Consider the following 57,671-nt stretch of genomic DNA (forward strand, 5'->3'; position numbering starts at 1 on the left):
AATCACATGTTTTTTATCTTGGAAGAACTATATCGCTGTCACACATAGCTGGAGGCAATACTATTGCAAAACCCGCAAAACACGAGTTATACTAGCCATCATAAGGACGTGAAGAACACGCCGCTTCTATGCAAAGTGCCCCAATGAAGGATTGGGGTTCCATTGTATGGAGCGGCTTTTTTATTTTCTAGCGCAATCGCATTCCATCTAATACTAAGGAGGAAAAATGAACATGTCACGGTTTGATCAACAATATGAGCTCTGGATACACACGAATATTTTGAATGAAAAGAATCCCCGCAGGCTCGAAATCCTTCAGAAAGGGTTAGGCCACGGTACCGTCGAGTTTCTGCGCTCAGTGTGGTTTCCCGCAATCGGTAATTTCAATGACTTGCATCCGGAATGGGAAGTACGCGATTTCAGCAATGGTTATCGTTATTTAGACCTTGCCTACATGCCCGGTGGTGCGAGAGGAGGCATCGAAATCCAAGGATACGGCCCGCATGCCCGCGATTTGGACGTAAGAAGGTTTAAGGATTTATGCCGCCGTCACTGCTTACTGGCACTGGATGGTTGGACATTCCTTCCCATTGCTTACCCCTCCATCGTCGAAGAGCCAAAACAATGCCAGCAGCTCATTTTATCCTTCGTCGGCAGATTTGTGGCGTCAGATGTACCTGCGTCCTTAAGTTGGCTGGAGGCAGAAGCTGTCCGATTTGCGCGGCGATTGCTGCGCCCGATAACCCCATTAGAACTCGCGAATCATCTTAGGGTGAGTGACCGGCATACCCGACGCTTATTGCATAAACTGGTCAAGCTTCAGATACTGGACATAGCAAGCGGTGAACAACGAGCCCGTACCTATAAACTCCGCTTGTAACACAGTACCGACGGGAGCATGCATCAGTTCCTGCCGATACCCAAGTGACGAATAAACAAACTAGTGGACACCAGATCCGTTATTCCGAAAAAAACAGCCACTTTTCCCGTACTTCCGGACTCAGAATCCGCTATTTACTTTAAATACCACGAATTATCACCATTCTTTATGTAATAGCGGATCTGGTGTCCTCATATTGCCCAAAACCCACCCGTCGAGACGTAATAGCGGAACCTCTGTCCTCATATTACCCAACCCCACACGTCAGGACGTATAGCGGAACCTCTGTCCTCATAACGTCGCAGTAGCCCACCGCGAAACCACGCCTCATAAAAACATCTCTAAACTCCGCTCATCTCTAAAGTCAGCTTGTAACACAGTACCTGACGGGTGCACGTATCCGTTCTTGCAGTTACCCAAATGACGAATAAACAAACTAGTGGACACCAGATCCGTTATTCCGAAAAAAACAGCCACTTTTCCCGTTCTTCCGGACTCAGAATCCCCTATTTACGTATAAAACCACAAACTATCACCCTTCTCTATGTAATAGCGGAACTGGTGTCCTCATATTGCCCAAAACCCACCCATCCAGACGTAATAGCGGAACTTCTGTCCTCATATTACCCAAACCCACCCGTCAGGACGTACAGCGGAACCTCTGTCCTCATAACGTCGCAGTAGCCCACCGCGAAACCATGCCTCATAAAAACATCTCTAAACTCCGCTCATCTCTAAAGTCAGCTTGTAACACAGTACCTGACGGGTGCATGCATCAGTTCCTGCAGATACCCAAGTGACGAATAAACATACTAGTGGACACCAGATCCGTTATTCCGAAAAAAACAGCCACTTTTCCCGTACTTCCGGACTCAGAATCCGCTATTTACTTAAAAAACCACAAATTATCGCCCTTCTCTATGCAATAGCGGAACTGGTGTCCTCATATTGCCCTAAACCCACCCATCCAGACGTAATAGCGGAACCTCTGTCCTCATATTACCCTAAACCCACCCTACGAGACGTAATAGCGAACCTTAGTCCTCATAACGTTGGAGTAGTCAATTCAATCCAGCTGATAAACCCTGAGTCCCATATAACGGAATCTGTTCAGTTCGGCACCATCATCCGGTTTTGCAGCGTCGTCAGCATCTCATCCCAATAACGCCTCATGATCTCTCTCATATAAACATCATCCAGCATCTCCTGGTGAATCGCGATGGTTGTTTTTCCAGTCTTCGTGGACAACACATAGATTTGCAGCCGGGACGGGTTGTCCCACTCCTTGCGTTTCCAAGTCAAGCGCAGCTTATGGTAGGGTACGACCACCGTAATTTTGCCGGACACGCCTTCCTTCGATTCATACTCATGCCCGACCTGCAGCTCCAGAGAAGGAACATCCCCGATCCATAATGACAGCCCCTCGGAAGACATGAGGAAATCCCAAACCCTCTCTTTTGTCGCGGCTATCGTCTTTCTGACCCCGATCTGCACCCCGGCATCTTTGGATAAGCCGACGGGCACCCGCCCCATGACCTGCTCATACATGACGGCGATCCACTCGCCCCATTCCCCGGATACTTGATGCTGCTCAACGATATGGTTTCGGATCTGCTCATGTGACCAGAGCGGGCCCACTTCCTGCCCAAGGGCCACAATCCATTCCTCCCACGAACGTTCGGTTGCTTTCATCACTTCTTGTTTAAAAATCGTGCCTGCCATCGAGCTCTCTCCTCCCTGACGCTATCTGTTGGAGTTCATTATATAATACAAACACTGACAAAGAAGGTCAGTGTTTATCTTCAGGATTGATAATATTTCAAGAGGGACTCCGCAATGTCGATCATGCCTGATTTCAGTTCCTCGGGCCCGATGATTCGAATCTTCCCGCCAAATGACAATAGGTAGTAGGCAACTTGCGTGTATAACATATGCTCATCCAGCCTGAACACCGCATGCTCCGCCGTACGTTCGACGAGGGCTTGACTGAGCAGCCAATGCGCGCATAAATCGTCCAAAGCTTGAGGGAGGCCTTGGATATGTACGGAAACCAAATGAGGATTGGATTCGGAACCTTGCTCCGATAACAAGCTGTCCAATACGTATTCCCGCGGGGAAAACGACGCCGGACGGTCAAACGCGTTGTCGGTATGCCGGATATCGCGCATACGGTCGACGCGGAAGCAGCGAATTTCACCGCGCAGATGGCAATGGCCCACCGCGTACCATTTGCTTTTCCAATGGACGAGTCCGTAAGGATCCAGGATACGTGGTTGTGTTATAACGTCATAGCCTGTGGCGTAGTCGATCTCGAGGCTCGATTGCCGGTCGATCCCCGCCTCAATCTCATGCAGTATCCTGGTAAGCGAAGAAGCTGTAGGAGGATGGATGGCCTCAATACTGCTTTCGTGGCGCTCCAAACGCTCCAGCTGCTCGGAATTCGTATATCGTTTTATTTTGGAAACGGCTCGATTAAGCGGCTCTTCGGATGGATAACCCGCTTCCCGTGCGAATGCGGCGGCATGAAGAAGCGCCCTTTGCTCATCGGCCTCAAAAAACAGCGGCTCCAGCTTGATATGCTCCGGGATGGAGTAGCCTCCATCGCGCCCAATCTCGGATACGACAGGCACGCCGGACATGCAGAGCGCGTCAATGCATCGGTAAACCGTCCGGATATGTACACCCAGCTCCTCCGATAGTTGTTTAGCGGTCATTCTTCTTCGCGATTTCAGCAGCCATAGCATCGCCAGCATATTATCGGCTTTAGACATCGTTATGCAGCAGCCCTTCCCTTGGAATTCATATATGTGATCACATTATATATCACTTCCTAGTAGAAGGTTTAGAGATTTCTTCCTGCTTAATCCGGATGGTAATCACTGATTCCCCACGTTCTAATGAGAAAAGCCAACCCTCTGCAGGATCGGCTAGTCAATGAGTACATCGTGCGGCACTGCTACCTGTGTCCGCACGGTGAGTGGTCCGGGGCATGCTTGAATGTCTGTCTATACCTTGAATGTCTCTCTATATCCTTGGATGGCTGCTATATCCTTGAATGATGCCTAACTTCATCAGCTCTCATAATCATGCCCGCCGTGAATGATGCCTAACTTCATCAGCTGTCATAATCATGCCCGCCGTGAATGATGACTTTTCCTCAATGATCATGGTCCACCGTGATGACAACGCTGCCCCTCTTGCGTCCTTCATCCACATACCGGTGCGCCTCGGCCATTTGCTCCAATGCATACCTTCTGTCGATGACCGGCTTGATCTTTCCCGTTCCCAGCAGCTCCGCTAGCAATCTCAGATCCTCCATCAGCACCTTGGCCACCCCCTGCCCTTCAACGGTTACATAGCTCCCGCCCGGGGTGAGCAAATGCTTGCATTTGGATTTTGGCAGTTTACCGACTGCGTCCAGAATAATGTCGTATCGATCTCCGGTCGTCGTAATGTCCTCTTTGGTATAATCAAGGACCCGATCGGCTCCGAGCGACCTCACCAGCCCCATATTCACGGCACTGCAAACGCCGGTTACCTCTGCTCCATAATGTTGCTTAGCAAGCTGTACGGCTAACGTCCCAACCGCACCGGACGCTCCATAAATCAGAACCTTGTGCCCCTGCCGGATATTCCCTTTTCTAAGAAAATGCAGGGCCGTCGTTCCTCCGAAAGATACGGCGGCGGCATCGTCATAAGTCACATGATCGGGCTTTAACAGCAATAACGCATCTTCACGCATGCAGATATATTGGGCATACGTACCGAATCGCATTCCCCTGAATGCCAAGACCTGATCGCCTACCTTGAATTGCGTAACATCCCTGCCAATCGCTTCGACTTCCCCCGCCAGCTCTACCCCGAGTATCGGTTGTCTTGGCTTTCTCAAACCCAGCACCAGCCGCATGGGAATCCTGTACAAAAGAGGACTGCGAAATCCCCGCACGCGGCAATCCCCCGAATTGACGGTGGTTGCATAAATTTTGATTCGAATTTCGCGATCCTTTGGGATCGGCTTCTCTACCTCTTGCAGCTGTAAAACATCCGGTGCTCCATAAGCGGTGCATACCATTGCTTTCATGGGTTTCCTCCAAACTGGCATTTGCAATCAGTATATCTGCCGTCAGGTACCGGAACATAGATACTTAAGTATGGTTTTCTTATGGACAGCACAGTATGGTTCTCTCATGAATAGCGGTATAGGAAGGGAGATAGCCATGGATGAATATGTATACTACGATTGTCACCTTATAGTAAACCCAGCTCTCGCGCTCGCGCTACAGCTTCGGTACGGCGCGTGGCCTGGAGTTTATCGAAAATCATCCGGTTATGCCCTTTCACGGTGCTGAGCGTAACAAAAAGCCTCTCGCTAATCTGACGATTCGATAGCCCCTCGGCAATGAGACGCAGAACCTCCATCTCCCGCCGGCTTAACGGCTCAATCAGAGAATCCGCAGGCTGAACAAACCCAGGAACGAATACGGATGTGACTCCACGTTTCAGTCCCTCAGCCTCAAATGCATGCAGCAATCGCTCCAGATAGTCATGGATGGGCCATAACAGCTTCTGCTCCGGTTTGTCTACGGCTCCTCTTAAGGGCAGCTGTTTCGGTTTGTCTACAGCTTCACTTAACAGCTTCTGCTTCGATTTGTTTACAGCTTCGCTTAATGGCCAATGCTTCGGCTTATTTATCTTCTGCCTCATTTTGCTCAAAGCTGCTGCGTTGATCAATTCCCGCATCGGCTCCCCTTCATCGATAAACATCCGGATGAAGCCGCCCGGCTCGCCCATCTCCAGCACATCCACAATAACTTGTGCCGCTCTCCGTTTCTCCCCACAGGCGTGAAGGGCCAAAGCCTGCAGCACCATCACCTTAAGCTGTTCGTTCATCCATTCTTTAACTTCCATATCCGTCCGCAGTTGTTCGAGGATCACCAGCGCTGTCGCCGTATCCCCCTGTGCCAGCAGCACCCTGGCTAGGCTTAGCTTGAGCTCAAACCTCTGGGCAAGCTGCAACGCTGAACTGACATCCCCTTGCTGCAGCAGGGCAAGCACCTGTGCCTCGGCAATATGGGGCAGCTGATGCGTGAAATGATGCTGACGGGCGAAGTGATCCGCCTTGGCTAACATGGCAGCCGCTTCGCTCACCGCTCCCCGTGTAAGCTTCAGCCTTGCGAGAAACACCTCGCAGGCCACGCCCCTGTCGATATGCTCGAACTGCCCGGCCAAGCGGAGGGCCAGCTGTCCATGCTGTTCCGCGGCATCCAGATCATTCCACTCGCTGCATATTCGGGCTAGGCCCAGATGTGCTTCGCATGCTGCCGGCAGTGGAGGATCGCCCGCCAAATCCAGAACGCGCCGATACGTCTCGGCCGCAACATATAACTGATTCTCCGCTTCCTGAATCATTCCGAGTCCGAGCGTCGCCATCATGTTGATCGTGATGTGCCCAATCTTCTGACTGATGATCACGGCTTCCCGATACGCCTTGCCAGCAGCGGCCCGTTCCCCCTGCAGCTGGTAGGCATATCCCAGCGTCCATATCGTCGCTGTGCGCACGGGCAGATTATGCGGACTCAAAAATTCCAAGGCCCGGCGCGATTCCGCCATGATGGTTTCCGTCTGATGTTGACTGACAGCAAGCGTGGCACGTATGGAGGCGATATGCCCTATAAGATCCCGGGTATAATCGTCCTCCGCAGCTTGCAGATAGGTTTCGGCGGCTTGAAGTTTAGGTTCGATACCGGTCATTTGACCGACCATTAACATGGTGGAAGCATGCATGACATGTAGCGCGGGCCTTGCATCCATCTCCTCCTTAGGCAAGGAATCCAGCCAATGGAGCACAGGGCCTATTGCCCCACGGAAGATCAAAGGTATCCCCTTCCCTTCAATAAGGCGTGCGGCGCGATCCACATCCGAAGCGGCAATCGCATGCTGGAAAGCTTCCAGCAGAAGATCTTGACGTTCATGCCATTCGCTGGCACGACGATGCAATTCGGACACGTCCCTCTCTCCGCCAACCGCAGAAGCACCCGTTCGGGTCAGACGCTGCCGAAGCGCATCCGAGAACAAATGGTGATATCGGTACCAGCGCCTCTCCGTGTCCAGCGGAACGATGAACAGGTTGACGCGCTCCAGGTACTCCAGGGTTTCTTGCCCGGAGATGGCGCTCAGCCGAGAATCACGAGCTCCGCTCCGAAGAACGTAGTCACACAATGGACCACACAACCGCTCAAGAATGGAGGTGTTTAGCAAAAAATCCTGAATATCCTCGGGCTGCTGCTGCAGTGCTTCTTCAACCAGGTAGTCCAGTACGTCACGGTGCTTGCCGCCGAAGGATCGGATAAAGGTGGCAGCGTCGTGATGGCCCTGCAAAGACAGCGCCGCTAATTGCAGGCCGGCAATCCAGCCCTCCGTGCGCGATTCGAGGAGCGCTGCATCCTCCGCCGACAAATCCAGTCCCATGGAGCGGCGCAGAAATTCAGAGGCTTCATCGGATGTGAAGCGCAAGTCTGATGTCCGCACTTCCGTCAACTGGTCCCGGACACGCAGCCGGGCCAAGGGCAGAGCGAGATCCTGGCGGCTGGCGATAACCACATGCATCTGCGGCGGCATGTGCTCGATGAGAAAATCAAGAGCGCTGTCTATCGCTTTGGAATCCAACACGTGGTAATCGTCAAGAACCAGAATGAATCGATTCGGCAGGGCCGCTATGTGGTTAAGGATGGCCGTGACGATACCTTCGAGCGGCAGAGGAAGAGGGGATGGCGCTTGGAGTTTGCTCATGATGCCCTCTCCGATTTCAACCCCGACGGTTTGCAGGGCGGCCACAAGATAAGCCAGGAATCTTGCGGGTTCACGATCCCCCTCCTCCAAAGACAACCAGGCGACGGGCAGCGGGGAATCTTTAATCCATTGGCTGAGCAGCGTAGTTTTACCGCAGCCTGCAGAGGCAGAAATCATAGTGAGCTTGCGCTGCAGACGCAGTCCCTCGTTCAAACCCTCGATTAGGCGGGGGCGAAGAACAGCCCTCGATCGGGGAGATGGTATATACAATTTTGTAGACAAAATAGGCGTGGACATCATAACCCCCGTTATGCCGTCATTGCAGCATTTTTTAACATATATATTATGATAAAGTGTTCGACAGCCTCCCGGTTTTCCCTCTTGTGCGCGATATTCGCTTGCTGCAGTCAAACGCAGAAGCATGATTTACAGGGTTAGGCATACGATGTATCCGAAATGCTGGAAGCCCTGTAATTGAACCCATCATTCATGCAAAAGGAGGTTTTTCAGATGAAAATTCACCATTCGATTCCTTGGCGTGACAATCTGTATCTGTTCAACTATCGAAGCGTACATACCGAGCCAGTGGAATATTTTCATTATCATGAAGGGTTGGAGATTCTGTACATTCACGAAGGCGCCGGAAGATATTTCGTCGATAATCAAACGTACTCGCTCAAGCCTGGCACCTTGGTGTTGATTAAACCTTTTCAAATTCACCATATTGAAGTCAGCGTACCACCGAATTACATTCGCAGCCTGCTGAAAATCAAAGCCTCCGTCATCGAGCGTTTCCTCACCGCACTCCTACAGTTAACAACCGCGGTTTCACAATTGCTGGAGCATCCGTGGTCCAATCAGGTGTTTCATTTGTCGCTCAAGGATTCCATATATTTGGAAAATCAGTTTCTGCAATTGCATGAAATGCTGGCCACCGTTCCGCCCAAGGTTCAGAAGGAAGTTGTTGCCTTGTTTTTATTTCATTTCTTCACCTACTTCAGTAGCCATATTTACCCGGCGGATCGTAGCGGGGGCTTCAAGTATCCTGCTCCCGCTGCTTCGATCGAGCCTGTCGGCGCCATGGTAAGGTGGATCGGCAAGCACTATCATCTATCCTTCACGATTAACGAAATGGCTGCGGAGCTTCATTTCTCTCCCAGTTATTTGTCCAAGCTGTTCAAAGAACAGATGGGCATGACCATCATCGAATATACGAACAACAAGCGCTTGGAGGAAGCCAGAACGCTTCTTGGCTTGCCGTCTCTGACAATCGAAGACGTCAGTAAACAGGCCGGATTCAACTACCCCTCGTATTTTATCGCCATGTTCAAGAAAAAGTACGGTTTGACGCCTCTTCACTATCGAATGCAGACGGAATTATGATATTTTCAAGCAGCAATGTGGTATGGGGATTGGATTATAATTAGAGCGCTTAAACAATGATTCTGATCCCTGTTAAGTGAGGTGATGTGTTTCGCACAGAAAGAATTGTAGGCAATTCATGCGACAGTACGGTGAATCGTGTCCAAAATAGCGAGGAGGTTTCATGATGATCAAGCCATCCTTCAAGTTTGGCATCGTATCCTTATTTTGCTTCATGCTTGTATTTGCATTCTACCCTGGTCATATTGTAAAGGCGGCAACCAAAACGGTCCCGGCCGGTGACGTCGCGACGCTGCGGAGCTACCTAGCCAGCGCGAATCCCGGTGACATTATTGAAGTATCCGGGACCTACTCGGTGTCGGATGGAACCATTGCAACCTCCCGGAACGGATCGTCAGGCAATTACATTACGATTCGCGGCACGGGCAGCGGAGCCACTTTTCATTTCACCGCATCGGCAGGCAATGCGGCTTTCCATATCAAGAACAGCTATTATAAGCTGGAGAATGTGACGATCAACTCCAACTCCAAATCAAACAAAGGCCTGCTGATTGAGGCCTCTCACGGCTACGTTACCAACGTAACGGTCAAAAATACGACGGCAGAAGCGTTCAAGATTCGGAAAAACAGCCAGTACTGGCTTGTCTCGAACAGTACCGCCCATAGCGCGGGGCAAGGCGGGAAGTTCGGCGAGGGCTTCTATGTGGGGGATGCCGATCAGAACTGGACCACACTGCCCAATCCGGATCGAAGCGGATATATTACGTTCCTGAATTGCAGCGCCATACAGACCAAAAACGACGGCTTTGATTTTAAAGAGGGTACGCATCATATCAAAGTGATCGGCAGCACGGTTGACTTTCAGAATACAGTGCCGGAGTCGACCGTGGGCAACAACGGAATATTCATGCGGGCCAATGACGTACAGATCATCAACACCACCGTCAAAAACAATGCGGCCACGGGCCAGGCATTCAGAACAAGCAAAACCACGGCCTCGGACGGAGTGTCCTACGGAAGCAATCTGGAGCTTAAGAACGTAACCGCATCGAATATTTCGGGAGCGATGATTTACACGAACTATACGTCGAACAAATTGTATACCGACTATACCATGACCGGTGTTGCCGGAGGACTCTACGCTTCCGGCTCCAAAACAGCGACTTCTTCCAATCCGTCCTCCTTCGTGGAGATGACGTGGAGCGGCGAAGGCGGAGATACTTACGGCTTCTAGCCAAAAGATATGCAGGCCACCTTATGGGTTTTCTTCAGGTGGCCTGCTGCTTCATGTTTTCCTAAGCGAATGGCATAATCCGCTCTCATCTCCAATGATCGGATTTACGAAGAAAATGAGCAGATCAACAACGCTTCCCGGATCGTCTCGGCTACAATATCCGCTGCCGTTTGTCCTGCAGTCAGGCCTCTGGTGCCTTGCCCCGCCCACAATGACATATACTCCGGATTGTCTTGGCGATAAGCCGCGTTTCGGATGTCGCGGGTCACCGTATTCTGCGTAGGAAAAGGCAGCGGCTCTATGCCGCTCTGGTCCCATTGCCGGATGAATGCATTGCGGATGCCCCTTGCAGGCCGTCCCGAGAACGCTTTGGTGATCACCGTGCTCTCTTCCGTACTCTGAAGGAGCGCTTGCTTATAAACCTCATGCGCACCCGATTCGACTGCGGTCAGGAATCGCGTCCCCATCTGAACGCCTTGGGCTCCAAGAACAAGCGAAGCTGCGAGCCCGCGTCCATCCATCACGCCTCCGGCGGCAATAACGGGGATCTTGATGTGATCCACGATTTGCGGTACCAAGGCAAACGTTCCGATCTGGGCCCCCATCGGGTGCTCCGAAATATCAAACGTTCCACGGTGTCCCCCCGCTTCGCTGCCTTGGGCAACGACGGCATCACACCCAGCCTGCTCAGCCAGCATGGCTTCGCGGACTGTGGTAGCCATCGCAACAACCCGAAGCCTAGCCGCTTTTGCTTGCTGCATATGAGGCTCATCCAGAATCCCGAATGCCGTACTGATGACAGGCACCTTCTCTTCGATCAGAACCGCGAATTGCTGCTCGAACCAATCCGGGGTTGCTACGTGGTCCTTGCCCGCATGGAGAATGCCAAGATCATCCCGCATCCGGTTTAACTCCTGTTGAACCTCTCCGATTCGCTCATGGCGATCCCGGGCACCCGGCACAAAAAGGTTGACGGCAAAAGGCTGATCCGTCCGCTTGCGGATTTCCTGAATGCTGTCGCGAATGGCAGCCGGCTCCATGTAAGCCGCACCCAGCGTGCCGAGTCCGCCTGCGTTGGATACGGCGGCGACCAGTTCTACTGTTGTCGGTCCTCCGGCCATCCCTGCCTGCAAGAGCGGATAACGGATTTGGAACAGCTCGCACAGCTCGGTCTGCAGTTGAATGTTCATGATATCATCTACCTCCTTTAACACTACAAATATTATCCTATTAAATGAGAGAAACTTTCAAATAAAAGAAAAACGCCAATAGGCCAACCTAAAGATTCTGGATAACCTGGTAATATGAAAGCCGCTAAGCACATGAAACGTGTTTAGCGGCTTTTTATGGGTGTTTTCGTCCAGGGAGACCGTTCTCCCCGATGGTTACAACGTCTTCTAGGACATTTTCACCAAGCTGTAGTTTTTCTTGCCTTTGCGAATGATGATGAAGCGGCCGCCGATCGCTTGGTCGGCTGTCACCTCGTGACCGACGTCGCTGATACGCTCGCCGTTCATCGAGATGGCGCCTTTGGTAATATCCTCACGAGCTTGCCGCTTGGATGGCTCGATGCCCAGATCCACAAGCCAGTCCACGATATTCTTCGTTTCCGGCGTGGCTTCGAAAGTCGGCATCTCCTTAAATCCCTGCTCGATCTCATCGGCCGTAAGGGATTTAATATCGCCGCTGAACAAAGCCGCCGTAATGCGCTTAGCCTGCTCCAGCATCTCTTCGCCGTGCACGAATCTCGTCATTTCCTCAGCCAGCATTTTTTGCGCTTCGCGTTTATGCGGCTCGCTCTGCACCTTTTCGGCCAATTCGTCAATTTGCTCTTTGGTCAAGAAGGTGAAGTACTTCAGGTATTTCACAACGTCGCGGTCGTCGGTGTTCGCCCAGAACTGGTAGAACTCGAACGGCGTCGTTTTGTTCGGGTCGAGCCAGATCGCGCCGCCGGCCGTTTTGCCGAACTTCGTGCCGTCGGCCTTCAACATGAGCGGTATGGTCAGGCCGAATGCTTTTGCTTCGGGCCCTTCTTTCTTCCGGATCAGATCCAGGCCGCTTGTAATGTTGCCCCATTGGTCCGATCCGCCGATTTGCAGCTGCACGTCCTCATGCTGGTACAGATGCAGGTAGTCGACCGACTGCAGGATTTGGTATGAGAATTCCGTAAACGAAATCCCGCTGTCAAGCCGGCTCGCAACCACGTCCTTCGCCAGCATCGAGTTAATGCTGAAGTTCTTGCCGTAATCGCGCAGGAATTCGATGATGTTGATTTTATGCGTCCAGTCGTAGTTGTTAACCATGCGGATTTGATTGTCACCCTCGGTTACGAAGAGCTTTTTCATTTGCACGGTCAGCGCGTCAACGTTAGCCTGAACCTGCTCCAGCGTCTGCAGGGAGCGCTCAGTTTGACGTCCGCTTGGATCCCCGATGGTGCCTGTCGCTCCCCCGATCAGAATGACCGGACGATGGCCGGCAAGCTGGAAGCGTTTGAGCATGATAAAGGGAATCAGGTGACCGATATGCATGCTGTCGCCCGTTGGGTCCACGCCGCAGTACAGCGAGATGGATTTTTCATTCGTAAGCTCCCGGAGGCCTTCGGCATCCGTCTGTTGGTTGATCGCATCGCGCCATTCCAGTTCGTCGATAATATTCACAGTGTTAACACTCCTTTTAGTTCAGTAATTTCCTTATAACGAAACGTCCAACTCGTTGAAAAACAAAAAATCGCCCCTTGTCTGTATAGACATAGGGACGATTGTTAACCGTGTTACCACCCTGATTGCACGAATGATCTGCACGCTGCCGCGCGTCATTCATGCCGCTCATTAGACGAGATATCGTTCGTCGTTTCCGCTCGGCATTACCCGAGATACTCCAGAGTGTATTTCGCCGCCTTGGTGTGTACCGGGTTCCATCATCCCCCGGCTTTCTAGAACAGGGACCAAGCTGCTACTGGGCTCTTTCAACGTATGTCGCTTATAAGATTACAGACAGTATAGTGAATTAATAAATCGATGTCAACCTGCGTTTCGGACGGAAGTCCTGCTTTCTCCGACAGGATGGGTAAACGCCGTTAGGCGAGCCCCCTTGGTATCAAGTGCGGCGCATGTACGCACGAACCGTAATGGGAGCAAAGATCGCCACGATAACCGCGGCACCAACCAAGGATATCGTGAGATCCCAGCCCACAGTGCCAGCGTTGGTGAGATCCCGAACGGCTGTTACAAGATGCGAGATCGGATTCATATTGACGAACCACTGCAGCCAGCCCGGCATCGTATCCACCGGCACAAACGCGTTGGAGAGAAACGTGAGCGGAAACAGCACGATCATCGATATCCCCTGCACGCCGGAGGCAGATCTTGCAATCACGCCGCAGAAAGCAAAAATCCAGCTAATGGCCCATGAGCACAAAATGACGACCAACCCCGCAAGCGCAACATAACCCAAGCCGCCCTCAGGCCGGTACCCCATAATATATCCCATCGTAAAGGTAAGCACCGTCGCAATGGTATACCGAATCGTGTCTGCCAGCAGGGCGCCCGCCAGCGGTGCGATGCGTGCAATCGGCAGCGATTTGAATCGGTCGAATACGCCTTTATCCATATCCTCGCGCAGTTGAACGCCTGTGACGACGGAGGTCGTAATCACGGTCTGGACGAGGATGCCGGGAATGATGACGGGCAAATAACTCGCCACGTCACCGGAGATGGCGCCCCCAAAAATATAGGTGAACATCAGCGTAAAAATAATGGGCTGAAACGTGACGTCAAACAACTGCTCGGGCGTGCGCCGGAGCTTCAGCAGCCCGCGGTAAGCCATGGTCAACGAATTTCGGACCGTCTGACCCAAACTCGTGCGGTTCTTAAGCTGACGTTCCGTCCCAGGCTGAATCATGGAGCTGCTCATACCCGTGCCACCTCTCGATCATTGGATTCATAAGACCCTTGGGCAGCGTCTTCCTTCACGCCGTGGCCGGTGATCGTCAGGAACACCTCATCCAGGGTCGGCTTCTGCACGCTCATCTCGGACAAGCCGATTCCTGCCGTTCGCAGCTCGATCAACAGGTCTGTAACAAGACCCGCATTTGCCATCGGCGCCGTTATCTTTCCGGCTTCCGGCGATACATTGGCATGGACGCCTAACACTTGTTCCACGGTATGGCGGGCGCGATCCATGTCAACCGAATCCTCGACAGTCAAATGCAGCGAGGAAGTGCCTACCGACATCTTCAGTTCATCGGCCGTACCCTCGGCCACAACCCGGCCGTAATCGATAACGGCGATGCGGTCTGCCAGCTGGTCCGCCTCCTCGAGATACTGCGTGGTCAGCAATACCGTTGAACCGGTATTCACCAATCGGCGGATCGTATCCCACATCTGGGAACGCGTCCTTGGATCCAGCCCCGTCGTCGGCTCATCCAGGAAGATGAGCGGTGGCTGGGCAATCAGGCTTGCCGCCAGATCCAGTCTTCTCCGCATGCCGCCGGAGAAATTTTTTAGCGGCCGCTTCGCGGCTTCCGACAAACCGAATTCCTCAAGCAGCTCTTCCGCCTTGCGCCTTGCCTCCTTACGCCCCAAACCAAGCAAACGGGAGAATATAATCAGATTCTCCGTAGCGCTGAGCGATTCGTCCACCGACGCGTATTGGCCGGTTACCCCGATCAACTGACGGACAATCTGCGATTCCGCCTGCACGTCATGTCCGAAGATTCGGGCCGAACCCGCATCCGGTCTTAGCAAGGTCGCCAGCATTCGGATGGTGGTCGTCTTGCCTGCCCCATTCGGGCCAAGCACACCGTAGATCGTTCCGGTACGCACGTTCAGATCCACGCCATCCACGGCGCGGTTATCGCCGAATGTTTTGACCAGTCCGTAAGCCTCAACGGCCAAGTCGCCAGGTTTTGGTTCTATTTTCTTTTTGTATGCATGCTCCATTATGATTTCCTCCTCTTCGCTAATGGATGATGATTGAATCGTAGCACCCCTAGTTAAACGGAATGTAAACCGGGAAAAGAATGGGCTCTTTTCATGAAAATGATCCTCATTCGATAAGGATTCGCGTGTTACTCCGAATACTTCTAAGGGCAAACAAAAAAAAGCGACAGCACAGAAACACCTTCTGCACTGCCACTTTATCCTTTATCTAAACGGGAAACCTCTTCGCCAACAAGCTGCCGCTGGACTTGACTCTTCTTCGTCAACAGCTAAGCCTTCGGCCACTTATACAAGCGTGATTAAAGGTCTTCCCCATCCTGATCCATCGTATATTTCAACTGCATGATGATATTTTGTTCGTGATCTCCAAACTGGCGACCGAACAGATTCAGTCCTCCTTGATTGACGGCATCGGGCTTAATGCCGATACGCAGCCGCAATTTGGGACTCTCGGAAAGATTCAGCTCAGCCAATGTAACACCCGACACTTTCTCCATATCCAGCGTCGTCTTCTCATGATCGACCCGCCAAGTCTTGAGAAACCCGTACTGCGTTGCCCAATCATACCACCAATTCGGGTTCAGCTTGCCGCGCCGATCCCCGAAATCGCCGGGGCTTGTCCACATGCCGATTTCCACGCCATTGACCCACACGGAAATATTCGAAGGCCAGTTATGATCATAATTGGGCGCCTCGGAACACATCTCCATGGACAATTCAAGCGATTCGATGCGAGCTCCGGCCGGAATATCCATCGGCATCAAATATTCCAAATATCCCTTGCGCAGCCAGATGATCTGGGCATTAACATGCTTGGGATGGTAAAAGCTCGCCGGCTCGTCTTCCTTTATGATATACCCGTCGGCATTCGCCATTCCGCATGTCGGCGATACTTCGCAATCGCTGTAATGGCCAATCGGCATCTCTACTTCATAGACATGCGTTACTCCTTTGGGTACCGAGTTTCTCAAATTCAACGCAATATGAATATCATCATAATTCCGGCTGCAGACCTTCATGGCCCCACGTGACGCCGGAAGCAATTCTGTATTAATTAACTCAGCCGCTTCCAACACTTTGATATTGCTCGCTACCGTCGAAACGGGGAGTTTGAGCTTCTCGGCGATTTCAATGATATTCAAGTTCTTGGAATTCAAGAGCCTTAGAATATCAACCCGAGAACGTGTTGACAAGGCATGGGCTACCGTGACCAATCTTTCCGGGTCGTTAAAACCAAGTTCCAGCACAAATCTGCTCTCCTTTAAACATATTCATTACAATAATTTTACTTCTTAATGAAATGAAAAACAATCATACTGGAAAGGCTTACACCAGCCATTTTCCTGCCTCTTGACATAAGGATCATATAGCCGGACAAGCAAACCATGACTTTCATAGCCAGAAATGGCCTCCGGGAGAACCGGAAGCCATCCATGATCAAGCTAACAACTCTTTATTTATCGGCCCACTATGCCATCGGCTGTGTCCTAATTCGCAGGCTTGATGTCAAAAAAGTCGATTTCTCCGTATCCCTCGCCTTTTGAAAAACGTATCGTGTTCACGCCGGCCTTCAACTGAATCCGCGCCGTGGACAGTCCCCAGTTCTCCCATCCTTTATTCGTGATATGGAACTTGCTCGCCGTACCGGCATTTACGCTGAGCATGAGATGGGACCAATTCCCCCCGGCTGTCCCGTTCGCCGTGCGGGCGAGCAGAATGTATTCGCCTGCCGACGCGGCATGAACCGTGAATTCCACATAACTCTCCGGCGTATCGATATGCCCGGCCTTCATGCCTCCCGAGCCGTTAGGGCTCTGAGATGCATAGGCGATACCGCCGAATGTCCCTTCCTCGCCTTCGTAACGGATATGCGCTGCTTCGCCGGAAGGCAAGGTTATCGGAGCATTCGGATTCACCGGGACGCCGAGATTTGGCGTGTTGTCGGCATGCCACGTGAATTTCTGCATTCGAACCTCGCGGTTCCACCCGGCATTATTGTATTTGGCGACATGATAGAGTATCCAGTCCTCCGTACCGTCGGGCGACTTGGTGAACGAATGATGACCCGGTCCGTACAAACCGTTACCGGACTTGAATATAGGCTGGCTGCGTTTGCTCCATGATGCCGGATTCAGCAGATCGCTGGTTGCGCTGGCCGTGATGAGGCCCAGGCAATAGTCATTCGTCCAGCTTCCGCTTGCCGAGTATACCAGATTGATGAGACCGTTTCGCACAATCACCTGAGGCCCTTCGTTTACGTGCGGGGAATGATTCGTTTCCCAGCTGTGGGTAGGCCTTGCGATTTCAACGCGATTCGAATCGATCGTCCAGGGATTGCTCATGCGGGCGATATACAAATTCTGCCGGACGTTGGTGTCGCCTTCCCAGCCGGACCATATAAAATACAGCTGACCGCCTGTTTGCAGCACCGTGCCGTCAATCGCCCATTTGTTCGTCGGGTCCGTAATCTGGCCTTTGTACTGCCAGGTTCCCTGCGTCGGGTCCGCCGACGTGTTCTCCATGACATACATGCGGTGGTTGACGTTATCCCCGTCATCCTTGGCATAGTAGATATACCAGGCGCCATCGATGTAATGCAATTCCGGAGCCCAGATGTTGCAGCAGCCCGTTTCCACGACCCTCGTCGGAGCTGCATCAATCGTCGTAAGCTGTGCGGACTTCCATATGGTCACATTTCCGCCGGTCGTTTTTGTGAAGTAGTAAAAGCCGTCGGTGTGTTTATATACCCATGGATCCGCGCCCTCCTGCATGACCACGTTGTAGAAGTTATTTTGAAGTGTAGCCGCATGTGTCGCCTGACCCATAGGAAGAATAAGGAATGCGCATATCGTGAGCAATAATTTATTCCGGTAATTCACCTTCATCCTTCGTCACGTTCCTTTCGGATAATATGCAATCATACACCATGCAGAAATGTAAACACCGCCTACTTCGATAACGGTCATGATAACGGCTCAATCTTCAATCGCGGCCTTACGGGAATTGATGCGGCGAATCACGTCGGGATCGAATTTTGGACGTCTGTCATAGGTATACAATCCGTTCACTTCCTGCTCCACGTCGTACAGCTGGGTATAACAAAAACCGAACATCATCGGATGATCCAGCAGCACATTCGTTAAGCCCGCATAACGCGTTAGAAACGCTTCTTCGGATGTCGGTCTGTCGCCGTACCCCCAGGACTTCTCGTCTTTTTGGTCCGGATTCCACCATATGCCGCCATATTCGCTGATGAAATAAGGCTGGCCTTCATACTGCTGCCGATTCGGGAAGCTATTGTACACCTCTCCGCCGTTCTTCATCGGCTCATATCGCTGCTTGAACGTCTCCGGGTTCTGGTCGTAATCATGGATATCGAAAATATCCGTCACGACATGGAAGTTGCCGCTCGTATCAATCACGGGACGCGTCGGGTCCATTTTCTTCGTGACTTCGTATACAATGCGCAGTACGTCGTTATTTTGCTTGGCGCCGTCCCGGTCCCACGTCTCGTTGAAGGGACACCAGCCGATAAGGGCCGGATGATTGAAATCGCGCTCCATCCCTTCGAGCCATTCCGGCAGAAAATGGGACAATCCCTCCGCCGTGGTAATGTCGAGCCCCCAATTGGCATGCTCTCCCCATACCAGATACCCTAACCGGTCAGCCCAATACAGAAAGCGCGGTTCGAACATCTTCTCGTGAAGCCTTGCGCCGTTAAAGCCGAGTCCCATCGAAATTTCGATATCTTTGCGGAGATCCTCATCGCTTGGCGCAGTGTAGACCCCATCCGGATAGAAGCCTTGATCCAGCACAAGTCGTTGAAATACGGATTTGCCGTTGATGCGGAAGGCCATTCCGTCCAGCATGACGGTTCGGAGCCCGAAATAGGATTGGACGGTGTCGCACACCTGATCCTGTCCTTGCAGGGATAATTCCAGATCGTACAGCCTGGCCTGACCCACCTCCCACAAGTGAACCTCCGATAATGGAATGGTAAGTTTGACGTACGGCCCGGATACGACGGCACTCGCATTCCCTACCGCTTTCCCTTCATACAGGGCGGATGCGGTCAGTTTATGGCCTGCTGCGTTCCCGTTGATCTTAATCTCGAGGTGGGCACAGCCATTATCCGGGTCACCCACCAGCTTCATGTCGGACATATAGACCCGCGGCACTTGCTCCAGCCATACCGTCTGCCAAATCCCCGTCGTACGGGTATAATCGCAGCCATGCGAGTGGAAGCGTCCGCTTTGTTTCCCACGCGGCTGGCGTCCGGAACGGACGTCATCCTCCGCACAGACGGTAATCACGTTCTTGCCCGGTGTTACATGCGAGGTGATATCTAAGCTAAAGGGCGTATATCCCCCGCGATGCGATCCTACGGATACACCGTTTACCCATACTTCCGCCTCGTAATCCACAGCCCCGAAGTGAAGCAGGATGCTGCCTTCCCATGCTTCAGGCACGGTAAAATCCCGCTTATACCATACGGCTGCCATGAAATCCTTATATTCAACGCCGGACAGCTTGCTTTCGGGGCAGAAAGGAACGGTGATCGTTCCGGACAGATCATGTCCCGGCTCATGGAATCCGCGCTCCTTCCCGCTTTTCCCATGATCGATTTCGAATTGCCAAGAACCGTTCAGATTGATCCAGTCGGGTCTTACCCATTGCGGACGGGGGTACTCCGGACGCGGCAGTGTTAATTCAGTCATGTTTAACTCCTTCATTATGTTTAATTTGTCGGCTTGCCCGGCAATCGCCTGCGGCTTTTAGCCTCGACTTTCCTTCACATACAGCCTGCTGGTCTCTTCCCAGATTTCATTCGGTTCAAGGCTGAAACATCCGATCTCTTCAGCTTCCATGTCCATATTCGGTGCATTGACCAGATTGATCTGCGGCTCAGGGCAAAAGAAACCCTCGGTCGCTTCGTTGTTCCAGATCATCCATTGTTTGTAGGAGGTGCCTACGTCATAAACCAGCGTCAACTTTTTTGCTCCATCGGTAAGCTCCATCCGGTTACGTCCGTTTTGGGCCACAGCGGTATAATGATTGTCCATGCTTTCGAAGAAGGGATAAACGCCTGCCCCCTGCATGGCCTGCTCGTTCGCCGACAGCTCCTGGTGGGAGCCGGTGGGCAGCATTCGACCATCCAGCTCCCATCGCTTCCCGACGGTCAGCTTTAAGCGGTAATCCCGGGCGTCGCCTCCCTCGGTAAATGGCGCGTTAACGGACGTATGAAACGCCAGCAGACACGGCATGGCTTCTTGGCCTGTATTGGTGATCGTTACCCGCTGGGATAGCCCCTGCTCGCTTAATCCGTACCGAAGCTGAATATGGAACCGGAACGGGAAGCTCCGAAATACCGGATGCCGTTCATCCACGCGGACAGACACCGTCACATAAGCTTCCTGCCCGGAATGCCCGTATTCATCAACCTCCCATGGAATATTGTACAGAAATCCATGTAGATGATGACCGGTTGCCTCTTCATTAACCGGCAGCTGATGGATTTTGCCGTTCCACCTGAACCGGCCATCCTGATACCGGTTCGGGGGAAACAACACCGGAATGCCATGGATCATCGGCCTTGCTTTGAAGGCCGACATTTCGTTAAGCGTCGGTTCATGCAGAAACCGGCAGCCCGTATCGAGGTCCCGGAACGATATCAAATTCCCGCCGATATCCGGAAGCATGATAGCCTCATAACTCCCGGCTCTTAAATAAACTGCTTTCTCGTTATGGTATACCCCTTCATAAGCATTCGTCCCGTCCATTTCTCCGCCTCCTATTGTCCCGTCATGATGCTGCGTATGGTTTCAAGCGGCGCTTTGGGCTTGCGGTCATACGTCAGCAAGCCGTTGATCTCCTGCTCGACATCCGTCAGCTGCGTGTAGCAGTATCCCTGGATCACCGGGGAAGAGAACATGGGATCCACTACGGCCTTGAGCCGGATCAGGAAATCCTCCTCGTTCTCGGCTCCGGAATATCCCCAGCCTTCCCAATCGCTTTTCTTGAAGGCAATGCCGCCAAACTCCGACACCAGGATGGGTTGGCCTTCATAGGAAGCACCACCGACGAATATCCTCCGGTTGGCCGGCATGGCTTCCACCGCCGATGCTGCTGTCGCATACCGCTTCTCCAGCACGTCCTGGCGGCTCTCGTAGTCATGAATAGTGACCAGGTCCGTGGTCATATGCTCCCATCCATCGTTATAAACAACCGGCCTGCTATCGTCCAAAGACTTCGTTAAATGATACATCGCAAGCCCATGCTGCTGCTGACGCTTATCCAGCTGAACATTCGGAACTCCCCAGCTCTCATTGAGCGGAACCCAGGTTACGATGCAAGGATGGTTATAATCCCGCTCGATGATCTCCTGCCATTCCGCTGTGAAGCGGCGAACATACGACTCGGAATATTCATATGCGTTGGCCGCCTCGCTCCATAACAGCAAGCCGAGCTTGTCGCACCAGTACAGGAACCTGGGGTCCTCCGTCTTCTGGTGCTTTCTCACGCCGTTGAATCCCATTTCCTTCGCCAGCTCCACATCGCGCTTCAAAGCCTCGTCCGACGGCGCCGTTAGAATTCCCTCAGGGAAATACCCCTGGTCCAGCACCAGCCTTTGGAAATACGGACGGTTATTCAGGCATAGCTTGCCGTTCTCGATCGATACCTTCCGCATCCCGAAATAGCTGGATACTAGATCGACGACGTTCTCATCCTGAACAAGGCGGAATTCGATTGTATACAGGTTCGGATGCTCAGGGCTCCACAGGCGTCCCAGACCATGATCCGTAAAATCACTCAAACCGATGGACCGCAGCTGCTCCGTGTCCCGGATTGCATATTGATCTTCGGCAACTTGTTCACCCTTATACGATACGGTGATCTGCAGCTTGAGATTCTCCATCGACTTGTAACCCTCAAGGAAGGTCCGGATGCGTATTTCGTTCCGGTCAATGTCGGGTGTCATCCTTATTTTGCTCAGATGTACCGGGGATACCGGCTCCAGCCACACGCTCTGCCAGATGCCGGTCGTACGGGTATAGAAAATGCTTGCCGAATGCTCAAGCCAGTACTGTTTGCCTCGCGGCAGGGTGACGTCGCGGCTGAAATCCTCCGCCCGCAGCACGATCGTGTTGCTTCCTTCCGCGAGCGCGGCCGTAATGTCCGCCTGGAACGGCGTATGCCCGCCTTCATGCATCGCCACTAAATGCCCGTTTACCCACACTTTGGCGAAATAATCCACGGCGCCGAAATGAAGCATAATCCGCTTCCCGTTCCAGTCCTGCGGCACGTCGAACGTTCTGCGGTACCATACCACATCATGAAAGGAAGGGTCGCCGATGCCGCTCAGCTTGCTTTGGAACGTAAAGGGTACGTTGATTTTCCGCGTGAAGGAAGCCTTCGCTTCCACCCGATGCCACCCTGCATCCTCGCCGATGGCTTCATCATCAAAACTGAAATCCCATTCGCCATTGAGGGGTAACCACTCTTTGCGCTGAAACTGGGGTCTCGGATATTCATTGCGAATCGTTTGTGTCTTGCTAACTTCTGTCGTCAAGATGCAACTCACTCCTAATGATTCAGTCTCTCTATGTGCTCGTTTGAACGTCTAGCCTTTGATCGAACCCACATAAACGCCTTTCACGAAATACTTCTGCAGGAACGGATACACCATTAATATAGGCACCGTCGAAACCACGATCGCGCAATATTTAACCAGCTCCCGGAACGCGGTCGAGCTCTGGGCGCTGTTAATAACGACTCCGCCCGCGCTGCCGATCGTGGTGGCCGTCGAATCATTGGCAACCAGGATTTCCTTCATTAACAGCTGTAACGGGAACAATTCCCTGTCCTTCAGCAGGACCATCGCGTTAAACCAGGAGTTCCAATTCCCGACCAGATAATACAGGAAGATAACGGCCAGCGTGGCTTTCGACAGCGGCAGGATCACCGTCATCAGAATGTTGGCCTGGCTTGCGCCGTCAATCAATGCCGCTTCTTCCAGCTCTCTCGGAATCGATTGGAATCCGGTTCTTAAAATGATGATGTTCCAAGTGCTTAAAGCGGTCGGCAGAATCATCGCCCACAGATTGTTGTACAAGCCGATGTCCTTCATTAACAGGAACCAGGGTATCAGCCCTCCGCCAAAGAACATCGTGATCGTAATCAGAACCATGATAAAATTCTTGAAATACAAGTCCCGTCTGGAGAGCACGTATGCCCCCAATATCGTCATGACCATATTGACCAAGGTGCCCAGTCCAACATAAATGATCGTATTCATGTACCCCTTCAGCAGGCTGTTGTCTTTGAACACCAGCTTGTAACCGTCGAGCGTGAATCCCAGCGGCTTTAACAAAACCCCTTTATGTGCCATCAAGGCGCTGGGATCGCTGACGGAGGCAAACAAGATATGCAGTATGGGATAAAAACATACCAACGTTAAGGCGGTTAACAGCGTATAGTTCGTGAAGTCGAATACGCGGTCTCCTATGCTTTTATGCTTCCTTCTTCGTTTCACTTTGAGTTGCTTGATATCCTCCATAACCTTCCCTCTCTCTTACCATAAGCTGGATTCAGATCTGCGTTTCACGATGGTATTTGTCATCCATAACAGCCCGAAATTCACGATGGAGCTTATTAATCCGACGGCTGTGGAATAACTCAGGCTCGCTTCCCTCAAGCCCCTGCGGTAAACATAGGAAGCGATGACATCCGCCGTATCGTAGATTAAAGGATTATAGAGCAGAATAATTTTCTCGTAGCCGGAAGCCATCAATCCGCCGATTGCAAAGATAAACAGGATGATGATGACCGGACTGATCTGAGGCAGCGTAATGTACCACATTTTTTTCACCCTGCCGACCCCGTCGATATCGGCCGCTTCATATAATGAAGGATCGATGGAGCTCATCGCGGCCAAGTAAATGATGCTGTCCCAGCCGATGCTCTGCCAGATTCCGGAGAAGGTATAAATCGGGCGGAACAAATTGGAGTACCCGAGAAGGGATGAGTAGTCTTTTCCCGTTATGAACGAAAGCAGCTGCGTAACGACCCCTTCATTGGCCGTAAAGATGTGAATGATCCCGCACACAACCACCAGTGAAATAAAATGCGGCATATACGTAATGGTTTGAACGGTCCGCTTAAACTTGGAAGAACGAACTTCATTCAGCAGCAAGGCCAGGATGATCGGTGCCGTAAATCCAAACACGATGCCCCAAACATTCAGCAGGAGCGTATTCTTCACGACTCTCCAAAAATAGGGTCCGGAGAAAAAATCGATGAAATGCTTGAAGCCCACCCAATCGCTGTCCGCGAAGCCCAGTAAAGGCTTGAAATCCTTGAATGCGATCATGACGCCCCACATCGGTCCGTAGCAGAAGATCAAGAACCACGCCACGACGGGAAGGGCCATCAGATAGACAAACCAATTCTTTCTGAGATCTTTTTGAATCAACCGTTTGGTATTCTTGGGCTCCGAGGGCGTCCGAACATGGCCTAGTTCCTTGTTTTTCTGTAATATCTCCATGAATCAACCACCTGTTCTTATTATGAAAACTATCGTTGGTTATACCGATCCAAGGCTGCCTGATGGAGACTTAGGAATTCGTCCAGCCCCATGCTCTGCGCTTCCTTCAAAAATTTATCGTAAGCATCGACCGGCAATTCGCCCATAATGATCTTGGCAAAGTATTCTCCGCGCAGCGTGGACAATTGGTTTCCAAGCTCGGCTTCGCGTGAGGCTTCTTCTTTCGTGAACGTGATCGGCGGCATCGCCATGCTGGTATCCATGTTTTCCGTCCAATCCTTTCGGATATCTCCGGAATAGCTTCCCTTCGCCGAGATCAACGGGTTGGCATTATGCTCATCGCGAATGTTCGGCCAACTGTGCCAGCGGTATTTCCAAAGGGTGACGTCTACCGGCTGACCGTCCGGGTCATTGTAGATGTAACTGTTTTCCGGATAATAAGGCATTCCTTGTTCATCCACTAAATGAACCGTGCCGTACTCGCCGAAGTTAATGAGCTCCCAGCCTTTTTTGCTGAAGTTGAAATCCAGCCATGCCATTGCAGCTTCGACATTTTTGCTCTGAGTCGTGATGGCTGCACCGGTTCCGGTTCTTTTGAAGTTTTTATAGGTGGTTGCGGATTTGTCCCCTTTATTCAGAACAGGATTCAGCGCTCCCACGAAGTCAATATCGTTCTGCACCTTCCAATAGCTCCACATCGTATCCGGGGAGTCCATCATGACGGCCGTATCATCGGATATCGCGCTAGCCATCCGTTGATTGAAATCGGCGGTAGCCCAATCCCGATTCAGCAAGCCTTCCTTATTCCACTGCTGCATGGTCGCGAGATATTCCTTGGCTTTCGGTTGTGCAGGACCCCATGCGACTTTGCCGTTCTCATCCAGGAAGGTCCAGTCCCAGACGCCATATGCGCCATTAATGATGCCGGTAAAAATTTGGCCGTACGTCGATCCGTAATTCAGCGGCGCTTTATATCCGACTTCCTTGGATTTCTTCAGAAATTCATACCATTCGTCTATCGTCGTCGGGACTGGAAGTCCCGTCTTATCCAGCGCTTCCTGCTTGATTAATGTGCCGAACCAGATCCATTCGGAATATGGAGCGATCCCGTAGAAACCCAGCAGCCTGCCATCATCGGTCACGGTCGTTTTTCTTCTCGTTTCGTCCGAGTTGCGCCATGCCGAATAGTTCGGGGCATGCTTTTCCATCAGGTCGGTCAAATCGAGGTAAGCGCCGTCGTTTACCCCCGCTTCCAAGCCTCCCGGATAACGGCCCGGGTCAATGATGATATCCGGCAGCTCGCCAGAGGAGATCATCAAGGTGAAGGCATCCGCTTCCTGCCCGACGGGCGGCGTAATGAAGTTCACTTTAATGCCGGTGAGCTTCTCCACCTGCTTCTGAACCAAGTGATTATTCATATCCGGGATGTTGGAGTTGGCAGGCATCCATACATCCAGCACCACATCGCCTTTGACGGGATAAGCGGAATAATCGCTTGGAATGACTTCGTCAAATACATCACCGAGGTATGTATCATTGAGTGTGCCGTTGACCTCATCGATTTGTTCCTGTGTCGGTGCTTTATTGCCCCGTATGTCCCCGCTGATATCTTCGAACGTCACCTCATTCTTCTCTACGCTTTCCTCTTGGGTTACGGTATTGTCTGGCTCGTCACTTGCCTTGCCGCTGCAAGCGGTTACCGTCGAAATGATCAATATGGATATGAATAACAGAGTGAAATAACGTTTCATCGTTCTGTTCATGCTTAACCTCCCATGATATGAATAATTACGAGCACCCTCCGCATTAGCGCCCCAGAGGATCTATATTCCGTAGTTTTTCAGAGGTGCCGGTTTAAAACTTGCTATCTATCATCCTTCATCTTCGCAGTGTCTAAGCACCCCCAATCCGAAATGCAAATCTTCCTCATGGTCATTCCAATGGATCCCCTTTTTCACATGGTAATTGACGGCATTGCCAACCCCTACACACTCATTTAATACAATTATCCTGTATCTTTAACCGAAGTATAAGTTTATAACATCATTCTGTCAACGCTTTCATACATAAATTCCGTAACTTAATTTATTCATTTTTTAAAATCCGCACTTTTAATTTCGGATATCGGAAACAATCCATAGACTTATAACCCTTATGTAAAAAGGGAGCGCCGTTTTAAATCCACGATTTTCGTTATGGATATGTGTGTCTTACACGTTTTACTCTCATTCGTAATAAACCCCCGTTTATTACAGATAATCTGTAATAAACGGGGGTTTATCGAATTCTATGAATATTCACTTACACCCTTGCAGCATTTGCCGCCCCTTGCCACTATCATCTACTCTTGGATCTTGTTATGAATCCGCATACATTATTCACCGGACGGTTTGGTCAGAGACTCAGACTCGCCGGCGGGTACGCCGAAATCCGGAGTTCCATCCGGCTTCCAGCCGAATTTCTGAATGCGGGTTGATCGCAAGACCGTATCTACTCCAGGCGCTGGAAGCGCATGGTAGACAATCCAGTCCTCCTTGCCATCCGGAGATTGCGTGAAGCTGTTATGGCCGGTAGCATACACCCCGTTTTCCACGCTTTTGCAAAATACAGGCTCCATGGACTTAGTCCAGGAAAGCGGGTCCATCGGATCCGCAGTTTCCTCCATCGTGAGCATCCCCAGCGCATAATCCTCAGACCATGTGGTGCTGGCCGAGTATACCAGGAAGATGCGGCCGTTTCGCTGAAGGACGACAGGTCCTTCGTTAATGGCCATTCCGCCTTGTTTTTCCCAGGATAGGGTCGGGGCAGTAAGTAATACATGATCTCCCGTCAATGTCCAAGGGTTTGTCATGCGCATGATGTATATAGCGGACCCATAATCCGGGAAGTGACCGTACCCGGCATACAGGAAATAAAGCTGATCCCCTATGGACATAACCGTACCATCCAGGCCGGGGACGGGAGTCGGCAGCGCACCCTTCCATTCCCACTCGCCTTCCATCGGATCAGGCTCCCCGTTCTCCAGCACGCATATTTGGCGCGACTCGTCGCCTCCCCCATCATTTGCCGTGAAATAAATGTACCATTTGTTGTCCACATAATGAATTTCCGGCGCCCACAGGTTATGACTATGACGTCCACCGGCTTCCGGAGTCCAGATCGTTTTCTTGCGACCCTCCGCAAGGCCTGTTAAGGTCGCGGATTGCGTCAGCTCCAGATATCCGCGTCTCGTCGACATAAAGTAATAATAGCCGTCCGTATGCTTCCATACCCAAGGATCGGCTGCTTGCTCTACAATCGGATTGTTGAATGTTGGTCCATGCACCATCTTCTTATCCCCCTTATCCCTTGAATTTCCTGGTTCTTGATCAACACTACGGCAATTCAACCCTTGACTCCCTTAAGCTCCCCACACCTCCCGCGAAAAGTTAAACCCAATTTTACTGATGTCTTCCAGCCTTGTCTATACGCAATTTTACGAATATTCATCGCGTTAGATTATGTGACATGTTTAGTTATAGTGAAGTATTGATGGTCTAGCATCTATTACCATCTGGAGAAAATTGACGGCGTTTCGATGCGTTTATTGGAAATTCGCTAGGTGCTGCAAGATCAAAAAAAGCTGATCCCGAAGGATCAGCTTTATCGTGAAATCGATCTCGCCAAACGAAACCCGAGATCCTCAATCCGAAACGTCGGATGGCTTCGGCGGCGGCATGTCGCCCCACTGCCCCTGGCCTCTTCCGCCCAGCTTCCGCCGCGGAATACTCTGTACGAGCCGTATACATCCGGATCGTATACATCCCAGCACCACTCCCACACATTTCCGAGCATATCGTAAAGGCCCCACGCATTCGGACGCTTTGTGCCTACCTCATGCAGGGCTCCCCCGGAATTCCCTTCATACCAAGCGATGTCATCAAGCTCTCCGTAACGATAGCCATCACTCCCGGCTCTGCACGCATATTGCCATTCCGCTTCCGTCGGAAGGCGGTAGCCATCCACCTCCCAGTTACACACGGCACATTCACCTTCGTCCGTGGCCGAATAGCATTCGTCCAGACCCGAGTGTCGAGATAGCACATTACAGAATTCAATCGCATCGTTCCATGATACATCCACGACCGGAGCATGCATGACCTCAGCGAATCCGGTTGACTGTGGCATAAGCGAGAAATATAACGCCTTCGTAACGGGAACCGGTGCAAGCTGAAAAGCGTTCACTTCAACCGCCCAAGAAGATTGGATACGGTCGTCCCTCAATTGAATTTCGCCTGCCGGAATGTTCACCATCGGGTATTCTTTTGGATTAAATCCAGGTGCTGACAATGATCTTCCTCCCGGTTTTCATCTCTTAGTTCACCCTGCTTAACCGTTCAATCCCTTGCTGTTCAGTCGGCAAGAAAAAGAAATCGTTCCCCTTATTGCATTCATATATGAAATCTTGCAAGCTTTGGCTTGGATACACAGAAAAATCACCGATGATCGCAACCTTCACATGATAATTGATATACTTCTGAAGGATTTCGCCTGCAAGGCGGGTCTTCAAATCGAAGAAGGCTTCGCTGAATATCGATTGATTCATTACCATACGATGGCTGCCCGTTTCATATTGCACGGTTGCCATAAGATCCAATGCAGACTGAACATCCTCAATTAATATTTCATTACTGCTAACAACCGCTATCGTTCCTCCATCTGTTTCAATCTTCTCTATATTCATAGTCACCCTCCTGTTTTGGTAAGTCTTCTCACATAATCCTCACATATGTACCGATTGTCGTCGCCGTTGGCTGGCGGAACGTTAGCAACTCGAAAAAAGCTCAGACCTATAGCCATCGCCAGCACACCATAGGCAGCGCTGTGTGGATCCTCAACAGACATCTGCCCCGTCCGATTACCGTAATCCATGATCTTGCCGATGCCTTGGAGATCCGTCTCGTAGCTCTTCGATACAACTTCCTGCAAATTACGATCCAGCATGGCCTTTGAGTAAAACTGGACAAAGAGCTTGGCTTGATCCGCAAGCGGAATATACATCTTGTCGACTCCGTCCAGCTGCGACACATTAATCGTGCGATCCGCGTCATCGCTGAGCGGGGGAAGTATAAACTTCAGGGTAAGATCCATCATTTCTCCCGGTGTCATCGTTTGCTCAATGCCGGATTCGATCTTCAGTCCATAGTACGCCAAGAACGATTTGAAGGCTTCAATCGTCAGATGATCCTTGTTCTTGAAATAATATGTGACAACTCCCTTGGAACAGTTCGCATGATCGGCCACCTTATCCAACGTCATGCCGTCAATTCCATACATGCTGATGCAGGTTAACGTGGCATTAATGACCTCTGCCCTGCGCTTCGGTCCCATTCCTAATTTGGGCATGATTTCTTCACCTATATCTTTGTTGATTTTATTTATACTGAACAGTCGGGATAAAAAGAGTGTACACAAGGATGGTACATATTGTCAATGGAGGTTTATTGAATCGATAACCAAGCTAAATGGGTAATTCCTACCATCCATCAGGGTTCCACCAGGTCCTACTCCCACAATTACTACTTCGAGTGATAGAAAACGAATTGATTATAGCAGTAACGGGTATTACAAATCCCGGAAAATTCTGGGAAGGAGTATTTTTGCTAAGCCAGATGAATTAATTCAACTAAAAAATTCGTGTATATTAGCGAAAAAGATCCCGTTCTCCTGCCTGGAGAACGGGATCTTCATCATTCCTCTTCCTCCCATTCACCAACACGGACGCGCTGGCCTGCCGAATCGGCCCGTTCTCCGAGACGAGCGTCGCCAGACTCGTGATGACGGTGTCCTGCTCCACATCCGGCATGACGAATGAACGCGAGCCGTCTCCTACGCACCGACTTCGAAGCGCGCAATGCGCAATTGGATGCCGAGAGCGGAGCGGTCAATACAGCATTGATGAGCACGATTGTGGTTCGTAATACGGGCAATGTCTGAGGCTAAATTGGGATGAAATTTCACCCACAGAAGGAGGCGATCGTTTTTAATCCACCAAATTACTTCAGGGACCTATGCCTGTCTCTTTCAAATACAACAGACAGCTAATTTTACATGTCAATTTTTTTAATCACTTTGGCTGGATTACCACCAACAATCATGTTGTCCGGTACATCCTTAGTCACCACGGATCCTGATGCGATAACGACATTATTGCCGATTGTTACACCTGGATTAATAACAGCTCGTCCTCCAACCCATACATTGTTTCCAATCTTTACTGGTTTGCCGTATTCCGGTCCTTTGATTCGTTCATACGGATCCACAGGGTGTGTAGCCGTATACACGTGAACACCAGGTCCGAACATACAGTTATCCCCTATCCGCACCTCACACACATCCAGAATAGTACAGTCAAAATTCGTAAAGAAGTTTTCACCAACATGAATGTTGTAGCCATAGTCAAATCGGATATTGGGCTCCATACCCAGGTTATTCCCGGTCGATCCTAGCAGCTCTTTAAGTATCCGTACTCGCAGCTCATCATCCATTTCGGTAGTTTGGTTGTATATGCGCGTCAGCCTCCTGGCATACGCCCGCTCCCGTGTCAGTTCTGGGTCCCAAGCCATATACAGTTCGCCACCCAGCATTTTTTGTTTTTCTGTTTTCATGTTATATACCCAATCCTCTCTTCTTCGTGTGAAGTTTCTGAAATTGAATCACATTTAACGACAGTCCATATCCACCGTTCCGAGATGGGGATTCTAGCTGAACTCACGTCAAAACAACATTCTCGAAATACTTGAAACTTAGATGCTATATAGCAACTTTTTCTTATGAAGTACAGTTGTGGACAAGAAGGATAATAAGCTTGGCGGCAGTATACGTCGAAGAAAGTATTTCCGACAGAAATGATGGTTCGGCCAAACCATCCAGGTTGTTTTTTTAGGAATGCAATGCAATCCAACAAGCCAATTCAAATAGTCGAGCAGGGAACGATGAGGTCCCCTGCTCAACTATTTCTATATTATCCTCTGATCTCCATTTTAACATCGCTGAATTGAGCACTGCCCTGACTGATGAACAAACCGAGCTTCCCATGCTGGATATCGTACATTCTGGCACTCATCGCTATGTTCTCATCTACGTAAATTTCGCAAATCGATCCGTCCACAAACACTTTGATTTCGTAAGGATGTTCGGGAATAAGCTCAATCGGACGTTCCAGCTCTACCTCATAAGGGAACGTCTTCCCTCCCTCTTCCGACTGCATAATCGCCCCCCGGAAGGTAAGGCGATTTCGTTGCGGTTCGAGCGTGACATAATAGGCCGTATCCAAGGAGTCTTCTGTTCGCAGCATGAACCCAAGTCCTTGGTATGCTCGGAGAATGAAACACGCGCGGATATCTTGCATTGATCTGGGAGATCCTCCCGGGTCGTGCAGCCAGCAAACCCATACGGTGTCTCGCAGGAGAGCGAGCGATCTGAATCGATCCACGCTCCCTCAACGCGGTTAAAACGCACGGGCACCGGTTCTTTAAATGCAGCATCGACTGTTTCAGGCACTTTGACACTAAGGGTACCATCCGGACGCTGAATGATTTCATGCACAACCAAATTCCCGCCCCAGTCCCAAGTGTCGTAATCCTTGCCAAGAGACTTCGGTGGATTCCAGCCGAATAAGTCGTCATTCTTCGTGGGATTCCAACCAAACAGGTAGCGTTTCTGTCCGTCAGTTACGGATTTAGCCGCATAGAAAGCCCGCCCGTCAAACGTATCCTCCTTCGGGGTAATCCAAGGGCCGTTCAGACTACGACTCATTCGGTAAAATGTGGCAAATCGTCCGGTATAAGAGGAGTATATCAAATACCACCAATCCCCGATCCGAAACAAATCGGGGCATTCGTGTGCTCCCACGTGCAGATTTGGCGCGTACAGAGGCTCGCGATACTCCCAAGTTTTAAGATCTTTGGAAGACAGCAGCGCCGTGCATCCTTTTCGATTGGTTGGCCCTTTCGCCATGGCTGCGAGCAACATCCAGTATTGACCTTCCTTCTCATTCCAGAATACGAAGGGGTCGCGCCAATCAGAAAGTTCATAAATGCTGTCGTCAGCAGCAAAGGTATCCTCGGGGATCGCCTCCCAAGTCTTGAAATCCCTACTGATTGCATGGCAAACCAACTGCTTGCCTTCAGGGAATATACAATAGAACATATGGTAGATGCCGTCCACTTTCAGAATGTGACCCGTACCGCCTTCAATCTTGCAGGCTCCTTCTTCCCGATAGTTGACGAAGTCCTTCGTTCCAACAAGATACCAGCCGTGATCAAGGCCCTCTCGATAATTATCCCGCCAACCGTGCAGGTAGAACAGCTTAAACTCCCCGTCTTCATAATAGGGAATAACGTCCCCTACCCAGGCGTTCTCCGGTCGATAGAAAAATTCCTTCATCTTCATCCCTCCTAAAGGTTTAAGTGGCTTAATCGTTCATCCAAGGAAACGGGCATGTACGCATCGCTTGTGCCCCGCTCCTGGTACCAGTAAACGGTGGCGGCATACAAACATTGGTTATTTAGCCCCCAATGATCCCCTTTGTATTTCTCAATAAACCCCTCAAAAGAGTTCATGAAGGGAATATTGTCGCAAATATGAAATCGATTGACCGAGGTATGTCCGTTCGCATCCAGTTCGATGAACGGCTGGCTGGCGAAGGCACTGTCAAACATCGGGAAAGGCGGCTCGGCCGCCCAGGCATAGCCAATATAATCCTCGCTGCCCGTTCCGAACGTGGATGGAAAGGATTCGCCATCCACAAAAAACTTCTCGTCTCCTTCTCCCCACCACCAGTCGATCGTTTTTTGATCCCAAAGCCCGTACCACCAGGTTTCGGCTTCCTCATCCGGCTTCTCCCAGGTATTGTACACATGCAGATGAACGCCGCAGAACCTTCCCCGGCCTTTCGTCAGCAGCAGAGGCCAATCCGGCCAGCGATCTCCTCCTTCCTTGAAGCGCTCCGTATCCAGATTCAGATAATCATCCCGATGCCATTTGGAATGAAAACGCAGGAGGTTTTCCGCATGAGACTTGGGTAGAGGAGTATACAAAATCTCCGCCGAAATCTCGCATGCCTCCGTCCCGTTATTTTCAATTTCAATCCTGGCCCCTTCCGAGAATGGCATGTACCAATAACTGTACATTTCATGTTCATTCATGCCGAGGGGCAGAGAGCGGTACGGCTTGATCCCGGGCGCGCTGCCAAAAAAATCGCCCAGCGGAGCCCATACGGAAGGAGTTTCTTCATTGTCCCATTTCATCGAGATAACCAATTGCCTGGACAAGATCCGCTGCTGTTCCTCGCGCCTTCGTCCAAGATCTGTCCTCATCCGGATCATGGAAATAGCGCCAGCTCCTTGTTTATCAAAAAGTAATGCCTTTCCTCCTGCCGGTACGGATACCTTAACGCTCTCGCCTACAGCCCCTTCCGTTTTCAAGAAAGAATAGGCTCCCCTTTGCTGTAACACCCGGTCTGCTTCGGCCAGTGCAATAGCTGACTCCTTGTCGATCCTACCGTTAAAGGACGGCAGTTGGACCTCAGCAGGGAAGGTGGTGTAGGTTATGTGATAATAAGCGCCCCAACCTTTATCCAGCAGCACCTTGCAGTGTCTTTGAAACGGGATGGGGATAAAGCAGTTTCTTCCGCGGGACAAAATAGGAGACAGATTCGGAAAATTGGATGGCGGCCCTTCCTGATTGAATTTTTCAAAATAATCCCGGAAGGGCTGATCAATCACGGGGGTATCGGCATGATCAATATAAATCCGGATATGTCCATCCTCGGGAAGCGCGGACCAGAATCTCCAGATGACGCCGGGACCATCCAGTTCCATGGCGACGACGCTGTCCCTTTCCTTGCGAATGAAGCCTCCTCCGTCATCATTGGCGCCCCAATTCTCGTATAAGCCTGTCTCGGCATTATAAATGGAGCTCCGGTCAAAGCTTGAGCAACATCCCGATTTCTCACCGGCCTGCGGTGGTACAGCCAGAGCTTCCAGATCATATAATCGCTTTACGAGGTCTTGATACGTATAAACCTGCCCAGCTTGATTCATGTTAGTCTCTCCTTTGTACCTGCACGATTTCTTGGTCATCTGTCCCTTTACCCAAATAGTAAGGAGCGCCTAAGCACTCACGTTACCAAATGGCCTGCATATCCCATATATCCAATGATTTAACCACTAGTTCCCCGTCTCCCCAAATCTCAAGTCCCAAAGCATCCTTACGGCTCGGATACACGCGGGTCGTCAGGCTTTTCAACCCGTTGGCATAGGCTTCGACCATGGAGCGGTCCAAATAAATGTGCAGCTTTAGATTTTCCCCTAAGAGATCCAACCTGCCGCCCTGAGTTCCTCCGCACTTTTCTCCCGGGTGAATCGTCGTTTTTGTTCGGTCGACAGAGAACGTGGATTGGTTCATATCATAAAACAGCAGGGTCTCTTCTTCTCCATCCGGTGTACGACGGATCTTGATACCGAATCGTTTGGCGCTGCCCGGCTCCATTTCCAATTGAATTTCAAGCATGTCGCCTTGAACATCCTGAAGCCGTTCATTAGCCTCAGCCAATGATTTATCCTGGAGCGATAGCCTTCTGGAGCCCCGCAGCGATTGAAGCTCCTGAATCGGCTCAATCCCCAACCGTCCATCCTCCCTCAAATACACGCTGAGCGGCAAACCGGCGTTGTGAGCCCAACCCGATTGATATTCCAGTTCGAGCGTCCGGTCGCCTTGGGCTATTGTAAATATGATCTTTCTGCCCGTCTTCGGATCAACCATTCCGCTCGGACCGGTAAAATGAAAATCACCAACATCAATTAATTGCGGTTCCTCTTGATCCGGAGTAAATGATAGACTTTGCTTGTCAAGCTGTCCGATCCAATAGAATACCTCTACATCCGCTCCCTGTCCCACAGGGCTGACCAGTAAAAGATGCTTGTCCACTCCCTGCTTGTCGCTGCCAAGGGGAAGAAGCACGGGAAGCTCCCAGATGGGGCCTAGATAAGGAAACTTCTGAACATCCGCTTTAAACAATGGCCCTTTGTAAGTCCAATTCAGCATATCCTGAGACGCAAAAGCCAGAGCTGCTCCACCTTCGCCTTCAATCCCGGATCCGACCAAAGCAAACCATCCGTCCTCGTCCTTCCACACGAACGGATCCCGGAAATCGCCGAATTTGCCCATGCCCTTCTTCTGTACAATCAACGGCACCGGATGCTTGACCCAATGAACCAAATCCGGATCTCCATCCCGGGTATAAGTACTTCGTGCAAGCGCCACGCTCTGATTCGGCGAAGCACTGTCATTGCCCGCCGTGAAGAACAAGACAGGCAGGCCGTCTGCATCGTAGGTCGCGCTTCCCGACCAGATCCCATCCGGTGCGAGCTGATCTTTTTCAGGGGCTAATGCCACAGGAAGATCACGCCAATGCACCAGGTCCTCGCTTACCCAATGTCCCCAATGAATGTGATAAAAAAAGGGTCCAAGAGGGTTATGCTGATAGAATAGGTGGTATTGGCCATCAAAATAGATCGGAGCGTGGGGCTCGTTCATCCAATGCGCCGGCGGGCTGACATGATACTGCGGTCTGTGTCGATCCAGAAGCAAAGGTGTCCGATCCAGCTTGATATCATCATACGCTAATTGCGGATGGGCTCCTCCACAGGCATCATTCCACACTTGCCGATAAGATTCGGCAATCTCCTCCGCGCTCAAAGCACGATTATAAATCTTGAGTTCATCCATGATGCCACTAAACATGTGAAGGCTAAACACACCCGCCCATTGGCTGCTGTGGTTATTTTTGCCAATGAGTAGTTCCGTGTCTACCGCTTCCGCCAAACGGGAATTTCTAGGCAGCTCAGCTGAAGCGATTTCGCTGCCGTTAAAGTACAATTTCATTTCCCCTTGATTCCCGTCAAACACAGCATTTACATAAGACCATTTGTTTTTAGGCAGTTCAAGGCCGTCCGGCGACCAAAGCTCCTGCCAGTCTCCTCCTTCCAGCCCGACTTGAAAGGACCAGGAGCCATGACGAAACATGCCCAGCAGATACCCCTGCCGGCGATCCATGTTGTGGCGGTTCACGATGGCTGACAGCTTACCTTCAAACCCCCATTCATAGGAACGGGGAGCTACCCATACCCCGATACTCAGTGCTGATCGATATTCTGTCCCCCGGTTCACATCTCCCTCTTTAAACCGATGGGCAATGTATGTCGAGTAACCATCGAACAGCAGCCCGTTTCCCATGACACCCGGTCTCCACTGCGGATTGCAGGATTCCGTAAACTCGGCTTGATTAAGTACGATCTGAATATCATCCCGTACTTGAGATATCCTCTCCACAGCATTGGCTCCGGTTCCTTCATCGAAGGGCCAATACATCATCAGCCCCTGGTTGTCGGATGTTTGGCTCAAGCTTCTCCCCTCCTCAATGTCTGTCCCAAGGTGTTATTGGAAGCATGAATAGACTGAAGTGCATGGACATGGAGCGAGTTCAGCACAACCTGCCCTGATTCCGTACTTATGGAAATCTCATTAACCGGGACATCGGGGAAAATTTGATCCGTGAGAACAACCAGGCCTTCATTCGCATACACTTCAACTGCATTGCGATCCAGCCAGATACGCAGCCTGATTTTCCCGTTATCCGGAACCAATCTGGCGCCATGCTTACACGCAAACGACGCGTGAAAATCCGTCATGCCTGATTTGGAACGGTCGATGAATAGCCATTGGCGTGCAGGGTCATACCCGATTGTCGTCTCACTTTGCCCGGACGATTGTATTTTGATATGAACCTCGCCGGCGGATCGAATATCGATGTCCGCTTCAATCTCAAGCAAGTCATCCTTCGTCTTCAGCATATAAGGGAACTCAGGTGCTACCGTGAGCATATTCCAGTCCCACGATTCTTTTCGAAGCTGCTCGATTTCCACGACAGGCATTTGAGTTAGCACGATCCCCTCATCCCTGTTGGTCAATGAAAGGATGCGAGGTAGCGTCATTGCACCTCTCCAGGCGCCGGTAGGCGTCTCGTTGGCATATTTCCAGTTGCTCATCCATCCGATGATCACGCGCCGTCCGTCTTGCTCAGGTATATCCGACCAGGTGACCCCTGCATAGTTATCTCGACCATAGTCCAGCCACATGATCTGATCAGGCGAATTGTCGTTGATGAATGTATTTCCGTCAAACTCTCCGATAAAATATTGCGTGCGTGATCCTTCCGGACAAGAGGGGTTATCCCCAATGCTGATGACGAGCACCCATTTGGAACGTCCAGTATCATCGATCGGCAATTCAAAGAGATCCGGGCATTCCCAAACACCATCATGCGAGCCTTCCTTATGTCCGAATTCCCCTGTAAGCGACCAATCGCGCAAGTTTTCTGATCCGTAAAACCGAACATGGTTTCCCGCGACGATCGTCATAACCCACCGCTCACTTTGTGCATGCCAGAACACTTTCGGGTCCCGGAAGTCTACCAGATCAGGCTCGGTAAGAACCGGGTTCCCCTCATATTTGTGCCAGGTTCTGCCTTTATCGCTGCTGTATGCTAAGCTTTGCCGCTGGCGTGGCTGCCCGGTCTCTGGACATGTGTCCGCATGGGTAAAAATCGCAACCAATCCATGGGTCCCCTCGAAAAATCCGCTGCTGTTATTAAAGTCAACGACACAGCAACCGGAAAAAATGGCTCCATGTTCGTCCGGGTACAGAGCGATAGGCTCATGCTGCCAATGGATCAGATCCTGGCTTATGGCATGGCCCCAGTGCATCGGCCCCCATTGATTACTAAAGGGATGGTGTTGATAAAACAGATGATACTCTCCCTCGAAATAGACTAATCCGTTCGGATCGTTCATCCAATGGGATGGAGGCGAAAAATGAATTCCCGGTCTAAATCTCTCATCCATCTCTTTATTTGACTCCATGATCTTATTGATTTCATCTATTGTCGGCATTGACTGAAGAGCCCCTTTCCGTGTTGTCACTAATGCACCGCCAGCATTGGCAAAAGTCAGCATGCTGATGATTTGTTGATTTTCTAATTGATTCAGAGGAATTTTGCATTCCAGTATTTGATATAATAAGCAGCCTAGAAAAGCGTCGCCGGCTCCCGTCGTATCGATGGCCTTCACTTGGAAACCCGGGACATAACCTTCATGAGCAGCCGACCGGTAATAGCAGCCTTGCTCGGCTAACGTTACGACGATAAAGGCGATGCCGAATTGTTGCTGTAACATGAGTGAGCCTTTTTCAACTTCGGTTATACCCGTGATAAAGCAAAGCTCTTCTTCTGATATTTTCAAAATATCGGCATGCTTCATACCCCACAGGATATTCTGCTTCGCTTCCTCCTTACTCTCCCATAACGAAAACCGGATGTTCGGATCGAATGAAAGCAGAGCTCCGGCCTCCTGGGCCTTGACGACTGCCGTTCTTGTTGCTGAACGTGCCGGCTCATGGGTCATCGACAATGAACCAAAGTGCAGCACCTGGCAGTTCCCAATCTTGTCGAGCGGGACATCCTCTGATCGCAACAAGGTATCCGCTCCCGGCTGGCGGTAGAAGCTGAATGATCGATCTCCGCCGTCATCCAAATGGACAAACGCCAGCGTTGTTTTGGCTTCATCCGTAAACGAAAGCGCGCTCACGTCGACACCACAGCTAATCAACGTGTTATGCAGCAGTGAACCGAAATGATCCTTACCAACCTTGCTGATTAGTGCAGATTTGGCTCCTAAACGGGATAGCACAGCTGCCACGTTAGCCGGAGCCCCTCCGGGATTGCATTCTAACTGCTCGTTGCCCCCGTCTGAACGCCCTGCCGGAGTAAAGTCTATCAATAATTCCCCAATGGCTATAACATCAAGCACAGTTTCTCCCCACCTGTCGTTTGTTTGTTTTATCTATTTAGATTTGCGTTATAACGATCGAGCCCGTTTTGATAGATCTCCATCAACTCGTTCAAGCCCATTTTCTCCAGGGTCTTCACATAGCTGTCCCACTGCTCATCGACACCGCCATCCACAATGAATTTTCCTCGTTGGGTATTGACATATTTAATCAATTCGGGCTCAATTCTATTGATTTTGTCCAGCTCCTCCGGCTCAAAGAAGATACTCGGGTAGTTTTCCTTTTCCATATAAGGATCATAATATTTCTCTAAGTCTTTAACGCGCTGCTGGGCTCTAGGCTCCAGATCAACGACTTTCCCCAAATCTTCGATGGTAATAACGCCTGGCCCGCCAGCGCCTGGAGCCACTTTTTGACGGAATTCGCCTGCGGAAGTTCCCTCAGGAAGCGGCAGGTTTACCAATTTCCCATTTTCGTCCTTCTCGAATACGATATCCAGTGGACCCCAGTGGATTTGAGCAGCCATGTAGGGCTCATATTGCTGATCGATCCAACGCATTGTAATTTCCGGATTCTTGTTCTCTTTTGTAATCACGAAAGCGCCGCGTCCTGGACCGCCACCGTTGCCGCGACCGATCAATTGATCCCCGTTCGGTCCTTTGAGCGGGGACAGTAAAGCATAATCCTTGCTTCGCTCCGGTCCGACCACCTCATCGACTTCCCACCAGATATAGGAGCCGAGTGTTTCGACTGTTGTTTTCCCTTTGGCCAGATACTGAGCTGCGTCCTGGGTGAACGATTCAGGATCAATCAAGCCCTGCTTATACCATTTTTCATGAAAATATTTCAAAGCTTCCTTATACTCAGGCTGCGTAGCGGTAAAAATCACCTTACCGTCGCGGACGATGCGATGTTCCATGTTGTCCGGAAGTCCGAAAGCTCCGAATATGCCAGCAATGTCCATACACCACTGCATGTGCATAAAGCTTAACGGAATTTCGTCGGCCTTGCCGTTGCCGTTGGGATCCTGCGTTTTAAAGGCTACTAATGCTTCCGTATATTCATCCAGCGTCTGCGGCATTTCCAAGCCCAGCTTGTCGAGCCATTTTTTATTGATGACGTGGAAGAAGGGGTTGGTTCCAAGGTTGTTCTCTTCCCACGAAGGCAGCCCGTAAATATGCCCATCCGGTGCCGTGATCGAGGACTTGATGTCCGGTCTGCGATCTAATAGCGCTTTTAGATTAGGCGCATATTGATCAATTAAATCTTCCAGCGGGAGGATGGTACCGTCTTCACCGTAATTAACCAGCTCGTAATCGGAAAGCCCGGCTCCGTAAAAAGCATCCGGTAAGTTACCGCTGGCCAGCAGCAAATTTTTCTTCTCTGCAAAGTCGGTGTCCGGAATGTTCTCCCACTCGATCTTGACGTTCGTTTCCGCTTCTAATCGCTTGAAAATTTCCATTTCCGAATACTCCGGCGCCAATGCGGCTTTCGGGGATACCATCTTTAACGATACCGGTTCATTCACAATCGGAAGACCCGTTTTGTTAAAATTCGCAGCCTGATCGGGACTTTCCGACTGATTTTTGGCGTCTCCTGAACATCCACTCAGCGCAAAAGCTCCGGCCAGCATAAGAATTCCCGCTCTTTTGAATACAGATTTCATCGTACATAACCTCCCTCAAGATCATTACGCAAGTTTGATACCTTACTTGTCTTTCTGTATAGTGGTCTGGATATAGATATAGATTCCTGCTGCACATCCCCCCCTTCAAGTACCATGACCTCATCAACCTTTGATCGAGCCGATCATAACGCCTTTGACGAAGTACTTCTGCAAGAAAGGATAGAGAATCAGCAGCGGCAGACTGGATACGATGATAACGCCGTATTTGATCAGCTCCGTTACGCGCATCTTCGCCGCGTAGGACTCCACGTCCACCATCATGCCGGAGTTTACCTGATTCTGGACGAGAATGTTGCGAAGCACCAGCTGCAGCGGATATTTACTTTCATCGTTCAAATAGATCAGAGCATCAAAGAAACCGTTCCAGAAGCCGACGACATGATACAGCACCATGACGGCGATTATGGACTTGGATAAAGGCAATACAATGCTCCAGAAGAATCGGGTGTTGGAACAACCGTCGATCGAAGCGGCTTCCCACATTTCATCCGGGATGGAGGACTGGAAGAAGGTTCTTACGATAATGACATTCATGATGCCACCGGCACCGGGGATCACAAGTGCCCAGATCGTGTTCAGCATGTGAAGATCCTTGATTAACAAATACGTAGGGATCAACCCGCCGCTAAAAAACATGGTGATTAATAAAAACCACATGATAACAGGCCTTCCAACCAGATCCTTACGGGCTAACGGGTACGCAGCAAACACGGTAACCGCTACTCCAATCAATGTTCCAATACCCGCGTATAGCAAGGAGTTGGCATACCCGATCCAAATGGAGGAGTCATTGAATATTCGTTCATAGCCGTCGAGCGTGAAGCCCTTAGGAAATAACCATACTTCCCCCGAATAGATGAGATTGGGATCACTGAATGAAGCAATCAGCACAAAATACAGCGGAAATAATACGATCAGCATTACTACGGTCAAGAAGAAATAGTTGATGGCGTCGAACCATGCGTCTCCTCTGCTTTTTCTCTTCAATAACTGGTTCAAAGTGAATCCCCCCTACCAAAGACTGGTTTCCGTTAATTTTTTGGCGACCCGGTTGACGGTAACAATCAGGATGATATTGATGACGGAGTTAAACAGTCCGACTGCCGTAGAAAAGCTGTACTGGGCCTTCTGAATCCCCAATTCATATACATAGGTCGGAATAATATTGGAAGTCGCATAGTTCAGATCGCTTTGCATTAGAAATGCTTTCTCGAAACCGATGCTCATGACGTTTCCGAGTGCGAGAATCAACAGAATGACAATGGTTGGCAAGATCGAGGGAATGTCCACGTACCATACTCGCTTCCATTTACTTGCTCCATCCATAATCGCGGCTTCATGCAGTTCGGGATTGACCCCGGCAAGCGCAGCCAGGTAAATAATCGTGGCGAAGCCGGTCTCTTGCCATATGCCTGACAAAATGTACAATGGACGAAACCATCCTTCGTCAGCCATGAACAGAATGGGTTCACCACCGAACCAGGTTATGATGAGATTCACGAGTCCGCTGTTTGGCGATAAAAAAACATGGAGCATACCGACGAGCACAACGGTAGAAATAAAGTGCGGTGCATAAATGACGGTCTGGATAAATTTCTTGTATCGCTTGCCCAGCATCTGATTCAGCATGATTGCGATAATAATTGGAGCCGGGAAGCTAAATACAAGCGATAGAAAACTGAGTGTTAGCGTATTTTTCATGATGGTCCAGAAGTTATAAGAATTAAAAAAATCAATAAAATGCTGGAAACCCACCCATTCACTGCCCCAAATGCCCTGGCTCGGTGAAAAATCCTTAAATGCAATTTGTACTCCGTACATCGGATAGTACTTGAACAGGAGGTAAACCAGAATGATTGGCAGCAGGAACAGATACAGCTCATAGTTGCGCTTGACTCGACTCCAAGTTTTGCGATTTTCTTTGATCAGGGGTTGTTGTCCCCCGGAATCTCGTGAAATCACCGTCATACTCCCTTTCTTCGTAAATTAATTGTATGTTATTGAAACGTTTCCAATTTAATTGAAACGTTTCCAATTTTGCATGAGAAAAACGTCACCCGGTGAGCCCACCGGTGAAACAGCCGTGACAGCTGATGTTTTTCCAATACTAATTCATAAGGTACGGCATTTTATTCTACGGAAACAATCAAGTCGTTTCACCTTGCCTAAACATGACCGGAAGACGATAAACTTCTCGGTCCAATGCTTCGCCATCGATCTTTTGGAAGAGCACCCTGATCGTCGTGCGTGCCATCTCCTCAACAGGCTGTCTGATCGTTGACAGTATCGGATGGAAATACGGATGGTCCTGAATCCCGTCATATCCAATGACCTTTACATCCTCCGGAACGCGAATGCCCCGCCTACCTGCTCTTTCGATATACTTGGCGGCGAACATATCCGTAATGGCAAAAATGCCGTCCACGTCCCGATACTCATTAAGAAACTCACCATAATAGGCATCGTCGTCCACAACGGGGTCTGTCTTCTCGTATATAACATAATCGACTCCCATTGTTCTGGCCTCCTGAATGAAGCCTTCTTTCCGATTCATGGTTTCACTGAAAACGGAAGTGACACTCCCCAAAAAGGCAGGCTTTCGGGACCCAGCTTTGACAAGTTCTCTTAGCGCCAGACGCCCACCTTCATAATTATCGGAAGTGACGCATGTGATTTTCTTGTTGAAATGCCTGTCGATACTGACAATCGGAATGTCATTGCTAACGTAATTTTCAATATCGTTGTACGTAATGCCGACAATACCTGCCACTTTGTTTTGCTGAAGCATATCAAGATAATACAATTCTTTTTCAGGTTTGCCGCCGCTATTGCAAAGCATGAGCTTAAAACCTTCCCGATCCAACTCATCTTCAATATAATAAGCCAGTTCGGAGAAAAAGGGATGCCAGATACTCGGGAGCAGCAAGGCTACCATCTTGGACTTCCGCATTTTAAAATTTCGGGCAATCTCATTAGGAATATAATTCAACTCTTGTATGGCCTGCTCGACTTTTCTACGCGTTGCGGGTTTAACGGCGCCCGAATTATTAATGACGCGGGACACAGTTCCCACAGCTACGCCAGCTAAATTGGCAACATCTTTAATACTAGACATCTAACCCCCCACTTATTCTCTCTTTTATGGAAATCATCATAGCATCAAATTGGAAACGTTTCAATATCTTTTTTGGAAACGCTGTCGTCACTCTTACAGGGGGAGCATTAGCAATATTCTTAACATGTTGATTAAGTTAAAAAAAACTAGAGCGACAGGGTCAAATTAAACCCTGCCGCTCTCTTATAGGTTCCGGGTAGCATTTCTACATCCGCCTACTCCGGTACTCCTAAGGCTCGAAGGTTCCGGATAGCGGTTCGCAATCCTGTTATTTCCCCGCCAAAAACTCATCCAGCTGACGCTGGATCTCAGCGACATAGTCATCAATGCCCGCCGCTTTCAGCTTCTCGATCGCTTTGGGATACTCCGTCTCAAAATCGACGAAACCGGAACGAATAGCGGCTAAATCCTTACCTGCGACTTCTTTCAGGGCCGTCTCGATTAACTTGACCTTTTCATTGTTAAATCGGAAGCCCAATGAATCGGATCGGATAGCCTGTTCATCCCAGCTCTTGTACTTATCGATGGACTCTTGCGCCACATTCGGCCCGAACAATTGATAATTTTGGTTTCTAAACATCCATTCATAGAAGAATTCGCTAGCGGTGAGCTTATTGATTCTTCCATCCACAATCTCGTAATCCTTGCCTTCGACGCCATAGAGAGCAAACAGATAATTCTCCTGGGATTTATAAATCCAGTTCACGAACTTCATCGCGCCTTCCGGATTAGGAGCATTGACAGGTATGCCCAGCACTTCTCCGCCTGCGGCTGTCACATAACGCGGTTTATCCTCGGCTAACAGATACGTCTTCACCTCGGCATCCGGCGCATTGGCTTTGATGGCATCAACGATTTCCATTTCCTTACCCAAAGATCCTTCAACCCATAAGTATAAGCCTGTCTGCATGCGGGAGTCTCTCTCGTTATATTTGATGGTCAAATCCTCTGTATACAACCCTGCGTCATACATGGAGTTATTAAACTTCGCGACTTCCTGGAACGCTTCCGTTTCATAGTAGCTGTAGGCTTTTTTACTCTCTTCCCCGAATACGACCAAATCTTCTACGGCGATCCAGTTATATTGTTCATCGGTAAAATATCGGGTCAACGGTTTAAAGACAATATCGGCGGGTCCCTTCATTTCAGGAAATTTCTTTTTCGCCCTTGTTGCGAATTCCTTTAAGTCGTCTGCTGTCTTCAAGTCCGTCATCCCTACCGCTTCGAGGATATCCTGACGAACGGCCACCAGCTGGTACATGGCGGAGGAGGGTGCATAAGCGGATGGAATGCCATGAATCTTCCCATCGATCGTTGCCCCCTGAAGCTGCTCCATCGGCAGGACCTTTAGCATATCCTGACCATATTCCTTGATTAAATCATCCAATACCATGGCTTGTTTCTTGTTGACGATGGTAGAAAGGTCCGGGAGACCGTCCCAATATAAATCGATCGGTTCATTTGCGGCCAGCATGATATCTTTTTGTTCCCAATACTGCGCCCACGGCACAAATGTGACTTCGACCTTCAAACCAAGATCGGCTGCCATCTTCTCGGCAAACTCGTTGTCCAGAAATTCGCTCATGCGATCGCTTCGCTCCCCCGGATACAGAATCGTGACGGTTTCGAGCTTGGCTGCCCCCTCTTTTTTGTCGCTGCATCCTGCCATAACCGAAACGGACGCCATCAATAAGACCAACAAGATCAGCATTGTCCTTGCTTTCATGAAAGACCCTCCCTAATAAAATGGTTTATCTATGTTAAAAGCCGATATCGGCCAGTAACCATGCAGGCGTCTATTCTTTGACGGCACCAGCCATAATCCCGTGCACGAAGTATTTTTGAATGTAAGGGTAGAGGAAAATGATCGGGCCGATCGTAATGACCGTAATGGCCATCTTCACGGTCTCCGCAGGCAGTGTGATGTTGCCTGATGCCCCTGATGGAATTCGTCCGGAGCTTATCGCATTGACGTTCGACAAGATGTTGTAGAGGAAATACTGGAGCGGAAATAAATCGCGATCATTAATAAAGATCAGAGCATGCCACCAATCATTCCAATATTGAAGCGCATACATTAAACCAACCGTCAACAGTGCGGTCTTGCTTAATGGAAGAGCGATTTTTACATAGATCGTAAAATAATTGGCGCCGTCCATCTCGGCCGCTTCATATAAAGATGGAGAGATGCTTGCAAAGTACGTTCGCATCAGAAACATGTTCCAGACGCTGAATATAGACGGCAGGATCAAGGCCAGAATGCTGTTCTTCAGTCCATAATAATTGACGCTGACCATGTACCACGGAATGAGGCCAGCCGAGAAAATAATCGTAAAATTGCTGATGAAGGCGAGTACGTTACGGTATTTCAGCTTTTTGATCGATAGGGAAAAGGCAATCATGCTGGTAATCAGCAGCGCCCCCATCGTCCCCACGGTCGTTACAAGCAGGGTCACGCCATAGGATTTGAGCAATTTCATTCCACTATTAACAAAGATATATTTATAGGTATCCAAGCTGGGGCTCAGTGGGATGATCGAATACCCGTTTCTCGCAACGGCCTGCTCCGAAGAAAAGGACACGCTTAACGTTAAAACAAGGGGATACAGACACACGAGCGCGAATAAGCCAATGAAACCATAGGCAAAGGCTATCACCAATTGATCGCCAAGCAATCTATTCTTTTGTTTCATCAAAATAGACCCTCTCCGTCATTTATTTTCTTAGCCGATTGGTTTGCAGCCGTAATCAGGATCAATCCCATCAAGGACTGAAATAACCCGATTGCCGTAGAGTAAGAAAAGCCCAGCGTACGCATCGACTGGTAAACATAAGTATCGATAACCGTGACTTCTTCAGCCAGGACCGGGTTGTTGCCGACAATACCGTAAATCATCCCAAAGTCCCCGTAGAAGATTCGTCCGACGCTCAGCAAGCTCAAAACGATGATCGTCGGCTTCAGCATAGGCACGGTCAAGTAAAAAATCCGCTGCAATTTGTTGGCGCCATCCACCTTGGCCGCTTCGTATAAGCTTCCATCAAAATTGGACATCGCCGCCATATAGATAATGGAACTGTACCCGCTCCATTTCCAGACGCTCGACAGAATGATGATCCATTTCCAATACTTCGGCTCCGAGTACCATCTGATCGGCTCTGCTCCGAAGAACTCCAGAATATGATTGGCAACGCCCACATCGGTAGAGAAGATCCCATACAGTATCGCCCCAACGACGACCCACGAGATGAAATAGGGAAAAAACATCATGCTCTGAGCGACCTTTTTGTAGGTTTTATGCCGGATTTCGTTGATCAGAATGGCTATGCTGACAGGAATGATAATGCCTAAGATGAGACCAAAAAAGTTGATGTACAGCGTGTTATAGGTAACCTTCCATCCCATGCTGTTTTCCGAGAAAAAGTATTTGAAATTGTCCAGACCCACAAATTCACTGCCGAAGATGCCGTCAACCACATTAAAATCGGTAAATGCCATCCATATTCCGGCAAACGGGATATAAGAGAACATGATCAGCACGATCAGAGCAGGCACGCACATCAGATACAGTATTCGGTTTTTCGTTATTTCATATAGAAACCCCTTAACCACGGAACCCATTCCATCACTACCTTTGCATTGTGATTAAACGATTATGCCAAAATGCTCTGCTGCAGCCTCTCCTTAAGCTGATCCAGATCGATCACGGTACCAGTAATTCTCGCCTCTTCCGCGGCATAGGCGACATGTCGATGGAGGATCTGCTGCTGAAGTCGGCATTTCCCAAATTCTCCAAAAAGTCGTTCATCAGACCGGTATCGCCGCCGTTATGTCCGCCGCTCACCGTTGCTGGCCGAATGACGGTTTGCTGAACGGGTTCTGCCATATTGGAGTTAAAGCGGGTGACTTCGATAATGTTCAAGTTATCGTCGCCTCGAATTTCCCCATGCTCGCACATGATTTTGAGCGTACGGTACATTTTGTTGGTGAATCCGCTTAAATTAAACGTTGCCGTTACTCCGTTCTTGAACTCGATCACGGTGACTTGATGGTCGCACACATCATTGTCAAGCCGATAAACACAGCGTCCGTAAGGACTCGTTGCGAGCGCTTGGAGCAGTCCCTCTTCGCTCTGATCCGCCGAAATGACGGTAGCGGGCCACTGGCCCCTTATAGGCAAATAGGCTTTTCTCGCATCGAATCGGCAGTTCGCTGCTACCTTACAGTCGAGGCATCGTTCCGCGCTTCCTGCCGGTGCATTCTCCGCCTTAAAATAAGTCAGGCTGCCATAGGAAGAGATCCGTTTCGCTTGACTGTCCACCAGCCAGGCCAAAATATCCATGTCATGGCAGGACTTCTGCATGATAATTGGACTGGCCAGGTCGCTTCTCCTCCAGTTGCCTCGTACAAAGGAGTGTGCCATATGGAAATTGCCGATGTTCTCGTTATGCTGTATGGTCACGATCTTGCCGAGCTCTTGGCTATCGATGATTTTCTTGATTTCCGCAAAGAAGTTCGTATATCTGAGCACATGGCATACAATCACTTTCCGGCCTGTTTCATTGGCTTTTCGTTGTATTCTCAAGCTTTCTTCCGGACTTGGCGAAATGGGCTTTTCCAGCAAAATATCATAGCCAAGATCAAGCGCTCTCATCGTTTGCGCGTAATGATCGCGGTCCATGGAAGAAACAATGACGGCATCGCAAATTTTGCCGAGCCGATAAAATTCATCTACGGATTCAAATTGTTTCTCCAAAGGAATCCGAAACTCGTCCGCTGCCGCCTTTCTTCTGCTGTCATCCGGTTCAACGACCGCAACGATGTCCTCGCTTGGGTATGCATGCCTTGCGTAGATCATGCCTCTTTGTCCTGCGCCGATTAATGCTAACTTCAAATCCATAACCTCCAGCAAACTCGTATTTGTCCTAACCATCTTGTTCGAAACATCTATTCCTGTTCCGGAATCACGGGATCTTCCAAGGGGTAATATCCTTCCGGATCATAGTCATCCCAAATATTCCTAAGCGGATCCTCATCGGATATTTCGACTTGGATCATGCCTGCCTCATAATATCCATCCTGCTGCGGGTTCTGTATATGCAGGGGGATATACGACCGGTCTTCGAAAAAGAGTGCTATACTCAGCGTATATTCTCCCGGTAACATATCCTTCAAGGGGACCATCTCATTATGGACAAGGTCCCCGGTTAACCAGGAATGCGTGGCGGCGTGCAGGGGATATTCATAGGAAACCTCCCCCTGCTGTAACTGCACCCATAACTGAAAATCCCGGTATATTCTCGAGCTGCCCTCGTTGACAAACCAGAAACGCAGCGGCAAGCTTCCACGACTATATACCGTTTCCGGATACGTCAGTCTGCGTAAAGTTAGATGATATCCAAGTCCTATATTCAGATTGGAGAGGGCGGCGTGCCAGCGATATGCCTCGCGTCTGGTATGAGGACCGCAAACGTTATCGGTCACATCAAGGACCACCTGGTAACGCTTCCATACCTTCTGCAGCCTATGTATGGCAAAAGCCTCACAGCATTCGATCCAATTCTGCTCACCGCACTTCACCAGCAGGCCAAATCCGCGGCCGCGGTCTCTTACATGTTGAATCAATCTGTCATTCTGCAGTTCGGCTAGCAGCGTCTGCTTCTCAAACGATTCCACATAAGCGTTCCATTCTTCCTTACTGTCAGCTAAGGTTGATATCAGAACGGCTGTTAAGCGTCTGTCGGAGTCGATATAACTCCCGACATTTCGGACCAAGGCCGCAAAACAATCAGGTTCATAACCCTGAACCCAGATCGGCAATTCCGGTACCAGGACAAGAATGGGATTATGGGCCGTACGCAGTGCTTCTTTGATCGCTTCAAGCCTGTATTCACCTCGAACCGGCTCAAGCGCTCTCCAGAAAAAGGAGACGTATTCGAATGGACCCTGGCTTCCATCAAACTCCCGATTCAATAAGGGCTGCGGTCGGATTTTTACGGTTTTATACTTCTCGTAATTTTCAAGCGAGTATTTCCCCATCCTCTTCTCTCCCTTGCAAATGGCTGTCAACGGTGCGATGGAATTGCTCGATGTCTGCATCGGTTATGTACGGCCGGCTGCCAATCTTGTCGATATCCTCCCGCAATACAATCATGCTTAATGTGTTAAAACGGGCTCCCGTCTCCATATACGCCGCAGCTGCTTTTTGCAGGGAGGTTGTATATTCGCCTGGGTTTCGGACCGGGTCTGCCTTCCTGTCCCCAAAGGCTTCATAACGCAGCATGCCGTCCCCTTCCATGGTCGGATAATTATAGAATTGTCGTTGAACGAGGACAATATTGCTTCTTTCATGATCCAGGATAAGCGACAACCTGGTATCATAAAGCCAGCTTGAGCTCCAGAAGCCTTTGATGGGTAACTCCGGAAAGTACTGGTCATAGAATGCGGCAGCCATCTCCATGGAATTCTTCAACCTGTCCGGCGTGTACCCGGGGCCGGATGGAATGTGGAGCGCTAACAGCGTATCCCCTGTTTGAAGTACCGGCTCCCATTCCTTCTTCAGGATCGGCGTCGTTTCTCTTTCAACGAATCCCATGGGATTTATCCGATTAGCGATGACAAACTCGGCATTCTCGTGCCATTCTGAGGTGAAGTTTCCTTGAAGATCATATACATCATTGATTCCGTTCCGTTGTCCATCGCTGCGAAATTCTTCGCCTGCGTGCCGAAGGGCAATAACCTCCTGCGTGTTCACATGACGGAACATGGTGAAAGGATCCTCAAATCGGTAGGGGATAAAATAAAACCGGTCTAACAGAAAGATGGAGCAGGTATAAAAATTCATCACCCATGGAAAATCATGAACCTTGGCATCGCCGTGCTGCACCAGTTTTTCCAATTGAAGTTTCAGGGGCTGTTGAGGGATCTGCTCGTAGTAAGCTTTAGGTATGGAACGCGCCTCCAGCATGTTCATGGAAGGAACAACGCAGGCCAGCAGCAAAAGAAAGGAGTATAATTCTCCATATTGCGCCATGCAACCTGGCGTCATATTCGTATAATGGGTCTCATCACAGCGATTGCGCAAAGTGCACATATCCTCTACTAAAAATTGGGTAAAATGAAATAGTACGTCATCCTTTTCTATCGCCTCAACCCCCTGAACGAGCCATTGGCGGGTAGGTTCAGGAATTTGATACTGCTCAAAGATTCCGGACAAGAACTCCCGCGGGATGAGATGGGGCTTGCCATCCGGTTTATATCGATCATATTTAGCTTCCAACCCTTCTGGCAGGTAATCAAAGTTGCAGATTGCGATACACTCGTTAAACTTCAACAGACTCTCCATTTCCTTGTCTCCCCCGTTCAACTGTTAACTTGCCCATCGGGTAATAACCGTCCTTGTTCCCCTCGATGGCCAGCTGGATATTCCCGATTTCCTTAACCCCGGTTTCGATGCCAATCTCCAAATCATATTCGCCTTCGGACATATTACCGGGTAAACCGAAACCCTCTTCCCACACAATATCTTCGTCCGGCAGCCACTCCCTAATATCCTCTCTGCTGCGCAGCGTATAGGTTTGATCTTGGCCAGTAAGCCTCACAACCAGCGGATAAGGATTATAAATCGGCGCTACTCCTACATTAGCCCACAATGCACTGATTTTTAGCTGACCGCCTGCCTTCACCAACGAATCGTACGTGAGCTTTCTCAATTCAAAGCGGTATCCCATCTTGTTCAGCCAAGCCTTGACCTTCTCTTTCCACGGTTCGGGGACTACCGTTCCTTTATTGTTAAAGGATGAAATATGCCACTTCAGCGTTTCTTGAATGATATAATCTATATCCCAGCCCTGAAGATACCAATCATTCATGTGCCAGCATGCTTCAAATAGAACCGGAGCCTTCTCCCAGGCATCGCCCATCTTGAAATTCTGAATATTCTGGGGATAGAAATCCGTCATATGTGACCACTCATTTCCATGAAAGCCGCCCATATCACCCAAGCAATCGACGCGAAAGCCCACTTTGGCTTTGCGCTCCTTCATGATGCTGATCGACAAGGCATCATGCAGCAATGCTTGGAGAAGGGTTATTTTAAACCCATCCAGGTAGGCATCTGTAATGCGTTTAATGGCCTCCGGCTTTAAAAACTCCGTTCCGCCGCCTTCTCCCCAGGCCCCTACAATCGTCAAATCAACCGAGCTTATGACCGGATGTCCGTCAAACCGTGCGGCAAACGCTTTGATAAAGTCAGACCAATACAACACATAGGGTGTTGTCTCAGGATCTACTCTCCAGAACGGAAAGTCCGGCTCCTCCGGATGTTCCGCACGATACCAGGCGGGTATATCATCCTCTTCGCTTAACGCGTATGGGGAACAGCGAACCACGGCCGTACAGCCTATCGATTTGGCGTAGTCCAGCCTCTCCTCAAGAACTTCCCACCTGTACTCTCCTTGGCGAACTTCCAGGTCCCGCCAGCGCACGCTGCAGAAATACACTTTGCTGTCGGGATGATTGTACGTTCTGCTGTCTTCCGTGAACTTATATTTCTTGTGCTCTTCCCCTCGATTGTCGCAGATCCGATCCAGGTCTCCCATTAACCCTGGTGCTGCCGTAAAACCTATGCCCGGGTTGTTTAGGATGTCTTCTAACATCATGGGGTAAACCGTTACTGCTTTGTTCATGTTTTAATCCGCCCCCCGCCTGCTAAACAAACTCTCCTGTTTTGTTACGTTGTATAACGTAACAAAATGACGTAATATTCGTGGTGTTTCGTGATTTAATGTTATATCATCCCTGCATATCCTTGCAATAATAATTTTGGTTTTTTTAAAATTTGTAGTAACACAGCACGACAGTAACATGTTATGATTGATTTTAATCATGAATGTAGATACACTTGAATAACGTAACGGAATTGCGCAACAAATCACGCAACAAGACGTTTATCAAGTCCATCATTGTTTACCATGTAACATTCCTATAAACTCTAAATGGTGACTATTCGTAACTAAAAAGGAGAATGTGTTTATTTATGAGTACCATTCGGGATGTTGCTAAATTAGCAAATGTATCTACCGCCACCGTATCCAGAGTGTTAAACAATGATACGAAATATAAAATTACGGACGAAACCCGGGAACGGGTGTGGCAGGCTGTTACACAGCTCAACTATAAAATCACTTCAAGTCCCAAGCGGAAAGTTGTAACCACGGAACATTCCGACAGCAAGTCGCACATCAAAATCGGGTGTGTACTAAGCGTTACAAAGGATAAATACAACGATCCTTATTTCATGTCGATCTTATCCGGCGTGGAAGAGCGATTGCTGAGTGCGGGATATAGCATTTCCTTTATTCGGACTGGAATTGAACTGAATGACAGCAAGATTTTATTCCATACATTCAGCGAACCGATTACCGGCCTGATTCTTATGGAATCGTTGAACGGTGAAACCTATGAGTATATACGCAAGCAGGTTCCTTATATCGTGGGGATTGATACCGAACGCGGGGATATCGATAATGTGGGCTATGATCATTACAATGTCGCTTCGATGGCCGTCAACCATCTCATTGACAAAGGTCACACCCGGATTGGATACATCGGGGGGAGCGGATTAACGAATAACCTGAAAGACAGCCGCCGTTATCGAGGCTACTACGCCAGCATGCATGCTGCCGGAATGTCGGTGAATCCCGATTGGGTTATTGATTGCATGTGGGATGAAGCGGTCTGCATTGAAAAAGTGAATCATTTATGCAAAACCCAGAATTGCCCGACCGCTTTCTTTGCAGGCAGCGATCTAATGGCTATGGCCGCCCTCAATGGCTTGTATAACAACGGCATTTCCGTTCCTAATGAAGTAGCTGTCATAGGCTTATCCAATATTGAGGTATCCAAATATTCCAATCCCCCCCTATCAACGATCGACGTACCGACAAAAGAAATCGGCATGGTTGCCGTCGACAATCTGATCGACAGAATAAACGGAAATCTTCTACTGCCTAAGAAGGTGATTTTGCCTACCCGTTTGGTCGTACGCAGTTCTACTTAAGGTAAGGGTCTGGTTCTGGGGATGTATAATGACATGTTCGGAGATCAGCCAACCCGGGGTTGATTTTGCTAATACGGCGTCTTTCAGACGGAGCTTATAAGATCGGTACATGGACAAAAATAACGAAAGCCGCACCCTGATCCGAAACGATGAAAACAGCTATCGGGAATATCCCGATAGCTGTTGTTCGTCTAAAATTCCAATAAAACCGTACACTAACTGAATTCTCGGCAAGTCAGGTAACCGTTCCTGTCCGATTACCAGCTGGACTTCTTCACGCCCGGAATTTGTCCTTTATGGGCCAGTTCACGAAACACAATTCGGGACACGCCGAATTTGCTGATGTAACCTCTTGGTCTGCCGCTGACTGTACATCGATTGTGCAGCCTTGTTGCGGAAGAATCGCGGGGCAGTTTCTGCAGGGCCTCATAATCGCCCTTTTCTTTAAATTCCTTGCGTTTCTGCGCGTATTTAGCAACTATTTTCTGTCTCTTTAGTTCCTTCGCTACTTTGGATTTTTTCGCCATTCGCCATCATTCCTCCATTTATTTAAGTTAAGAAGTTATTTACTACAGCAGGCTTATATTCGTCGCAAGCATCTTGGATATGTCTTCTTTGCAGCGGTTGCCGCTCTATAATCGCTTTTCGTTTCGCTTTCAAGATAATTTGCTCAATATCGGCAAAGCTGCAGCCTTCAAGCTGCTCGCCAACTTCAGTTACAGCTGCCTCATCACATTGAAACTCTCCAATCAGGATTCCGATATATTGCTGCCTCTTCCCATAGTCCGGTAACGAATACGTCATCTTTGTGTCGAATCTGCGCCATATCGCCTGATCCAGATCCTTCTCCAAATTGGTAGCCGCCATAATAATGCTCTTATCCCCAAAGTCATCGAGACATTGCAGTAATGTATTAACGGCACGTGCCATCTCCTTGACTTCATCGTTGTTGTCCCTCGTCCTTGCGATGGCATCGAACTCATCAAGAAACAGTACGCAGGGGAACATGCCTGCATAATCGAATATTTTGCGGATGTTGCTGCCCGTTTCACCCAGGTGGCTATGGATGATCGCGTCCAGACGAACCAGGACAAGCGGAAGCTCCAAAATGTTAGCCATATAGAAAGCCGTTAAGGTTTTTCCGGTTCCAGGGGGGCCGTACAAAACGACTTTGTTAGGAATGGGAACGTGATGCTTCTCAAATTCCTCCCTCATTCCCAAAATCGAAATAAACTCATCCACGATTTTTTGATTAAACTCAGACAATATCAGATGCCTTGCCCTTTTGGCGCAATCACTAGGCGAATAATAGGTTGCCATATCAATTCCCTTGGCCCGGGGAAGACGCGGGCCTGCACTGCTTTTGCTCATTGTCGGCTGCTGCTCCTTCACTGCATGAATCATGGTATTTAAACGGGGTTAGGTGACCCAGATGACCTCTTGCGTATCCATTTCAACTTGTTCCAGCACATCTTCAAAATCCTTGCTGGGCGGAATGGATGATAGGAGAGTCCACTCATTGCCTCTCTGTCTCGCGTACACGCACCATTCATTTTCCTTCAGGCAAAAATGAACCAATTCGGTGGAGTCCCATTTTCGTTGAAGCCAATCAGGTCTTTCTTCCGATAAAATAACGGTCCTCTCATTGAACCGGTAGGTTAAGCGTACCTCCGCTCTTAAATCACCAGGAACCTTTAGATCGATATAAGCTTCAAGAATGGCGCTTATTCTCTTCTTTGTAAAGCTATCCATTGCTGCCTCCTATCGATCCATATTCGTGACTGGATTTACTTTTTATAATTTAATCGTTGCTTAAACCTGTCGACACGCCCGCCGATCTCGGCATTCTTCTGTTTTCCCGTAAAGAAAGGATGCGATGCAGAACTCGAATCCACACGTATGACCGGATAGGTACTACCGTCTTCCCATTCCATCGTTTCCGAAGAACTCTTCGTAGAGGCGCTAAGAAATTTATAACCTACGCTCGCATCCAGAAATATGACTTTCTGAAATGTTGGATGTATTCCTTTTTGCATTGTAATCCTCTTTTCTTTTCGAGTCGCTTGACCCTTTCTTTCATTAATCGTAATAATTACGAATAACTATATGTATGAATATAAAATACATGCGCTAATCTGTCAACCTAATGTCTTGATGGCGTAAATTCAAGTTAAGCGATGGAATGAGGCAGAAATACCGGCGTTCCCGTTACCGGATCGTTTAATACCGTTGCATGGATGCCAAACACCTCTTGCAGCATGGTCTCTGTAAGAACTCGACCTGGAGGACCATCCACCTCAATACCCCCATCCTTAAGAACGACCATTCGATCCGCGTAGCGTGCGGCCTGATTAAGATCATGCAAGACAACGATGATCGTGATGCCTCTTTCTTGGTTCAGCCGTCTCACGAGTTCTAGAATCTCCAATTGATGCCGAACATCCAGGAATGTCGTGGGCTCATCCAGCATTAACAGCGGAGTCGATTGGGCTAAAGCCAAAGCGATCCACGCTCGCTGTCTCTCTCCGCCGGAGAGGGCATCTAGCGGCCTGCCTGCAAATGCATGCATTCCTGTAAGTTCAAGAGCTTCCTCGATCGCAGTATGATCCTGTTTTTTTAACATACGGAGCGGACCTACATGAGGATACCGTCCTTGCTCCACCAATTCTCTGACCGTCATGGCCATCGGTATTTCAGGTGACTGTGGGAGTATGGCCATCTTTCGTGCAAGGGCAATCGTAGATTCTCTTGCAATGGCTTGGCCATCGAGATAAACTCCCCCCTTATGCGGGATGAGCAATCGCGCTATGGTTTTAAGCAACGTCGATTTTCCGGAACCATTCGTTCCCACAAGAGCCGTTACACCGCCTGCTGGAATGGCAATCGACAGTTGTTTAAGGATAAGATTATGATGATATCCGACTTCTAATTGTTTCGCTTCCAGCAAGTTCGTGTCAGACTGTTCTTTCATTCGCTATCCCCTCCTTATTAGATAGAGTGTTTTTATTTCACTCGACTCTTTTGCCTAATGAGATACAGAAAAAAAGGCGCGCCCATAAAGGCGGTAATCGCTCCCACTGGAAGGGATACTTGCGAGCTCAGGCCAAACATTTTCAATTCGAACGATGCCGCCTGAGCCACTACATCCGCAC

48 protein-coding genes and 1 other annotated feature (1 of these 49 cut by a window edge) are annotated in these 57,671 nt (G+C 49.7%); of the genes, 4 read left to right on the plus strand and 44 right to left on the minus strand.

Annotated features, from left to right (window positions below):
- The first annotated feature begins 232 nt into the window (after positions 1–232).
- Positions 233–880, plus strand: a complete 648-nt coding sequence (locus tag ACPV3A_RS03640) for a transcriptional regulator (protein WP_339294643.1) — start codon at positions 233–235, stop codon at positions 878–880.
- A 1,110-nt stretch (positions 881–1,990) separates the two neighbouring features.
- On the opposite strand, the gene ACPV3A_RS03645 is transcribed toward ACPV3A_RS03640, so the two are convergent.
- The 4 genes from ACPV3A_RS03645 to ACPV3A_RS03660 all read right to left on the minus strand — a co-directional run bounded on the left by ACPV3A_RS03645 (position 1,991) and on the right by ACPV3A_RS03660 (position 7,966).
- Positions 1,991–2,602, minus strand: coding sequence for an SRPBCC domain-containing protein (locus tag ACPV3A_RS03645; RefSeq protein WP_339294644.1), 612 nt, complete (start codon positions 2,600–2,602; stop codon positions 1,991–1,993).
- 80 nt (positions 2,603–2,682) lie between these two features.
- Positions 2,683–3,651, minus strand: coding sequence for a helix-turn-helix transcriptional regulator (locus ACPV3A_RS03650; RefSeq protein WP_426198181.1), 969 nt, complete (start codon positions 3,649–3,651; stop codon positions 2,683–2,685).
- A gap of 386 nt (positions 3,652–4,037) precedes the next feature.
- Entirely contained in the window at positions 4,038–4,961 is a 924-nt protein-coding gene (locus ACPV3A_RS03655) for an NAD(P)-dependent alcohol dehydrogenase (protein WP_194544055.1), read from the minus strand.
- Positions 4,962–5,128: 167 nt separating this feature from the next.
- Complete coding sequence (locus ACPV3A_RS03660) at positions 5,129–7,966, minus strand: LuxR C-terminal-related transcriptional regulator (protein WP_426198182.1); 2,838 nt, start codon at positions 7,964–7,966, stop codon at positions 5,129–5,131.
- Between the two features lie 213 nt (positions 7,967–8,179).
- Between ACPV3A_RS03660 and ACPV3A_RS03665 the strand changes: the two genes are divergently transcribed.
- Both ACPV3A_RS03665 and ACPV3A_RS03670 read left to right on the plus strand, forming a co-directional pair.
- Positions 8,180–9,052: an AraC family transcriptional regulator gene (locus tag ACPV3A_RS03665; RefSeq protein ID WP_426198183.1), complete on the plus strand. Its 873-nt coding sequence runs from the start codon at positions 8,180–8,182 to the stop codon at positions 9,050–9,052.
- Between the two features lie 166 nt (positions 9,053–9,218).
- Entirely contained in the window at positions 9,219–10,286 is a 1,068-nt protein-coding gene (locus ACPV3A_RS03670) for a hypothetical protein (RefSeq protein ID WP_426198184.1), read from the plus strand.
- A 104-nt stretch (positions 10,287–10,390) separates the two neighbouring features.
- Here the strand turns inward: ACPV3A_RS03670 and ACPV3A_RS03675 are convergent, their stop codons facing one another.
- The 34 genes from ACPV3A_RS03675 to ACPV3A_RS03840 all read right to left on the minus strand — a co-directional run bounded on the left by ACPV3A_RS03675 (position 10,391) and on the right by ACPV3A_RS03840 (position 53,146).
- Positions 10,391–11,476 (minus strand): NAD(P)H-dependent flavin oxidoreductase, encoded by a 1,086-nt coding sequence (locus ACPV3A_RS03675; RefSeq protein WP_426198185.1) that lies wholly within the window; start codon positions 11,474–11,476, stop codon positions 10,391–10,393.
- A gap of 207 nt (positions 11,477–11,683) precedes the next feature.
- Entirely contained in the window at positions 11,684–12,943 is a 1,260-nt protein-coding gene (gene tyrS, locus ACPV3A_RS03680; protein ID WP_194544057.1) for a tyrosine--tRNA ligase, read from the minus strand.
- Positions 12,944–13,033: 90 nt separating this feature from the next.
- Positions 13,034–13,264, minus strand: a binding site (T-box leader).
- A gap of 118 nt (positions 13,265–13,382) precedes the next feature.
- On the minus strand, positions 13,383–14,198 hold the full coding sequence (tetB(58), locus tag ACPV3A_RS03685; protein ID WP_071223302.1) for a tetracycline efflux ABC transporter Tet(58) subunit B: 816 nt from the start codon (positions 14,196–14,198) through the stop codon (positions 13,383–13,385).
- Positions 14,195–15,226, minus strand: coding sequence for a tetracycline efflux ABC transporter Tet(58) subunit A (tetA(58), locus tag ACPV3A_RS03690; RefSeq protein WP_220684216.1), 1,032 nt, complete (start codon positions 15,224–15,226; stop codon positions 14,195–14,197). Before tetA(58) ends, tetB(58) begins: the two co-directional genes overlap by 4 nt.
- A 299-nt stretch (positions 15,227–15,525) precedes the next feature.
- Entirely contained in the window at positions 15,526–16,473 is a 948-nt protein-coding gene (locus ACPV3A_RS03695) for an ArsR/SmtB family transcription factor (RefSeq protein WP_071223304.1), read from the minus strand.
- Positions 16,474–16,713: 240 nt separating this feature from the next.
- Positions 16,714–18,111, minus strand: a complete 1,398-nt coding sequence (locus ACPV3A_RS03700) for a family 43 glycosylhydrolase (RefSeq protein ID WP_426198186.1) — start codon at positions 18,109–18,111, stop codon at positions 16,714–16,716.
- A gap of 90 nt (positions 18,112–18,201) precedes the next feature.
- Positions 18,202–19,944 (minus strand): glycoside hydrolase family 2 protein, encoded by a 1,743-nt coding sequence (locus ACPV3A_RS03705; protein ID WP_426198187.1) that lies wholly within the window; start codon positions 19,942–19,944, stop codon positions 18,202–18,204.
- 57 nt (positions 19,945–20,001) lie between these two features.
- Complete coding sequence (locus ACPV3A_RS03710; RefSeq protein WP_426198188.1) at positions 20,002–21,006, minus strand: aldose 1-epimerase; 1,005 nt, start codon at positions 21,004–21,006, stop codon at positions 20,002–20,004.
- Between the two features lie 11 nt (positions 21,007–21,017).
- Positions 21,018–22,796: a glycoside hydrolase family 2 protein gene (locus tag ACPV3A_RS03715; RefSeq protein WP_426198189.1), complete on the minus strand. Its 1,779-nt coding sequence runs from the start codon at positions 22,794–22,796 to the stop codon at positions 21,018–21,020.
- 51 nt (positions 22,797–22,847) lie between these two features.
- Positions 22,848–23,783: a carbohydrate ABC transporter permease gene (locus tag ACPV3A_RS03720; protein WP_426198190.1), complete on the minus strand. Its 936-nt coding sequence runs from the start codon at positions 23,781–23,783 to the stop codon at positions 22,848–22,850.
- Between the two features lie 15 nt (positions 23,784–23,798).
- Positions 23,799–24,770, minus strand: coding sequence for an ABC transporter permease (locus ACPV3A_RS03725; RefSeq protein ID WP_071223310.1), 972 nt, complete (start codon positions 24,768–24,770; stop codon positions 23,799–23,801).
- A 29-nt stretch (positions 24,771–24,799) separates the two neighbouring features.
- Positions 24,800–26,533, minus strand: coding sequence for an extracellular solute-binding protein (locus tag ACPV3A_RS03730; RefSeq protein WP_339219102.1), 1,734 nt, complete (start codon positions 26,531–26,533; stop codon positions 24,800–24,802).
- 611 nt (positions 26,534–27,144) lie between these two features.
- Complete coding sequence (locus ACPV3A_RS03735; protein WP_426198191.1) at positions 27,145–28,098, minus strand: glycoside hydrolase family 43 protein; 954 nt, start codon at positions 28,096–28,098, stop codon at positions 27,145–27,147.
- 314 nt (positions 28,099–28,412) lie between these two features.
- Complete coding sequence (locus tag ACPV3A_RS03740) at positions 28,413–29,063, minus strand: formylglycine-generating enzyme family protein (protein WP_426198230.1); 651 nt, start codon at positions 29,061–29,063, stop codon at positions 28,413–28,415.
- 61 nt (positions 29,064–29,124) lie between these two features.
- Positions 29,125–29,493: a DUF4180 domain-containing protein gene (locus ACPV3A_RS03745; protein ID WP_426198192.1), complete on the minus strand. Its 369-nt coding sequence runs from the start codon at positions 29,491–29,493 to the stop codon at positions 29,125–29,127.
- Positions 29,494–29,495: 2 nt separating this feature from the next.
- Positions 29,496–30,155 (minus strand): TetR/AcrR family transcriptional regulator, encoded by a 660-nt coding sequence (locus ACPV3A_RS03750; RefSeq protein ID WP_426198193.1) that lies wholly within the window; start codon positions 30,153–30,155, stop codon positions 29,496–29,498.
- A 344-nt stretch (positions 30,156–30,499) separates the two neighbouring features.
- Complete coding sequence (locus tag ACPV3A_RS03755) at positions 30,500–30,715, minus strand: hypothetical protein (RefSeq protein ID WP_426198194.1); 216 nt, start codon at positions 30,713–30,715, stop codon at positions 30,500–30,502.
- 141 nt (positions 30,716–30,856) lie between these two features.
- Entirely contained in the window at positions 30,857–31,417 is a 561-nt protein-coding gene (locus tag ACPV3A_RS03760; protein ID WP_426198195.1) for a sugar O-acetyltransferase, read from the minus strand.
- Between the two features lie 356 nt (positions 31,418–31,773).
- Positions 31,774–32,085: a GH32 C-terminal domain-containing protein gene (locus ACPV3A_RS03765; RefSeq protein WP_426198231.1), complete on the minus strand. Its 312-nt coding sequence runs from the start codon at positions 32,083–32,085 to the stop codon at positions 31,774–31,776.
- Entirely contained in the window at positions 31,977–33,197 is a 1,221-nt protein-coding gene (locus ACPV3A_RS03770; protein ID WP_426198196.1) for a family 43 glycosylhydrolase, read from the minus strand. The genes ACPV3A_RS03765 and ACPV3A_RS03770 overlap by 109 nt, the downstream gene beginning before the upstream one ends.
- 11 nt (positions 33,198–33,208) lie before the next feature.
- On the minus strand, positions 33,209–34,855 hold the full coding sequence (locus tag ACPV3A_RS03775) for a glycoside hydrolase family 172 protein (protein WP_426198197.1): 1,647 nt from the start codon (positions 34,853–34,855) through the stop codon (positions 33,209–33,211).
- Between the two features lie 82 nt (positions 34,856–34,937).
- Positions 34,938–37,217, minus strand: a complete 2,280-nt coding sequence (locus ACPV3A_RS03780; protein WP_426198198.1) for a GH32 C-terminal domain-containing protein — start codon at positions 37,215–37,217, stop codon at positions 34,938–34,940.
- Entirely contained in the window at positions 37,214–39,679 is a 2,466-nt protein-coding gene (locus ACPV3A_RS03785) for a PfkB family carbohydrate kinase (protein ID WP_426198199.1), read from the minus strand. The genes ACPV3A_RS03780 and ACPV3A_RS03785 overlap by 4 nt, the downstream gene beginning before the upstream one ends.
- Before the next feature lie 29 nt (positions 39,680–39,708).
- On the minus strand, positions 39,709–41,325 hold the full coding sequence (locus ACPV3A_RS03790; protein ID WP_426198200.1) for an ABC transporter substrate-binding protein: 1,617 nt from the start codon (positions 41,323–41,325) through the stop codon (positions 39,709–39,711).
- A gap of 123 nt (positions 41,326–41,448) precedes the next feature.
- Positions 41,449–42,345: a carbohydrate ABC transporter permease gene (locus tag ACPV3A_RS03795; RefSeq protein ID WP_036663520.1), complete on the minus strand. Its 897-nt coding sequence runs from the start codon at positions 42,343–42,345 to the stop codon at positions 41,449–41,451.
- A 12-nt stretch (positions 42,346–42,357) separates the two neighbouring features.
- Positions 42,358–43,314 carry an ABC transporter permease gene (locus tag ACPV3A_RS03800; protein WP_036663522.1) on the minus strand — a complete coding sequence of 319 codons (957 nt, stop codon included), beginning with the start codon at positions 43,312–43,314 and terminating at the stop codon, positions 42,358–42,360.
- 178 nt (positions 43,315–43,492) lie between these two features.
- Positions 43,493–44,461, minus strand: a complete 969-nt coding sequence (locus tag ACPV3A_RS03805) for a LacI family DNA-binding transcriptional regulator (RefSeq protein ID WP_426198201.1) — start codon at positions 44,459–44,461, stop codon at positions 43,493–43,495.
- Positions 44,462–44,729: 268 nt separating this feature from the next.
- Entirely contained in the window at positions 44,730–46,187 is a 1,458-nt protein-coding gene (locus tag ACPV3A_RS03810; RefSeq protein ID WP_426198202.1) for an ABC transporter substrate-binding protein, read from the minus strand.
- A 70-nt stretch (positions 46,188–46,257) separates the two neighbouring features.
- A complete protein-coding gene (locus ACPV3A_RS03815; RefSeq protein ID WP_071223322.1) occupies positions 46,258–47,154 on the minus strand; it encodes a carbohydrate ABC transporter permease in 897 nt (298 codons plus the stop codon).
- Positions 47,154–48,080, minus strand: coding sequence for an ABC transporter permease (locus tag ACPV3A_RS03820; protein ID WP_113061348.1), 927 nt, complete (start codon positions 48,078–48,080; stop codon positions 47,154–47,156). Before ACPV3A_RS03820 ends, ACPV3A_RS03815 begins: the two co-directional genes overlap by 1 nt.
- Positions 48,081–48,162: 82 nt before the next feature.
- Positions 48,163–49,353: a Gfo/Idh/MocA family protein gene (locus ACPV3A_RS03825; protein ID WP_426198203.1), complete on the minus strand. Its 1,191-nt coding sequence runs from the start codon at positions 49,351–49,353 to the stop codon at positions 48,163–48,165.
- 53 nt (positions 49,354–49,406) lie between these two features.
- The gene (locus ACPV3A_RS03830; protein ID WP_426198204.1) at positions 49,407–50,498 is read right to left on the minus strand and encodes a DUF4832 domain-containing protein; all 1,092 of its coding nucleotides are present in this window, start codon (positions 50,496–50,498) and stop codon (positions 49,407–49,409) included.
- Positions 50,479–51,804, minus strand: a complete 1,326-nt coding sequence (locus ACPV3A_RS03835; RefSeq protein ID WP_194544072.1) for an acyltransferase domain-containing protein — start codon at positions 51,802–51,804, stop codon at positions 50,479–50,481. Before ACPV3A_RS03835 ends, ACPV3A_RS03830 begins: the two co-directional genes overlap by 20 nt.
- The gene (locus ACPV3A_RS03840; RefSeq protein ID WP_426198205.1) at positions 51,782–53,146 is read right to left on the minus strand and encodes a DUF4832 domain-containing protein; all 1,365 of its coding nucleotides are present in this window, start codon (positions 53,144–53,146) and stop codon (positions 51,782–51,784) included. Before ACPV3A_RS03840 ends, ACPV3A_RS03835 begins: the two co-directional genes overlap by 23 nt.
- Before the next feature lie 350 nt (positions 53,147–53,496).
- On the opposite strand from ACPV3A_RS03840, the gene ACPV3A_RS03845 reads away from it, so the two are divergent.
- Entirely contained in the window at positions 53,497–54,519 is a 1,023-nt protein-coding gene (locus ACPV3A_RS03845; protein ID WP_426198206.1) for a LacI family DNA-binding transcriptional regulator, read from the plus strand.
- Between the two features lie 257 nt (positions 54,520–54,776).
- On the opposite strand, the gene rpsN is transcribed toward ACPV3A_RS03845, so the two are convergent.
- The 6 genes from rpsN to ACPV3A_RS03875 form a co-directional block, all read right to left on the minus strand.
- A complete protein-coding gene (gene rpsN / locus ACPV3A_RS03850) occupies positions 54,777–55,046 on the minus strand; it encodes a 30S ribosomal protein S14 (protein ID WP_426198207.1) in 270 nt (89 codons plus the stop codon).
- 22 nt (positions 55,047–55,068) lie between these two features.
- On the minus strand, positions 55,069–55,890 hold the full coding sequence (locus ACPV3A_RS03855; RefSeq protein WP_426198208.1) for an AAA family ATPase: 822 nt from the start codon (positions 55,888–55,890) through the stop codon (positions 55,069–55,071).
- Between the two features lie 48 nt (positions 55,891–55,938).
- Positions 55,939–56,271 carry a DUF3024 domain-containing protein gene (locus ACPV3A_RS03860; protein ID WP_426198209.1) on the minus strand — a complete coding sequence of 111 codons (333 nt, stop codon included), beginning with the start codon at positions 56,269–56,271 and terminating at the stop codon, positions 55,939–55,941.
- 35 nt (positions 56,272–56,306) lie between these two features.
- On the minus strand, positions 56,307–56,555 hold the full coding sequence (locus tag ACPV3A_RS03865) for a type B 50S ribosomal protein L31 (RefSeq protein WP_426198210.1): 249 nt from the start codon (positions 56,553–56,555) through the stop codon (positions 56,307–56,309).
- 134 nt (positions 56,556–56,689) lie between these two features.
- On the minus strand, positions 56,690–57,490 hold the full coding sequence (locus tag ACPV3A_RS03870) for an ABC transporter ATP-binding protein (RefSeq protein ID WP_426198211.1): 801 nt from the start codon (positions 57,488–57,490) through the stop codon (positions 56,690–56,692).
- A gap of 32 nt (positions 57,491–57,522) precedes the next feature.
- On the minus strand, positions 57,523–57,671 hold the 3' portion of the coding sequence (locus ACPV3A_RS03875) for a FecCD family ABC transporter permease (protein WP_426198212.1). 904 nt of this gene lie beyond the right edge of the window; the window shows 149 of its 1,053 coding nt (coding positions 905–1,053); its start codon lies beyond the right edge, outside the window — the gene reads right to left on this strand; the stop codon is at positions 57,523–57,525.

The organism is Paenibacillus sp. Dod16, assembly GCF_049893405.1.
GTDB lineage: Bacteria > Bacillota > Bacilli > Paenibacillales > Paenibacillaceae > Paenibacillus_AQ.

Excerpts from the sequence above, each read along its gene's own strand:
- ACPV3A_RS03855 (WP_426198208.1), bottom strand. The coding sequence starts at position 55,890 with ATGAGCAAAAGCAGTGCAGGCCCGCGTCTTCCCCGGGCCAAGGGAATT.
- ACPV3A_RS03845 (WP_426198206.1), top strand. The coding sequence starts at position 53,497 with ATGAGTACCATTCGGGATGTTGCTAAATTAGCAAATGTATCTACCGCC.
- ACPV3A_RS03770 (WP_426198196.1), bottom strand. The coding sequence starts at position 33,197 with ATGAAGGAATTTTTCTATCGACCGGAGAACGCCTGGGTAGGGGACGTT.
- ACPV3A_RS03820 (WP_113061348.1), bottom strand. The coding sequence starts at position 48,080 with ATGGGTTCCGTGGTTAAGGGGTTTCTATATGAAATAACGAAAAACCGA.
- ACPV3A_RS03835 (WP_194544072.1), bottom strand. The coding sequence starts at position 51,804 with ATGGAGAGTCTGTTGAAGTTTAACGAGTGTATCGCAATCTGCAACTTT.
- ACPV3A_RS03760 (WP_426198195.1), bottom strand. The coding sequence starts at position 31,417 with ATGAAAACAGAAAAACAAAAAATGCTGGGTGGCGAACTGTATATGGCT.
- ACPV3A_RS03775 (WP_426198197.1), bottom strand. The coding sequence starts at position 34,855 with ATGAATCAAGCTGGGCAGGTTTATACGTATCAAGACCTCGTAAAGCGA.
- ACPV3A_RS03840 (WP_426198205.1), bottom strand. The coding sequence starts at position 53,146 with ATGAACAAAGCAGTAACGGTTTACCCCATGATGTTAGAAGACATCCTA.
- ACPV3A_RS03720 (WP_426198190.1), bottom strand. The coding sequence starts at position 23,783 with ATGGAGGATATCAAGCAACTCAAAGTGAAACGAAGAAGGAAGCATAAA.
- ACPV3A_RS03830 (WP_426198204.1), bottom strand. The coding sequence starts at position 50,498 with ATGGGGAAATACTCGCTTGAAAATTACGAGAAGTATAAAACCGTAAAA.
- ACPV3A_RS03740 (WP_426198230.1), bottom strand. The coding sequence starts at position 29,063 with ATGGTGAACATTCCGGCAGGCGAAATTCAATTGAGGGACGACCGTATC.
- ACPV3A_RS03705 (WP_426198187.1), bottom strand. The coding sequence starts at position 19,944 with ATGACTGAATTAACACTGCCGCGTCCGGAGTACCCCCGTCCGCAATGG.
- ACPV3A_RS03730 (WP_339219102.1), bottom strand. The coding sequence starts at position 26,533 with ATGAACAGAACGATGAAACGTTATTTCACTCTGTTATTCATATCCATA.
- ACPV3A_RS03870 (WP_426198211.1), bottom strand. The coding sequence starts at position 57,490 with ATGAAAGAACAGTCTGACACGAACTTGCTGGAAGCGAAACAATTAGAA.
- ACPV3A_RS03640 (WP_339294643.1), top strand. The coding sequence starts at position 233 with ATGTCACGGTTTGATCAACAATATGAGCTCTGGATACACACGAATATT.
- rpsN (WP_426198207.1), bottom strand. The coding sequence starts at position 55,046 with ATGGCGAAAAAATCCAAAGTAGCGAAGGAACTAAAGAGACAGAAAATA.
- ACPV3A_RS03725 (WP_071223310.1), bottom strand. The coding sequence starts at position 24,770 with ATGGAGATATTACAGAAAAACAAGGAACTAGGCCATGTTCGGACGCCC.
- ACPV3A_RS03750 (WP_426198193.1), bottom strand. The coding sequence starts at position 30,155 with ATGCCCAAATTAGGAATGGGACCGAAGCGCAGGGCAGAGGTCATTAAT.
- ACPV3A_RS03675 (WP_426198185.1), bottom strand. The coding sequence starts at position 11,476 with ATGAACATTCAACTGCAGACCGAGCTGTGCGAGCTGTTCCAAATCCGT.
- ACPV3A_RS03655 (WP_194544055.1), bottom strand. The coding sequence starts at position 4,961 with ATGAAAGCAATGGTATGCACCGCTTATGGAGCACCGGATGTTTTACAG.
- ACPV3A_RS03790 (WP_426198200.1), bottom strand. The coding sequence starts at position 41,325 with ATGAAATCTGTATTCAAAAGAGCGGGAATTCTTATGCTGGCCGGAGCT.
- ACPV3A_RS03700 (WP_426198186.1), bottom strand. The coding sequence starts at position 18,111 with ATGAAGGTGAATTACCGGAATAAATTATTGCTCACGATATGCGCATTC.
- ACPV3A_RS03865 (WP_426198210.1), bottom strand. The coding sequence starts at position 56,555 with ATGCAAAAAGGAATACATCCAACATTTCAGAAAGTCATATTTCTGGAT.
- ACPV3A_RS03800 (WP_036663522.1), bottom strand. The coding sequence starts at position 43,314 with ATGACGGTGATTTCACGAGATTCCGGGGGACAACAACCCCTGATCAAA.
- ACPV3A_RS03665 (WP_426198183.1), top strand. The coding sequence starts at position 8,180 with ATGAAAATTCACCATTCGATTCCTTGGCGTGACAATCTGTATCTGTTC.
- ACPV3A_RS03710 (WP_426198188.1), bottom strand. The coding sequence starts at position 21,006 with ATGGACGGGACGAATGCTTATGAAGGGGTATACCATAACGAGAAAGCA.
- ACPV3A_RS03805 (WP_426198201.1), bottom strand. The coding sequence starts at position 44,461 with ATGTCTAGTATTAAAGATGTTGCCAATTTAGCTGGCGTAGCTGTGGGA.
- ACPV3A_RS03745 (WP_426198192.1), bottom strand. The coding sequence starts at position 29,493 with ATGAATATAGAGAAGATTGAAACAGATGGAGGAACGATAGCGGTTGTT.
- ACPV3A_RS03650 (WP_426198181.1), bottom strand. The coding sequence starts at position 3,651 with ATGTCTAAAGCCGATAATATGCTGGCGATGCTATGGCTGCTGAAATCG.
- ACPV3A_RS03860 (WP_426198209.1), bottom strand. The coding sequence starts at position 56,271 with ATGGATAGCTTTACAAAGAAGAGAATAAGCGCCATTCTTGAAGCTTAT.
- ACPV3A_RS03815 (WP_071223322.1), bottom strand. The coding sequence starts at position 47,154 with ATGAAACAAAAGAATAGATTGCTTGGCGATCAATTGGTGATAGCCTTT.
- ACPV3A_RS03735 (WP_426198191.1), bottom strand. The coding sequence starts at position 28,098 with ATGGTGCATGGACCAACATTCAACAATCCGATTGTAGAGCAAGCAGCC.
- ACPV3A_RS03810 (WP_426198202.1), bottom strand. The coding sequence starts at position 46,187 with ATGAAAGCAAGGACAATGCTGATCTTGTTGGTCTTATTGATGGCGTCC.
- ACPV3A_RS03645 (WP_339294644.1), bottom strand. The coding sequence starts at position 2,602 with ATGGCAGGCACGATTTTTAAACAAGAAGTGATGAAAGCAACCGAACGT.
- ACPV3A_RS03660 (WP_426198182.1), bottom strand. The coding sequence starts at position 7,966 with ATGTCCACGCCTATTTTGTCTACAAAATTGTATATACCATCTCCCCGA.
- ACPV3A_RS03670 (WP_426198184.1), top strand. The coding sequence starts at position 9,219 with ATGATCAAGCCATCCTTCAAGTTTGGCATCGTATCCTTATTTTGCTTC.